This is a genomic window from Acidithrix sp. C25 (assembly GCF_904848545.2).
The window spans coordinates 403701-461371 of record NZ_CAJHCI020000001.1 but is presented as its reverse complement, the minus strand read 5'-3'; the positions used below and the strand labels follow the sequence as shown (position 1 = coordinate 461371).

The 57671-nt window shown below is 47.5% G+C and carries 42 protein-coding genes and 3 pseudogenes (2 of these 45 cut by a window edge); 30 read left to right on the top strand and 15 right to left on the bottom strand.

Features of this window, described 5'->3' with window-relative positions:
• Positions 1 to 964: the 3' portion of an AMP-binding enzyme gene (locus ACIDITHRIX25_RS88545; protein ID WP_201732409.1), read on the top strand. It extends 173 nt beyond the left edge of the window; 964 of the gene's 1137 nt are visible here — the last part of the coding sequence; its start codon lies beyond the left edge, outside the window; its stop codon occupies positions 962 to 964.
• A 1295-nt stretch (positions 965 to 2259) separates the two neighbouring features.
• On the opposite strand, the gene ACIDITHRIX25_RS88540 is transcribed toward ACIDITHRIX25_RS88545, so the two are convergent.
• Positions 2260 to 3024, bottom strand: a complete 765-nt coding sequence (locus ACIDITHRIX25_RS88540; RefSeq protein WP_052605209.1) for an SDR family oxidoreductase — start codon at positions 3022 to 3024, stop codon at positions 2260 to 2262.
• A gap of 247 nt (positions 3025 to 3271) precedes the next feature.
• Between ACIDITHRIX25_RS88540 and ACIDITHRIX25_RS88535 the strand changes: the two genes are divergently transcribed.
• The 3 genes from ACIDITHRIX25_RS88535 (at position 3272) to ACIDITHRIX25_RS88525 (ending at position 6842) form a co-directional block, all read left to right on the top strand.
• Complete coding sequence (locus ACIDITHRIX25_RS88535; RefSeq protein WP_201732408.1) at positions 3272 to 5293, top strand: thioredoxin domain-containing protein; 2022 nt, start codon at positions 3272 to 3274, stop codon at positions 5291 to 5293.
• Between the two features lie 103 nt (positions 5294 to 5396).
• Positions 5397 to 6047, top strand: coding sequence for a hypothetical protein (locus tag ACIDITHRIX25_RS88530; RefSeq protein ID WP_201732407.1), 651 nt, complete (start codon positions 5397 to 5399; stop codon positions 6045 to 6047).
• 204 nt (positions 6048 to 6251) lie between these two features.
• Positions 6252 to 6842, top strand: a complete 591-nt coding sequence (locus tag ACIDITHRIX25_RS88525; RefSeq protein WP_201732406.1) for a peroxidase-related enzyme — start codon at positions 6252 to 6254, stop codon at positions 6840 to 6842.
• A 48-nt stretch (positions 6843 to 6890) separates the two neighbouring features.
• On the opposite strand, the gene ACIDITHRIX25_RS88520 is transcribed toward ACIDITHRIX25_RS88525, so the two are convergent.
• The gene (locus ACIDITHRIX25_RS88520; protein ID WP_201732405.1) at positions 6891 to 9026 is read right to left on the bottom strand and encodes an acetate--CoA ligase family protein; all 2136 of its coding nucleotides are present in this window, start codon (positions 9024 to 9026) and stop codon (positions 6891 to 6893) included.
• A 593-nt stretch (positions 9027 to 9619) separates the two neighbouring features.
• Here ACIDITHRIX25_RS88520 and ACIDITHRIX25_RS88515 point away from each other — a divergent pair.
• On the top strand, positions 9620 to 10330 hold the full coding sequence (locus ACIDITHRIX25_RS88515; protein WP_201732404.1) for a GntR family transcriptional regulator: 711 nt from the start codon (positions 9620 to 9622) through the stop codon (positions 10328 to 10330).
• Positions 10331 to 10490: 160 nt separating this feature from the next.
• On the opposite strand, the gene ACIDITHRIX25_RS88510 is transcribed toward ACIDITHRIX25_RS88515, so the two are convergent.
• The 3 genes from ACIDITHRIX25_RS88510 to ACIDITHRIX25_RS88500 all read right to left on the bottom strand — a co-directional run bounded on the left by ACIDITHRIX25_RS88510 (position 10491) and on the right by ACIDITHRIX25_RS88500 (position 14615).
• Positions 10491 to 12332, bottom strand: a complete 1842-nt coding sequence (locus ACIDITHRIX25_RS88510) for an ATP-binding cassette domain-containing protein (protein ID WP_201732403.1) — start codon at positions 12330 to 12332, stop codon at positions 10491 to 10493.
• 237 nt (positions 12333 to 12569) lie between these two features.
• The gene (locus ACIDITHRIX25_RS88505) at positions 12570 to 13481 is read right to left on the bottom strand and encodes an extracellular solute-binding protein (RefSeq protein ID WP_201732402.1); all 912 of its coding nucleotides are present in this window, start codon (positions 13479 to 13481) and stop codon (positions 12570 to 12572) included.
• Between the two features lie 105 nt (positions 13482 to 13586).
• Complete coding sequence (locus ACIDITHRIX25_RS88500; RefSeq protein ID WP_082058554.1) at positions 13587 to 14615, bottom strand: XRE family transcriptional regulator; 1029 nt, start codon at positions 14613 to 14615, stop codon at positions 13587 to 13589.
• Between the two features lie 913 nt (positions 14616 to 15528).
• Between ACIDITHRIX25_RS88500 and ACIDITHRIX25_RS88495 the strand changes: the two genes are divergently transcribed.
• Positions 15529 to 17130 (top strand): YncE family protein, encoded by a 1602-nt coding sequence (locus ACIDITHRIX25_RS88495; RefSeq protein ID WP_201732401.1) that lies wholly within the window; start codon positions 15529 to 15531, stop codon positions 17128 to 17130.
• A gap of 1833 nt (positions 17131 to 18963) precedes the next feature.
• Here ACIDITHRIX25_RS88495 and ACIDITHRIX25_RS88490 read toward each other — a convergent pair.
• Complete coding sequence (locus ACIDITHRIX25_RS88490) at positions 18964 to 19641, bottom strand: hypothetical protein (RefSeq protein ID WP_052605199.1); 678 nt, start codon at positions 19639 to 19641, stop codon at positions 18964 to 18966.
• A 182-nt stretch (positions 19642 to 19823) separates the two neighbouring features.
• Positions 19824 to 23378: a DNA polymerase III subunit alpha gene (gene dnaE, locus ACIDITHRIX25_RS88485; RefSeq protein WP_201732400.1), complete on the bottom strand. Its 3555-nt coding sequence runs from the start codon at positions 23376 to 23378 to the stop codon at positions 19824 to 19826.
• A 1152-nt stretch (positions 23379 to 24530) separates the two neighbouring features.
• Here dnaE and ACIDITHRIX25_RS88480 point away from each other — a divergent pair.
• The 5 genes and pseudogenes from ACIDITHRIX25_RS88480 (at position 24531) to ACIDITHRIX25_RS88460 (ending at position 30913) form a co-directional block, all read left to right on the top strand.
• Positions 24531 to 25640, top strand: a complete 1110-nt coding sequence (locus tag ACIDITHRIX25_RS88480; RefSeq protein ID WP_052605197.1) for an NDMA-dependent alcohol dehydrogenase — start codon at positions 24531 to 24533, stop codon at positions 25638 to 25640.
• Positions 25633 to 27105 carry a glycosyltransferase gene (locus ACIDITHRIX25_RS88475; RefSeq protein WP_201732399.1) on the top strand — a complete coding sequence of 491 codons (1473 nt, stop codon included), beginning with the start codon at positions 25633 to 25635 and terminating at the stop codon, positions 27103 to 27105. Before ACIDITHRIX25_RS88480 ends, ACIDITHRIX25_RS88475 begins: the two co-directional genes overlap by 8 nt.
• Positions 27106 to 27714: 609 nt before the next feature.
• A complete protein-coding gene (gene katG / locus ACIDITHRIX25_RS88470; protein ID WP_201732398.1) occupies positions 27715 to 29916 on the top strand; it encodes a catalase/peroxidase HPI in 2202 nt (733 codons plus the stop codon).
• A gap of 587 nt (positions 29917 to 30503) precedes the next feature.
• Positions 30504 to 30688: pseudogene (locus ACIDITHRIX25_RS88465) on the top strand (SPFH domain-containing protein); the annotation flags it as partial.
• 3 nt (positions 30689 to 30691) lie between these two features.
• Positions 30692 to 30913 carry a type II toxin-antitoxin system antitoxin gene (locus ACIDITHRIX25_RS88460; protein WP_201732396.1) on the top strand — a complete coding sequence of 74 codons (222 nt, stop codon included), beginning with the start codon at positions 30692 to 30694 and terminating at the stop codon, positions 30911 to 30913.
• Positions 30914 to 31303: 390 nt separating this feature from the next.
• Here the strand turns inward: ACIDITHRIX25_RS88460 and ACIDITHRIX25_RS88455 are convergent, their stop codons facing one another.
• Positions 31304 to 32782, bottom strand: coding sequence for a phospholipase D-like domain-containing protein (locus tag ACIDITHRIX25_RS88455; protein WP_201732395.1), 1479 nt, complete (start codon positions 32780 to 32782; stop codon positions 31304 to 31306).
• Between the two features lie 518 nt (positions 32783 to 33300).
• Between ACIDITHRIX25_RS88455 and ACIDITHRIX25_RS88450 the strand changes: the two genes are divergently transcribed.
• On the top strand, positions 33301 to 34143 hold the full coding sequence (locus ACIDITHRIX25_RS88450; RefSeq protein WP_201732394.1) for a PhzF family phenazine biosynthesis protein: 843 nt from the start codon (positions 33301 to 33303) through the stop codon (positions 34141 to 34143).
• A 495-nt stretch (positions 34144 to 34638) separates the two neighbouring features.
• Here ACIDITHRIX25_RS88450 and ACIDITHRIX25_RS88445 read toward each other — a convergent pair whose 3' ends face one another.
• A complete protein-coding gene (locus ACIDITHRIX25_RS88445) occupies positions 34639 to 36162 on the bottom strand; it encodes a class I adenylate-forming enzyme family protein (protein WP_052606691.1) in 1524 nt (507 codons plus the stop codon).
• 580 nt (positions 36163 to 36742) lie between these two features.
• Here ACIDITHRIX25_RS88445 and ACIDITHRIX25_RS88440 point away from each other — a divergent pair.
• The 7 genes from ACIDITHRIX25_RS88440 to ACIDITHRIX25_RS88410 all read left to right on the top strand — a co-directional run bounded on the left by ACIDITHRIX25_RS88440 (position 36743) and on the right by ACIDITHRIX25_RS88410 (position 45205).
• Positions 36743 to 38419, top strand: a complete 1677-nt coding sequence (locus tag ACIDITHRIX25_RS88440) for a PucR family transcriptional regulator (RefSeq protein WP_201732393.1) — start codon at positions 36743 to 36745, stop codon at positions 38417 to 38419.
• 147 nt (positions 38420 to 38566) lie between these two features.
• Complete coding sequence (locus ACIDITHRIX25_RS88435; protein ID WP_052606689.1) at positions 38567 to 39829, top strand: aminotransferase family protein; 1263 nt, start codon at positions 38567 to 38569, stop codon at positions 39827 to 39829.
• 623 nt (positions 39830 to 40452) lie between these two features.
• Positions 40453 to 41424, top strand: coding sequence for a quinone oxidoreductase family protein (locus ACIDITHRIX25_RS88430; protein WP_201732392.1), 972 nt, complete (start codon positions 40453 to 40455; stop codon positions 41422 to 41424).
• A 1573-nt stretch (positions 41425 to 42997) separates the two neighbouring features.
• Positions 42998 to 43075, top strand: a complete 78-nt coding sequence (gene mftA / locus ACIDITHRIX25_RS88425; RefSeq protein ID WP_349632144.1) for a mycofactocin precursor MftA — start codon at positions 42998 to 43000, stop codon at positions 43073 to 43075.
• Between the two features lie 56 nt (positions 43076 to 43131).
• Positions 43132 to 43410 carry a mycofactocin biosynthesis chaperone MftB gene (mftB, locus tag ACIDITHRIX25_RS88420; RefSeq protein ID WP_052606848.1) on the top strand — a complete coding sequence of 93 codons (279 nt, stop codon included), beginning with the start codon at positions 43132 to 43134 and terminating at the stop codon, positions 43408 to 43410.
• A gap of 51 nt (positions 43411 to 43461) precedes the next feature.
• Positions 43462 to 44541, top strand: a complete 1080-nt coding sequence (mftC, locus tag ACIDITHRIX25_RS88415) for a mycofactocin radical SAM maturase (protein ID WP_201732391.1) — start codon at positions 43462 to 43464, stop codon at positions 44539 to 44541.
• A gap of 481 nt (positions 44542 to 45022) precedes the next feature.
• Entirely contained in the window at positions 45023 to 45205 is a 183-nt protein-coding gene (locus ACIDITHRIX25_RS88410; RefSeq protein WP_052606850.1) for a hypothetical protein, read from the top strand.
• 960 nt (positions 45206 to 46165) lie between these two features.
• On the opposite strand, the gene ACIDITHRIX25_RS88405 is transcribed toward ACIDITHRIX25_RS88410, so the two are convergent.
• Together ACIDITHRIX25_RS88405 and ACIDITHRIX25_RS88400 are read right to left on the bottom strand one after the other, a co-directional pair.
• The gene (locus ACIDITHRIX25_RS88405) at positions 46166 to 46474 is read right to left on the bottom strand and encodes a hypothetical protein (protein ID WP_052606851.1); all 309 of its coding nucleotides are present in this window, start codon (positions 46472 to 46474) and stop codon (positions 46166 to 46168) included.
• 276 nt (positions 46475 to 46750) lie between these two features.
• Positions 46751 to 46891, bottom strand: coding sequence for a helix-turn-helix domain-containing protein (locus ACIDITHRIX25_RS88400; RefSeq protein ID WP_502756206.1), 141 nt, complete (start codon positions 46889 to 46891; stop codon positions 46751 to 46753).
• Positions 46892 to 47586: 695 nt separating this feature from the next.
• Here ACIDITHRIX25_RS88400 and ACIDITHRIX25_RS88395 point away from each other — a divergent pair.
• The 6 genes and pseudogenes from ACIDITHRIX25_RS88395 (at position 47587) to ACIDITHRIX25_RS88370 (ending at position 51742) form a co-directional block, all read left to right on the top strand.
• Positions 47587 to 47829, top strand: a complete 243-nt coding sequence (locus ACIDITHRIX25_RS88395; protein ID WP_201732389.1) for a type II toxin-antitoxin system Phd/YefM family antitoxin — start codon at positions 47587 to 47589, stop codon at positions 47827 to 47829.
• A pseudogene (locus ACIDITHRIX25_RS88390) lies at positions 47829 to 48090 on the top strand (Txe/YoeB family addiction module toxin). The gene ACIDITHRIX25_RS88395 and the pseudogene ACIDITHRIX25_RS88390 overlap by 1 nt, the downstream one beginning before the upstream one ends.
• A 674-nt stretch (positions 48091 to 48764) precedes the next feature.
• Positions 48765 to 49331, top strand: a complete 567-nt coding sequence (locus ACIDITHRIX25_RS88385; protein WP_201732388.1) for a hypothetical protein — start codon at positions 48765 to 48767, stop codon at positions 49329 to 49331.
• Positions 49332 to 50400: 1069 nt separating this feature from the next.
• Positions 50401 to 50577 (top strand): hypothetical protein, encoded by a 177-nt coding sequence (locus tag ACIDITHRIX25_RS88380; protein ID WP_160291927.1) that lies wholly within the window; start codon positions 50401 to 50403, stop codon positions 50575 to 50577.
• A 406-nt stretch (positions 50578 to 50983) separates the two neighbouring features.
• Complete coding sequence (locus ACIDITHRIX25_RS88375; RefSeq protein WP_160291926.1) at positions 50984 to 51382, top strand: TetR/AcrR family transcriptional regulator; 399 nt, start codon at positions 50984 to 50986, stop codon at positions 51380 to 51382.
• 9 nt (positions 51383 to 51391) lie between these two features.
• On the top strand, positions 51392 to 51742 hold the full coding sequence (locus ACIDITHRIX25_RS88370; RefSeq protein ID WP_052607132.1) for a hypothetical protein: 351 nt from the start codon (positions 51392 to 51394) through the stop codon (positions 51740 to 51742).
• A gap of 318 nt (positions 51743 to 52060) precedes the next feature.
• Here ACIDITHRIX25_RS88370 and ACIDITHRIX25_RS88365 read toward each other — a convergent pair whose 3' ends face one another.
• Complete coding sequence (locus tag ACIDITHRIX25_RS88365; protein WP_201732386.1) at positions 52061 to 52219, bottom strand: hypothetical protein; 159 nt, start codon at positions 52217 to 52219, stop codon at positions 52061 to 52063.
• Positions 52220 to 52773: 554 nt separating this feature from the next.
• On the opposite strand from ACIDITHRIX25_RS88365, the gene ACIDITHRIX25_RS88360 reads away from it, so the two are divergent.
• Entirely contained in the window at positions 52774 to 53022 is a 249-nt protein-coding gene (locus tag ACIDITHRIX25_RS88360) for a type II toxin-antitoxin system prevent-host-death family antitoxin (protein WP_052607135.1), read from the top strand.
• Positions 53019 to 53276, top strand: coding sequence for a type II toxin-antitoxin system RelE family toxin (locus ACIDITHRIX25_RS88355; RefSeq protein WP_201732385.1), 258 nt, complete (start codon positions 53019 to 53021; stop codon positions 53274 to 53276). Before ACIDITHRIX25_RS88360 ends, ACIDITHRIX25_RS88355 begins: the two co-directional genes overlap by 4 nt.
• Before the next feature lie 215 nt (positions 53277 to 53491).
• On the opposite strand, the gene ACIDITHRIX25_RS88350 is transcribed toward ACIDITHRIX25_RS88355, so the two are convergent.
• The 3 genes from ACIDITHRIX25_RS88350 to ACIDITHRIX25_RS88340 all read right to left on the bottom strand — a co-directional run bounded on the left by ACIDITHRIX25_RS88350 (position 53492) and on the right by ACIDITHRIX25_RS88340 (position 56068).
• On the bottom strand, positions 53492 to 53881 hold the full coding sequence (locus tag ACIDITHRIX25_RS88350) for an IS30 family transposase (RefSeq protein WP_502756197.1): 390 nt from the start codon (positions 53879 to 53881) through the stop codon (positions 53492 to 53494).
• 429 nt (positions 53882 to 54310) lie between these two features.
• Entirely contained in the window at positions 54311 to 54466 is a 156-nt protein-coding gene (locus tag ACIDITHRIX25_RS88345) for a helix-turn-helix domain-containing protein (RefSeq protein WP_349632143.1), read from the bottom strand.
• Between the two features lie 1284 nt (positions 54467 to 55750).
• Positions 55751 to 56068: a hypothetical protein gene (locus ACIDITHRIX25_RS88340; RefSeq protein WP_201732382.1), complete on the bottom strand. Its 318-nt coding sequence runs from the start codon at positions 56066 to 56068 to the stop codon at positions 55751 to 55753.
• Positions 56069 to 56135: 67 nt separating this feature from the next.
• Here ACIDITHRIX25_RS88340 and ACIDITHRIX25_RS88335 point away from each other — a divergent pair, with 67 nt between their 5' ends.
• The 3 genes and pseudogenes from ACIDITHRIX25_RS88335 to ACIDITHRIX25_RS88325 form a co-directional block, all read left to right on the top strand.
• Entirely contained in the window at positions 56136 to 56801 is a 666-nt protein-coding gene (locus ACIDITHRIX25_RS88335; protein ID WP_201732381.1) for a sensor histidine kinase, read from the top strand.
• Positions 56798 to 57442 (top strand): response regulator, encoded by a 645-nt coding sequence (locus ACIDITHRIX25_RS88330; RefSeq protein WP_052607128.1) that lies wholly within the window; start codon positions 56798 to 56800, stop codon positions 57440 to 57442. Before ACIDITHRIX25_RS88335 ends, ACIDITHRIX25_RS88330 begins: the two co-directional genes overlap by 4 nt.
• Positions 57443 to 57500: 58 nt before the next feature.
• A pseudogene (locus tag ACIDITHRIX25_RS88325) lies at positions 57501 to 57671 on the top strand (transposase) (its annotated part continues 27 nt past the right edge of the window); the annotation flags it as partial.

The following is a 57671-nucleotide window of genomic DNA, read 5'->3' as shown; positions in this document are numbered from 1 at the left end:
ATCGATTCAAAGGCGGGAAAGAATCCACGATTTAATCGAAAATTGTGCTTTGGTGGCTACAACCTCGGGAACCTCGGGCCATCCAAAAGCCGTTCAACATAGTCATTTGGCAATGGAAGCCTCAGCCCATGCCACTCTCAAGCGAATTGGAGCTCAAATAGGCGATGGCCTTTGGCTCAACGCTTTGCCTATTAGCCACATAGGTGGCTTCTCTACGATCACAAAAGCTCAATACTCACAGATGCCACTTCAAACATTTGAGAGATTTGAATACGATAGATTCACCGAGATTGCCAAGGCAAACAAGGTCTACATGTCTATCGTGCGAGCCAATCTCTCTCAAATCAATCCGGGCGACTTTGAATATCTAATTCTGGGAGCCGGAGTACCTCCTGAAAATGTACCCAGAAACGCCTCTGTTACCTATGGACTGACCGAGACCGGATCAGGATGCGTCTATGACGGAGTCCCCCTCGATGGCGTAGAGGTGAAGATCAAAGAGGACGGAGGAATATTAATAGCCGGCCCGATGCTCGCTAGTTGCTATCGAGACAGTAGTCCTCTAACCGACTCGGATGGATTTTTCCACAGTGGCGACGTAGGGGCAATGATAGATGGAAAACTGACGGTTTGGGGACGAGCGGCCGAGATGATTGTGACCGGAGGCGAAAAGGTTGTGCCATCTCTCCTTGAAGAACGAATTCGAACCCTCGATGCAGTGCTAGACGTTGCGGTTGTAGGCATAGACGACGAGGACTTTGGCCAAATCACGGTTGCCGCACTCATAACAAATGGACCGATCTCCCTATCACAAGTCAAAGATCATGTCCGAGAGGTACTCCCAAGGTATTACGCTCCACGCAAGATTGTAATTTTAGAAAGCCTCCCCAAGACAGCACTTGGCAAGATAAAGAAAAATCAGGTCAGGGAGATAGTCAGCGAAATTCTGGCGAATACCGATTAATTCACCTATTCCAGGAGACTCCACGCCCTTATCTTTGTATCTTTGACCACCTTTACAAAGTTACCCAAAGTTGCGACGCCTAGGGCCAGTGACCACAAGATACTCTTCATCCATAACCGACTGTCAACCATTTTCCGTTACGCTACTAACTAGCGTAACGGTGACTCGCTAGTTTCAATTGGATACTTTAGCGATCCAAATGTCGCCAATATAGGCAAAGACGCGATAGCAGATGAGACCTTCCTTCTCGAACGTCCATTTCGATATGATAAAGCTCAGGTAGTCGAAGCCGAAGAGGACTTGATAAAGGCTTCACCAAAGGCGACAGAGGATTTGATATCTCAGCGCCGAGCGTCTCCTGTCGCCCAAAGAGCTGCATCCTTTCTAAGGAACCCAAAAACCAACACTTACCAAAAGCCAATCAGATGTGATTTATCTGACTTTAATAAATGGGTTGACCCCGTGTGGGGAAGTGAAATTAAAGGATCTACAGATCCGCCAAAATATCTACCTCGAACTAAAAGTTTCCTCAGGAAGCCATCAAGTAATGGCTCTTTAATTTAACAAATCCGCCAAAACAAACCAACAGAACCTGACCACGTCATCATTAGAGGTCAGCCATATATAACGACCTAGGAATCCTCATTTTCACCTCAGTCGAAAGCACTTGGGTCGATTTGGCTTTTATGGTATGAAACCGTAGCGTAAAAACCAAAACAGATATAGAATGCGCGCGTACCATGGCAATCAAAAGAGAGTGCGACGAGAAAGAAAACCAAAACCACGATGGCCCAGAATCTAACAGGGGCAACCCCTAGAACGATAAATCACTCTACCAATGCGCGATGCTCGGTGTCTATTACCTTTCGAACCCATCTGGACCGGGAGCAATTTGTGGGTTTTGCACATAAGGCGAGAGTAATCGCGACATCCTTGGAGCAAACTCTCTAAAGGCAACACGAACACTTCTCAAAGAAAGGATTAGCAAGATCCCAAAATTACAATTCTGGATTATCAGCGTCCGCCTCTTCAAGATATTCACGATATCCCTAGGAGAGATGAAGACAGCTATGGCCAGTGCCACAAATCAACGTCTCCACCTCTCTATTTCACGTCACCTCCAATAGTTCCTTTCCGTAACCCAACGACCAAGGCGAAACCTCACACCAAGCACCACAGTCAATGTCAGGTCTCCAATAGCATGCAGCACCTAGAGGTATTGCACTATATTGAGGGTCCCATCCTGATCGATTGAGGGTCCCATCCTGGTAGGATCAACACGTCGGGGAAAGAAGCTAATTCTGTACGAGTGCTCCTCCATCAACTACCAGAGTTTCACCAGTGATCCAGCTGGCATAGCTACTCGCTAAAAATAACGCAGCACCTGCTATATCAGTGGGTTCACCGATTCGACGCAGCGGAAGACGCGATGCGACTGAATTCTCGTGATTTTCCCAAAGCGCCCTAGCAAAGTCGGTCCGAACGAGCCCTGGGGCGATGGCATTCACACGAACATTCGGACCAAGCTCATTCGCCAACTGCTTGGTAAGATGGATGACTCCGGCTTTGGAGATGTTGTAATATCCGATTGCTGGCTCGACGCCCATGCCACCGATCGAAGCAATATTGATGATATTGCCGGGAGTGGTCTTGTCCATCCAACACTTTCTATATGCCGCTTGACTGTACAAAAGTGGTGCTCGTAGGTTGACCTCTATGATTTTGTCCATGCGCTTTGCATCAATGTCGATCAAAGGACCAAAATAAGGGTTCGTAGCGGCATTGTTTACCACAACGTTTACATGGCCAAAATGCTCAACCGTCTCGCTGACCACTCGCTCTGGCTCATCAGGATCACTTGCATTTGAAGCGACGAAAGAGATGTTTGAGGCATCGATTCCGCTGGCTATCTCGGCAGCTGCCACTTCTAGGGCATCAGCTTTTCTCGATGTAATCATTACTCGAGCGCCAGCCTGGGCGAAGGCAGTGGCTATCGCCTTGCCAATTCCTCTAGAACCACCGGTAACAAGCACAACCGAATCATTAAAAGTTATTTCCATAGTTAAAAACAATGGCACAAACCAGAAGCCAGCGCTTGAACTTTATAAAGAAGTGACCCAATAGCTCCAAAAAATAGCCTCCTAAGCGGCAACCATCTACGAACTATCGCACAAGCTCAATTAGCATGTTAAGCAAACCTCCACCTCATGGATCCATACTTGGATCATTGACGTGAGAAAAAATATCTAGAAATTCTCAAGCACTATTGCCTAGACTGTGTTGGGCAATAGACACGGAGTCGCACAAGTGGTAAGTAATCGATTATCCAATTCACAAAGTGAATACCTTCTACAGCACGCAAATAACCCTGTCGATTGGTGGCCTTGGTCTCAAGAGGCCTTAGACAAAGCCAAGGAACTAGACCTGCCGGTCTTTCTATCCATTGGCTATTCAGCGTGTCATTGGTGTCATGTGATGGCCCATGAATCCTTTGAAGACCCCGAGATTGCTGGCATCCTCAATGAAAACTTCATCTCGATCAAGGTCGACAGAGAAGAACATCCCGATGTCGATGCCATCTACATGGAAGCAGTTCAATCCATGACCGGCCACGGTGGTTGGCCCATGTCTGTCTTTTTAATGCCAGATGGACTACCTTTTTATGGCGGTACCTACTTCCCGCCCAAAGAGGGCACCCAAATGCCGAGCTTTCGTCGAGTCCTTTTGGAGCTCTCTCGCCTCTACAAAGAGTCCCGGGGAGAAGTTGAATCCCAAGCGCAATCACTTCGAGCATCGATTGCAGCACGTTCTACCCTTCAAAATAACGGATCGATAGAGACCCTCGATACCGAGAAACTTACCCGCGACTTCTGCGACGCCCTCTATCGGATCTACGACGACCAATGGGGCGGAACAGCTAGAGCACCTAAGTTTATCCAACCACACCTCTGGCAAAGCGTTCTCGACATCGCACTGATGTCGAGAGAAGTTGATGTCTCCAAGGATCTCATGAACGCCCTGACCACGACCCTCGATGCGGTAATTGCAGGTGGGATCTACGACCATCTTGGCGGTGGCTTTGCGCGATACTCAACAGATGCATTTTGGATGGTGCCACACTTCGAAAAGATGCTCTATGATCAAGCCCTAAATAGCAGACTTTACCTGAGAGCCTATCTTGCAAGCAAAAATCAAAACTACCTAAGAACAACTGTAGAAACTTTAGACTTTGTAATCTTAGAGATGTCTCGCTCCGACGGCCTTTTTGCCTCCAGCTTCGATGCTGACAGCGATGGAGAAGAGGGAGCATTTTATATCTTCCGAATCGAAGAGGTACGCGAGACCCTAAGAGACAAAGCTGAAGAATTTATTTCCGCCTATGGCATAACGCACTCTGGGAACTTCGAGGGGCGCAACATCTTACATCGCCCAGATCGTGATGACCTTGCCACAACTCCACAAATTGACGAAGCACGTCAGCTTCTTCTAGCACTTCGAAATAGTCGAAATGCCCCTCGAAAAGATTCAAAAGCTGTCTTAGAGTGGAACGCGATGATGGTTGCCACCTTGGCGGAAGCTGGCTTTTACCTCAATAGGCCCGACTATCTAGAGAGAGCTAGAGCGGTCTTTCTGCACTTATTCGACTCCTGCAACCTAAGTGGCCAAGGATTACGGCTAGCGCCATCTGGCGAGAACTACTCAAAAGCTCCTGCTGTACTTGGCGACTATGCCCAAATGCTAAATGCCGCTCTAGCGCTAGTCCAATTTGGTGGTGACTTTGCGATCATTGAATATGCCGAAACGATCTTCAATAAGATGACCCAGGAATTTTTCGACCCTGAATCTGGAAACTTCAACACAACCGCGCGTTCCTCTACGCAGTTGATCGCACAGTCCAACGACATCTTCGATTCAGCCTATGAATCTGCTACATCCACCATTATCTCTAGCTTAATTTCCCTTAGCGAACTCCTTGGTGACGAAGAACCAATGACCCTAGCAATGGGGTTGGTCGAAAACTTAGCGGAGATGACCACCAAACACCCAAGTGCCTTTCCTGTGGTAGTTAGGGAGTTGGCCAAGCTGGGCGCAGGAATTGGTCAACTAGTTGTAGTGGGTACACAAGATGAGCTCCTTGCGTCAGTGAGAAGTCAGTACATACCAAACCTATACATCACATATGGCTCGGGCGGAATTGGTCCACTTTGGGAGGGCAAAGTTGATTCTTATGCCTATCTCTGCAAAGACTTTACCTGCTCAGCTCCGACTAACGATCCAAAATCTCTAGCCGAGCAATTGCATGCGATGCGCGAAGGACAATCAGCCTGAGCAGATTAGCCATTTGGCATGGATCAAGTTCTACCTTGAGCGAATCCCGCCAACGAGAACAGCCGACCAATCTATTGAAAATTTCCGTTTGAGGTGAGAAATAATGCCCGCTAAGCACCAAATACAAGTAAATACCATCGACTTTGTGCACCTTGGTCGACTCGGATCTGAGGTCTTTGGATTAAACCTTAAAAGTGGATTCATAAACCGAATCGAACTCGATGAAAATGAGGTGCCATTGGGCCTCCATACCTATCAGACCTATCGACTAGATGGCATTCAAAGAGATCGCCCACCAGATGCTTCCCGCCCTGATGTAATCTTCGGGGGAACCTACAAATTAGCGCCTATCGCAACTAGTCCCAAAAAAATTACCACATCGATTGAGCGAAATCTCCTGGCCCAGGGGATGAAGATTTTGGGTGGCTTGGGACCTTCGATTGCCTATGCTCAACTGAGTGGCAACTTCGCATCAACCACGATAATACAAGTTGACAAGCATGTGGCCATGGAGAGAAATCAGAAATCTGGCCTCTTAGGTGTAACATTCCCATTCGGCCCCAGCGTCCACTTCTTCCCAGTTAGAGATCCGCGTGTGATTGCAACCTACCCCAATGAGTTGCCTCGCCTCGAAAACTCCAAAGAGATCGAATCGCACCTTGGATATCGACCACACTTCCTCCTGCTAGCACTAGCCCGGGTAAACAAAGGCTATTGCAAAAAGGTAGTAGTCTCGGTTTTACCAGAACCATAGCAGATCACTGGGTATACATAGTCACTGCGTGCAACTACCTCCTTCGAAGTAGGAGTTCGGGGCTCCGGCGCAAAAAGGATGAAGAGAGAGCCAAGAATGCCCAGCGAAAGAGGCCATAGCCATAGCGGCTAATTTATAAAATTTTAATGCACTATTTTAGAAATTAGATAAAGAGCCAATTATTAAAGAGCAATAGGAGCGACAATGAGCCAATCCAGTCCCTACTTCACAACTGCACTAGCAGACCTATCCACCCTAGATAAAGATATTGCTCAAAGAATCACCGAAGTAGAGGCTAAAAGTGGCTTCATTCCCAATGTCTTTTTAAAGCTCGCCCTACGACCCGATGAATTTAGAGCCTTTTTCGCCTATCACGATGCATTGATGTTGCGCGATTCGGGACTCTCCAAAAAAGAGCGAGAGATGATCGTGGTCGTCACCTCAGCGAAGAACAACTGTCTCTACTGTGTTATAGCTCATGGTGCTATTTTGCGGATCTACTCCAAAGACCCAACTATCTCCGATGCCGTGGCGATCAACCATCGCCTTGCACCACTAAGCCAAAGAGAGGTCGCCATCTGCGAATTTGCCCTCAAGGTTGCTGATAATGCAGATCAAATTACCACCGACGACTACGCGCTCTTGACCGAGATCGGTCTAAGCGACGATGACATCTGGGATATAGGTGCAATTACCGCATTCTTTGCTTTGTCGAATCGACTGGCAGGTTTTACCCAAATGAAGCCCAATGAAGCTTTTTATACAATGGGAAGATCATTCACAAAGAAAGACTAATCACTCTAAACGACCTCTAAAAGTCCCTTGGAACCTTGGAAAAATTACTCACGAAGGAACCTTTTCTGGGGCCAAGACGACGAGCGCATCTAAAACTATGGGATCCTTGTCTCGTTGGCGAAAGAGGACCGGATTTAAATCTATCTCAGAGATTCGCTTATTTGAGACCACTATCTTTGAGAGGGTCACCATCAATTGAGCCAATCCCTCAAAGTCGTAATCTCGAGCTAGAACCCCACTTCGGATAGCTTTACCAAATTCGGTCCTTTCAATCGCTGAGATCGCCCCTTGAAGTGTTATCGGAGCTAGGCGAATTTGAATATCACTAGAGGTCTCCGCCATGACTCCCCCGCTTCCCACCATGATCACACATCCATAGTCGCGGTCACGTCGAACCCCCAATATCACCTCAAGCCCCTCCGAGACCATAGGCTCAACCACGAAACCTCTGATCTCAGCACCAGAAACTCGTCTAGCCACCTTGCCCATCATCTCATAACAAGCGTGTTCGAGTTCTCGTTTGCTATTTATGGAGAGCATCACCCCTCCAACCTTTGCTTTGTGTGGCACTTGCGGGGAGTCAATCTTCAAGACAATCGGAAAGCCGATCTCTTGGGCAGCTTTAAGGGCCTCCTGCGGGGAGGTGGCTCGAATCGCCATCACAGTTGAGATCCCACAAGATCTAAAAAACGAGAGGCTAGCCACCTCAGGCACGACTTCGGCCCCAGCTTGGCTAGCGACCAATAAGTCAAAAAGTGCTTCAATATGAGGATCACCCTGCCATGCCAGCGATTCGATCGGACGAGCTAAAGTTTCACTTACCTCATAGAGCGAGCGAACCAGTTTTACCGCTTTGGCTGGATTAGTCAAAAACGGAACCTTAGCTTGCAAGAGAAGCTTCTCAAGCGGCGGGGTCGTCAAGCCCACTAAAAAATGGGGAGCTCCGCCCTGCGTCGACAGCGTAGAAATAGTCTCTAGCACTGGAGCTGCAATTGTTTCATCGAGAGCGGTGTGGCCGACGAAGGTGACGAATGCATCATAAAGATTGCTATCGGACAATTTTGTTAGAAACTGTCCACCCAGGGTTGGGTCATTTATGAACTGACCGGTAAAGTCAACTGGGTTGTCTAGTGCAGCATAGGGAACGAGCGCACTGAGATGGTCCTTGACCTCAGGAGAAGGTGACGGCAGAGCTAAATCGGCCTCACCAGCGGCATCTGCCATCAATATCCCAGCACCCCCAGACATAGTCAAAAGGCAGAGATTCTTACCCTTGGGATATGCACCCAGAGAGATACCCTGGATCAGATCGATCATCTCATCAAGGTCAGAAACGCGATAGCCACCATAGTGTTCGACGAAGGCACTAAAGACCTGATCGTCTCCAGCCATCGATCCAGTATGGCTTATTGCCGCCCTGGCGCCAGCTTCGGTGACGCCGGCCTTCATCAATACCACCGGCTTTTTCGCATCATGGGCCTTGATCAGGGCACTTCGAAGACGATCGCAGTCCTGCACGCCTTCGATGTATCCTCCAATTACGCTTATCTCATCGAGATCCGCCATATATTCGATAGCATCCGCCACCGAAACCTGGGCTTCATTTCCAGTTGCCACCCATAGGTTGATCCCAAGACCCCTGCGGCTTACCAGGGTCAAAAAATAGGAGCCAAAGGCACCGCTTTGACAGGCAAAGCCAATATTTCCGCCTTTGATGAGATCAAGATCGAGAGCCGCTGTGAAAGAGGCCATGGCTTTGGCTTTTTGGTTGATTACTCCCAAACAGTTAGGGCCGAGCATCGCCATTTGATTCGACTGACACAGTGAAGCTATTCGATCCTGAGCAATCCGTCCATCGGAACCAAGCTCCGAATAGCCCGAGGAAAAGACCACAAGGGAACGAGCCCCCGCCATCGCAGCGTCTTCTATAACGCTCTCTACATACCTAGAGCCAACTGCCACTACAACTAAGTCCACTGCCTCTGGAAGGTCAGAAAGGCGCGGATAGGATTTGCGCCCGAGAACTTCGTCATAATTAGGATTTATTGGATAGATAGGCCCCTCAAAGCCCGCCTTGATAGTCGCATTTAGAGGCCGACCTCCAATGCGTTTGGGGTCGTTAGAGGCACCTACGATCGCTATTGACCTTGGACTAAATAGGCCATCCAGAGCTGTACGATCCACTAAAACACTTCCTATTCTACAGAGATACTATTGCGACCAAAGGTATTGCGAAATAACATAGCTTTCGCCGATTAAAAAACCACCGGAAACGCAACGTAATCGGCTTTGACTCTCTCTTTCTGATCCTAAAAGTCACGCCCAATTGATATCCAACCGTGCAATTGTCGATAGAAGTCGGGGTAGATCAAAAAGAAAGCACATCCCGCTCCCCAAAAGGTATCTCAAAAACCAAAGTCAAAGCACCAAGGAGCGATCCCATCACAATTGGTCTTCCACGGGCGGAAAATCTCTATTCCAATCAATTAGCGAAGGCTCTTCTTATCCAAAGTTAAAAAGGTTCCAAGACCTCTCATCACCACCTTGGCTTTAGCCAAGAATCGAAGATATCACGCCGCCAATGGCGACATGCATGCCAAAGAAAGTCGCCATGCTAAAATAGCTGACAGAACTTTAAAGGTATCAACGCACCTGATAGGCGTATTGGCATTTTGATAAACCCTAATATACGTAAATATGATTGCTTCTTGTCCACACCCGGCAACCAATTGCCTGAGCAAAAAGACCACAGATAAGCACGAAGGTGAGTTTAAAAGATGGACAGTGAAGGCCTAATTACAGGCAATGGTAATCCGCCTAAAAAACCGGCTGCGACAAGGAGATCAACGACAATACCTGCGTCAATCCAAGCCTATGACCTTGCGAAACACAAGATCTTGGTTGGTACCTTCCCTGGAGGCGAATTAATCTCTGAAGGAGAGATTGCCGATCAACTTCAAATCTCAAGAACTCCTGTTCGTGAAGCCTTTCTGCGCCTTCAATCGGAGGGCCTTCTTCGTCTGTACCCCAAAAAAGGTGCGATGGTGGTTCCGGTCTCTAAGCAAGAAATTGAGATGGTCTTTGAAACCAGGCTTTTACTGGAGCGTTTCGCGGTAGAAAAAGTCTTCGATACCCACATGGCTGTCTTTGTAGCCGACGAAATTGACTCCCTCGTTCAACTTCAAATGAAGGCGTTAGAAGACAAAGATCCGATTGAATTTGCCGAATTGGATCGAACTATTCATACTTCAATTTTGAATGCGACAGCAAACTCTATTTTGGCAAATCTCTATTCATCGCTTCGCGATCGCCAGATTCGAATGTTCAATATTCTCCTCTATTTGAACCCTGTTCGAGTCGAGACGATAGTAAAAGAACACAAAGGCTTTGCCACTCTTTTGCGGCAAAACGATCGTGAGAATTTAATCATAGCCATCACCGACCATGCTAGATTGACACGCGACGCCCTTTTGGATGGAAACATCTAAGACAGTCAATATGGAATCAAGGCCCAAAAGTAAAGCCTTGGCGAAATCCCATCCCGGCCATATCTAATGCCAGACTTACCTGGTCCCCTTCAGTGCTACAAGCCAATCAGATAAACCCAAATTAAGGCCAAGCAGATTCGTTAATCACGGCCCTTAGCTATTACTCTGGGGGAAACCTAAAATATCTCTCTTTTCTTATACCGACACCGACGATCTCGCCATTTTGATAAGCGGTAATGCGCTCAGGTGGAATCCATCCTGAAATAGTATTTTCCCCATTGCTAAGGGTAACCAATCGACCACGGGTTGAAGGACGTGTCTCAACCACCTGATAATCTCCAAGAACCTTTAGCCCTACTTCGACAAGTACATCAATGGGAGCTAGCACAACATCACTCGAGTAGAAATAGGCCCGATCACCCAATGAACCATTTCCTTGTTGGTCGCGATCGATAATGATGTTATCAAATCCGGCTATCCCCGCTACAGCCCGATTGTAAGGAGAGTCGATAATCTTTGAGGGAGTCCCTTGCTGTAGAACCTCACCGTGACTCATAACCACGATGGAATCCGCCAGATAAAGTGCCTCATCCACATCATGGGTCACCATGATCAGATATGGGACCTTTGACTTGACGTGCTCGGCTAATAGCGACAAAAAAGAGCGCCTGAGTGCGAGGTCCAATGCGGAGAGGGGTTCATCCAAAATAAGCAGCTTGCCACCACTGCACATTGCCCTAGCGATCGCTGCTCGTTGGTACTGTCCGCCTGAGAGCTCCTTTGGCATACGCCCCCGTAGCTCCAAAATATCTAACCCCTCTAATACTTCAGAGATCTCCAGATCCGAACCTGAGGCATCAATGCAAAGGCGCAGATTTTGCTCGACAGTCATATGTGGCCATAGGCCAAGGCGCTGTGGTACATAACCAATAGAAGAGTGAAGGGCCCCACATAGAGGACCATCGATGGAGAGCTTCACACCATTTATGCGATGGTTAGCTAGAGAATGCAAGGTCAGGGTCTTTCCTGATCCACTTGGACCCAAGATTACGCTGCATCCTGGTTCGATAGTGAAATTAATGTCCAGCTCAAAACCGCCTACAGTTCCCTCGACCGATATAAAAGAAGCACCATCCACAAAGTCACCGCGTTCGACCTTTGAATTGGACTGATATCGCTTCTTAGCTTGGCTGCGAAAGTAGGAAAATCCACCCTCAATAACCCTGGTGGGCCATGCAATTCGAGATATCAAATAGGCAACGGTGCCGGAGATGACCAGAGTCACAAGAACCGGTGTGACCGTCGATGGTAGTCCAGCTCCCTCGAAGGAGACATAGGTGTAGATAGGGAGTGAAGTAGGGTTATAGGCAACCAAAAGGACTGCCCCGAATTCGCCAAATCCCCTTAGGTAACCAAGGACCAAAGAAGATCGAATCGCTGACCATACCATAGGCAGATAGATTGAGAGGAGGCGTCGATTCAACTTCATCTTCAGCGAATCTGCAACTACCATTACCTCCTCATCCAAAAGGGCGAATGCGCCGCGTGATCCCTCTATGACATATGGGACACTAGCAAATAGCTGGGCAATGGTGATGGCGATTAGCGTATTGGTGAGGCGTCCGTGAAAAACCTTGCCAATCGGAGAATTCGGACCAAAGACAATCAATAGCATTATGCCAGCAACCAGTGGTGGAACTCCTAGCGGCAAACGAAGAACAAATCCAAGAAATGCCGCGCCCTTACTAGTCGCTCGGGAGATGAAAAAACCAGTTGGAATTGCGATTATCATTCCGATGGTGATTGCGACCAGAGACGGAACTACTGAATTCACCACTGCACTAAAGAGAGACGACCACAGAATAGGCGCGGAATGATGTATCAAAAAGTAATATGCGAGTCCCAGGATTGGAAAAACAACAAAGGCGATACAGATAAGGGCCAAGACACCAAAAGATAGAGAGTTCCCCGTTCTATCTCTAGTGATAAACTCCGCGCGCAATCTACCTCCTGTGGCTACAAGCCCAATACCAACAATAAGACAATCTATTTGCAAAACGGGTTTTGACGAAGAAAAAGATACCTTCAAATTGAAAATCGGCTCCGACCTAGCCCACAGAGCCACATTTGGATGGTACTTACTTGGGATTATCCCAAGTAAGTACCATCGCAGCCCTCACAAGAACTCCCACCTTTTTTGATGGATAAGATCTGAACTTGAGATCTGCGCAGAAGTATCTTACAACGAAAGGCCCTTAGGTGCCTTTGCTAGACTCCCCGTAACAGTCGGAGATTCAGGGACAAGGCCAACCTCTTTTAGAAGCTTCTGGCCCTCGGGCGAATAAAGGAAGTTCACAAAAGCAACTGCTTGGGCCGAATCAGGTGCTCCTGTCAAAATGCTTATCGTAAAGTTGGCCCCAAGGTTTAGCCCCGTCGGCACCGTCGGGATCTTGGCAAATGCTGCCTCATTCGAATAGAAGAAGCCCACATCCAACTGACCAGAGGTGAGGCGACTCACAAGTGCCTCTTCAGGAAATACCTGAGCTGGATTCTCTGCTGCTCCCAAGATCGACGATGTCAAAGACGGATTGCCCAAGATGGCCGATTCCTTAGCAAATAACTCAAGAGTTAGTTTGCCCTTGGGGTCTATAGCTGGATCAGTTCGACCAATCTTGATACCTGGTTTAGCTAGCACCGTGTACCACTTTTGGCTCTTTAGCGCCGGAGCAAAAGATGAACTTGGATTGTATCCAATTACCAAGGGAGCAGTACCCAAAGCGGCATACCAGGTCTCAAGGTTTTTATTGGCAGCCCCCATAAGAGGATCGTTAGCGCTTCTGGCCGCTGAGATAAAGACGTCAAAGGAAGAAGTTCCGGACTTGATTTGATTTACCAACCCCGTTGAACCACCTGGCAACCCGGAAAAAGTTACGCCTGTAGCTTTTTGAAAGGCGGGGCCTATCTTTTGGACCATGGCTCCCACCAACGATCCCGCATAGGCAACCTTAACTGTTCCTCCAATAGAGGTCGTCGTCGGTGATGATGTGGTAGCCGGAGAAGAGGCCGCCGAAGAGGCAGCTCCATTTCCACACGCCGCCAAAACTGAACTTAGTGCCACCGCACTAAATACTACTTTTAATTTTCCATTCATTAAAAAAACGCTCCAAATTCGATCCGAGATAGGTGGTAAATAAGTCACTTGGACTTCAAGGTGTCAATAAATTTTCCAGAATTGGAGATAGATCAAGCCCAGCCTCTAGGCTGCTACGGCATAGCCTGGCACGCCGGATAATAGCTTCCGAAAGTCGCCGCCATGAATCTCCTCCAAAGCTCTTGAAACATCTAGGTCATCTAGCGAAGAGCTCGGAACGACCAACCAAGAGGTCTGTCGATCGAGGGTGATAAAGGATGCGCCACAAAGTCGCGCGACAGATTCGGCAACCAAAGAGGCGTCATAGATCCCAAAACGAACTGCATTGGTAGCAGAGATATGAGAGTCAAAGGATAATTCTGGATTGGGCGTTACCCCAAAACGATTAGCCAACTCATCGGTATATTCTCGAACTCCAGATCCTATCGACCGATATGCAAAATTGACAGTCGGACGAAAGATATCTTCAAGTCTCCTAAGGTGATTAGGATTACCGTCCTTAGTAACCATTACCAGATTCCAACTAGCAACCTCAAGGGTCAAATAACCCGGGAATGCTCCTAGTTGCGGATGGCGCCCAAAAGGTAGATGAATCAGACCAAAGTGAGAGTCACCTCCGCGAACTCGCGCCAAAGCCTCACTGTTTTGAACTGACCACCAAAGGCAACTGACAGGGATCCGATGGGACAAAAAATTAACTATCGCTCCAAGAATTGGATCACAACCGTCAAAGAAGAGCGCGCCACTCTCACTCGCTTGGTAGTCACCGGACTGGCTCAACCTGGCATTTGGAATCTGCCACGCGCTATCCAATACTCCTTTTGGCATAGCGCGAAACTTCTTGAGACCATTGATCTCGCCCCAGGCAGCTGGACCGTCAACAGGGTTCGTCTCTAGAGCTGGACTTCCGACACCAAAGACCTCCTCCACTGTCGAAGAAAGTATTCGGGCTATACCCAAAGCTAGACCAACTTTTGGATTCTCATCACCTCTTTCGATGTTGGACAACGTCTGACGAGTGACACCAAGGGTGGCCGCCATCTCGCGTTGGGATATCCCTAACTGCTTTCGCCTTGTCGCAATATCTAGCAATAAAATCCTCCAGAAGTTCGCTCTATCCCAATGCAGTGCCATTTAGGTAAAGTTTCCATTCCATAAATATTATCAAGGTAAAGCAAACTATACATGTCAATGGTGCAAGATTTAATCACCATGAAATAACTCATGTGAAAATCAGATTTCAAGGGATCAAAGCAGTCAAGAGATCACAAGCTCATAGCCACATCTTGAAAGATCACTCTCAGTCCAACTTTGGCGTTCGCAATGGCAACTACCACAAAAAAAGGCATCCATTACGAGATAGAAATCGGCAAGTTGCTGAATATCTAGGTGATATACGATACCAAAGAAAAGAACATTCCCTTGATCCAAGGATCGACTAAAGCAAATTCCCAGACCACCATGCGATCCACCGGCGGACCACTATGTTAGCAAACCGAGAAACGATCTGGTTTTTCCAAGTGGTGTTAGAGGCAATGGTCGCATTTACCTATTACAAAAAGTTAGCCAAGAGAAAATCGTCGACTCATCACGATAGCGAACCTAATAGGTCGATTCAACGAACAAAAATCAATCGCACTACCAGATAGGCAGAGCATTCAAATAGGCCTTTAACGTCTAGTGATTTGCGTCGCGGTCAAGAAACTCGAAAAAGTCCGCAGTTGCAAAGATTAAAGCAATGGCACATTCGATAGTCCTAACCCCAAAAAGATTCGGCTTCCGCATCTCCACTTCAAAGAAAAGCTTGGCTCCTTGTCATGGTAGTTCTATCGCCTTTAGATTGGGCTTTTTCATTGGTCACTCTTGGTTACGGCCCCGAAGAAGAAAATGGCTTATCTTTCCCCAGCAACTGGTGGGAAAACCTCCCAAACCGTTGAAATCGGTGCATTTCACTCAAATCTGTAGTCAAATCTCCGAAATTTATTACTAATAGTGAATTCATGCCGATATATGGTGCATAGCCCCGCGAAAAAGAAATAGGGACGGCATGAGAGCATTGAAAAAACCAATCCTAGGAGCAAGCCTTCTCCTTGGTGCTGCGTCGATAGTAAACCCGCCCTCGCTACCGCAAAATACCAACTACCTTAGCGCTGGCGAACAAATTAGCTCAATTACCCACGTAGCGTACCGGCCATCAAGCAATAGTTATTCAAATGCAGTGGTAGGAGTTGCCCCGACACCTGGTAGAAACGGGTACTGGGCAGTTGAGAGCAACGGAACTTTAAAAACTTACGGAAGCGCTCTTGGTTATGGATCCTTGGCTGGTACCAAGCTAAATCAACCAATCGTTGGAATCGCAGCTACTCCAGATGGAAAGGGATACTGGCTAGTGGCGGCAGATGGTGGAGTCTTTAGCTTTGGGGATGCTGGCTTTTATGGATCAACTGGAGCAATCAAGCTAAATCAACCAATCGTTGGAATGGCAGCTACTCCAGATGGAAAGGGATACTGGCTAGTGGCGGCAGATGGTGGAGTCTTTAGCTTTGGGGATGCTGGCTTTTATGGATCAACTGGAGCAATCAAGCTAAATCAACCAATCGTTGGAATGGCAGCTACTCCAGATGGAAAGGGATACTGGCTAGTGGCGGCAGATGGTGGGATATTTACCTTTGGAGATGCTGGCTTTTATGGATCAACTGGAGCAATCAAGCTAAATCAACCAATCGTTGGAATGGCAGCTACTCCAGATGGAAAGGGATACTGGCTAGTGGCGGCAGATGGTGGGATATTTACCTTTGGAGATGCTGGCTTTTATGGTACTGCCAGCGCTGGAAAAGCCTTAATTGCCAGCAAGGATGGGAAAGGGTACCTTATCTTAGACGACCAAGGTTCCCCAACCTCATTGGGCGACGCGAAAGTTATAGCTGGCGCTCCAGTTGTATTTGGCAGCCCAACAACGCCAACACCGACCACAAACCCCAGGTTATTGCTCCCACCCAAAAATCCTACAGGTAACATCGCGGCCTCTCCGAACTTTGCCACTACATGCTGGCAAAGCCCCAACTCTGGTGCCTGTCAAAATCTCGAGGTAGCTGCATTGGACAGCGCAAGGCTGAATTCCGAGGAACTCGCTCCTTTCACCTTACCTAGCAACTTTGCAACTTTGAACCCAGCCGAACAGACGCTCGTGATTATCGACATAGAGAGGGGCTCCCGAGGCCTTCCAATCTTTGTCGGCCTCGTCAACCAACTCAACGTTGATGCATCCCGAGGAGCCGCTATGGCAACTGATCCCAATTACGCAATGGAGACCATACCAGGAGTGACTGGCTACTATGGCTACGGATCAATTTGGGCCGAAGACTACAGCGCCCTAGCTGCTGACTACGACTGGATGTACAACGATGGACTAGGAAGCGGAAACCTAGATTGTACTGCGAATAATACCAGTGGCTGTTGGGGCCATCGTGATAATATTCTTCATTCCGCTCCCGGTTACCAACTCATCATGGGGGCCGGATACCAAGCCATGAACGGAATGGTCTCACTCGCTCAGATTTTTATCGCGATACCACAAAACGACGTGATACCAGCTAGCGACTATAGCTATACCTGGAGCCAAGCGGTTGCTGCCGGCGCCAGTTTCTAAATTATCTATCGATAAATTACCGATCGGCGAGATGAATTTAGATCCTAACAACCATGATGATAGATGACCCCGGTTATCCACAGATCCAATGAGCAGTCCAATCAACTACACTTTTGTCTGATTATTCAAGCAATATTGCCTACCGTACTCTGGGCCAATCGCTACTTCAAGATAGGTCAGGCGTAGCATCAACGATTTATCAGAGTTAACTCAATTCGTAAATGTGATCGTCGATCGGGCATAAACCGACATAAATTATCGATTGGTCAGAATCCCTACAAACTGATTAGCACAAGGGCTTCTTCAGATTCCAAGATGGCCGCTAATTCGAGTAACGCAGAACCATATGCCAGTAAAGTAATTGATGCTGCGATCGCGCCCAAGAACCAGTGGTGGAGCATTCATTTTGTCTACCACCTATATTTCTTGATAAGTCGGCTGACTATTCCTATTCTTTGGACCATCTCGCATAAATCTTTGAACACAGCACCAGTACTTTTAACCATCTCGCCGAAATCTTTGGACCAGACTTTCCTGATCCGTCAAGCCTATTTCCAAGGTCCCTTATTTAATGGCTAGATGGCTGGTTTTTTGATATTTATTGGCACATAGTCCTCCCGTTGTTGGATCAGAAAGTCATCTACGGCTTTTCTGAGGATTATGGACGACTCTAAGCCAGGAGTAGCACAAAGGGTAGCTGATTCCAATAAGTAGTTTCGAAGGCATATGCCACATAGATACGGCAGCGTTGATTGAGTCAGCAGTAAGCGGATCTCCAATAGAAAACCCTACTCCTATTTCTTTATTTGGAGTCTTAAACTGATTTGCGAAATCGTCAAATACAGTTCGGCTTATTCGAAGCCAGTTATTTAGGTAGGCACCGTTCTCCTGGATTGCTTGGGCGAGAGCCGCAAGTGTGGGAACGTTGAAAAATGCACAGGCTCCCCAAAGAAAATCTGCTTCAAAAGCATTCGGGTAATTCCCGCCTCCACCATAGTATTGCGCGAGGGTCTCGTCGCAGGCGGGTCGATTTATCCCATCGTACTAAAGCGAAACACTTCCTGATGTAGGATTTGAGCAACCACAAGCTAACTACTTATTTCAACCTCCAGAATGGTAAGTAATCAGCCGACGAACCTCAGTGTCGACCTCACCCTGGACAGTTATTTAAAAGTATTTGGTAAGGGCGGAGAAGTTGATGATTCAACAATGCAATTAGATAACGCATCGTCGGATCGATCCTAGGATGGATCTATGGACAACCATAAAGAAGATACCTTAGCAATATAGCTTCCCCCAAAGGCCACCAGAAGATTAATTTCCACGAGCTACAAAGCTCGGATACTCAAAGAGTACGATTCTCTAGACTCCGAAGGCAAAAGTCCCCTACTTAGATGGGAAGGGTTGCATAGCTCCCACATGTCGAGATGGTGCAAGCATTTGGGCTTGAAGGTCGATCTATCACTTGCCAAGCCACGGGGACCAAGGCCCAAATCTAATAACTCCAAGGCTAAAACGCTGGAGAAGGCAAATGAGCGCCTCTCCAAGGAGCTCAAGCGAACAAGGAGGGTGAGTGAGGTTCAGGAAAAACTATCGGCGCTCTTAGGGGAGCTCTCAATAACGAGCACAATGAAGTCCCAATAACAATTATCCCCTGCCTCTAATTTTTTATTAGAGAAAAAGAATAATACTCATAATTTAATTTACCTTGGCATTAATCTGCTGAAATGAGATAAATATCTGCTAAAGAGAAGCTACCAACCCCGAAACGCGTCTTCTCAAACATTTTCGGGGCAAGCAAATCATCTTTTAGGCAACCTGGCCCGTAAAATATCAGTCGTCAGTAGCTACGAACTTGGCCAATTCTTCAGCCATAATCCATCCAAATGCAATCAGCGAGTCATTCTTTTGAGACTCTAGTGGTGTAAAAAAATCTGCAAAATCTGCATAGACCGAAGATCGAACCGCTGGCTCATAACCGGAATAACCAGTAATCTCACCCGTTCCAGAAAAGATAAATGTGCGATCATCTACCCTATTTTCACTTCCATATCGCCGGGCTAGGCGTCGAGCCCAAGCTCGCTCCTCACCAGTCGGTTTATGACCTGGTTTTGGAACTATATCTTCGAGATCTTCGAAGATCTCAAAAGCTCCAACATCAAGAAGCTTTGATCCCATCAAAACATCTTCATCAGGAAAGGCTAACAGCGCCTTTTTGAATTGACCCTCTCTGACCCGATAGAGCGTCTCTCGTGCCTGAGGACCTCTCTCGACTACGAGAGCACCAATAATAATTGCAGGCGTTCCACCAATTCGCTCAAGAGTGTAAAATGAAAAACCCCTAAGTCGACCATCAACTTTGACCTCTGTAACTAAGACCCACTCTTCACGAGCCTTTGAGAGGTAACCAAAATCTAGGTTGACTTCACTGGATGCCACAAGTTCCGCCATTGCGTCAAGTTCGCCATCGCTTAAAAGTGAGCAATCACGAGTCGTTATCTCGACAGACATAAGCCCCACAGTCTCCTTGGATTAAGACCAGGAATCGAAACGTTCCCTTCTACAAGCCTAGTCCGAAATGCCAAATGTCACATCGTTAGGCGTCCATCCAATGGCTAAAGCCAGGGTCTTAGACCTCTCCAATGTGCCCAAGGAGCCCTTGAGCTGGGTAATCATTCTATGGCCGGGTTAATCTAAAGAACGATACTTTCGGAATTTAAAAACTCCCTGAGCTCGCCAATTAAGCTTCCGGAGTCGACCTTGACCCTAATCTCTCCACTTAGGTCATAGAGGAGACCTCCTGCCTGAAGTCGCACCATGGAATTCCCAGGATGGCGCTCCAGAGTCGCGCGAATGGCCCCAAGTAACTCTGACGTTACCTGGGATGCATCCAAGCGAATCGTCAGCGAATCATTAAATTCACTAGAACGATCTATCTCCTCGAAGGAAGAGGCGATAAATTTGGCTTCATCTTCCCTGAAATCCATCCGTCCCTTTACCAAAACAAGCTTGTCATCTTCGAGCATCGTTCCATAGTCAGCCATGACCCTTGCAAAGACAAAGACGTCCATAGAGCCGGTCAGATCCTCCAATGAAAAATTGCCCATTAGTGCACCCTGTTTTGTATACCTCTTTGAAAGGTTGGTGACAACACCGCCAATTACCATCATCTCATTCTCACGTGGGGTGCCCTTTAGATCCGAGAGTTCAGCAATGGTGTTATCAGTCTTGCTCTTTATGAACTTCTCATATCCACTGACTGGGTGGTCAGAAACGAACATGCCAAGCATCTCTTTTTCAAAGCTGAGGACATCTCCCTTCGTATCTTGAAGATCTGGCAGTACGATATCAAATCCAAGTGAAGGCTTGCCATCGTCAGATGGGGCATCAAAGAGGCTCATTATGCCGTCTAAATCTTCCTTACGCTTTCGGATGGCTCGTTCAATCACATTCTCATAGACGGCCATGAGGCTCTTTCTGGTGTGGCCAAAGGAATCAAAAGCGCCGGCTTTTATCAAAGATTCAATCAATCGCTTGTTTAGCACGCTGGGGTCAACCCTAGCGAAGAAGTTCTCTAGGTTCTCGTATGGCCCATTTACCTTCCTCTCTGCAACAATAAGTCCGACAACGTTTTCCCCAACGTTTCGAATTGCAGATAGACCAAAGCGAATCGACAGATTGTCGCCATCGATAACGGGCCAAAAGTCCGAACGAGACTCATTTATATCAGGTACCAAGATTGCAATGCCATGTTCTTTGGCATCGGCTAGGAGCATCCCTGTCTTATTTTTATCATCCATTACCGACGTTAAAATAGCTGACATGTATTGAGATGGAAAATGAGCCTTTAGATAGGCAGTTTGATATGCCACAAATCCATAGCCGAAAGAGTGAGACTTGTTGAAGGCGTAGTCTGCAAAGGGTTCGATAATGTCAAAAAGTGTATCTCCGAGGGCCCGGCCATACCCAGCAACGTCACACCCGTTGACAAACTTCTCTCGATGCGCAGCAATCAATTCTCGAACCTTTTTACCGCAGGCCTTTCTCAAGTCATCTGCTTCAGCTAGGGTGTAGCCGGCAAACTTCTGCGCCACCTTCATGACAGACTCCTGATAGATCATCAGTCCATAGGTGTCGCCCAAGATCTCCTCTAGATCCGGATGCTCATAGTTGATTGGCTTGCGACCATTTTTTCTATCCGCATAGTCGTTGTGCATATTAGCTGCCATCGGACCTGGACGATAGAGGGCGACGAGCGCTGCAATATCGTCAAAGGCCGTTGGCGCTAGGGACTTCATGAGGGCCCGCATCGGCTTACTTTCAAGTTGGAAGACTCCAATTGAATCCGCATCACGCAACATAGCTAAAGTCTTTTCGTCTGCCATCTCGATGTTATCGATATCGACTTCTTCACCAGTTGTCTCAGCTATCAATGCAAGGGCGCGCTCAATCACCGATAAGGTTCGAAGGCCCAAAAAGTCCATCTTCAAAAGGCCTAGATTTTCAACACCATGCATCTCGTATTGAGTCACCACTGGAGCCGAATCCGAACTCGATCCAGCATCTGGCTTGCGTTGAATCGGTAGATATTCAGTCAATGCCTCATGGGTAATTACAACCGCTGCGGCATGGATTCCATCTTGTCGTCGAAGTCCTTCCAAGCCCGATGCAACATCCACAATCGTCTTAGCATCTGGATCACTCGCGATTATTTCGCGTAATTCAGCAGCGATCCGATATCCATCCTTATAAGCCTCGGTCTCAGTCAAACAAGCCCAAAGTGGTGTATCTCGCCCCATAACCAATGGCGGCATTGCTCTTGCAATCTTGTCACCGAGGGCATATGGCATCGATAGAACTCGCGCAGCGTCCCGAACAGCGGCTCGCGCCTTGATTCGAGAAAATGTCACGATCTGGGCCACGTGGTCATAGCCATATCTCTCAGAGGCGTAACGTATCATATCCTGGCGATATCGTTCGTCGAAGTCCATGTCAATGTCAGGCATTTGAATTCGTCCTGGATTCAAAAAGCGTTCAAAGAGAAGGCCGTACCGAATTGGATCCAAATCAACGATACCCAAACAATATGCTACGCAACACCCCGCCGCTGATCCACGACCGGGACCCACACGTATCTTGCTTCTTTTAGCAAATTGGATCAAGTCCCAAACGACCAAGAAATAGGCGCTGAATCCCATCCTTGAGATGACATCGAGTTCGTAATCTATACGCTCAATAACGGCTTCGGAGAGCTCCTGTCCATAACGCCCTCGCGCCCCCTCATAACTTAGTTCGCGCAGATAGGCCGATGCAGATTCATCGTAGCGCTCCTTTTGATATTGAATCGGCACAGGAAATTCAGGCAGTTTGGGCTTTCCAAACTCGATCTCAACATTGGCCCTCTCTGCTATTAGCAATGTATTGTCACATGCCTCTGGAACTTCGCTAAATAGCTCACGCATCTCCTGTGAGGTCTTTATGAAGTGCTCCTCACCTTCAAAACGAAAGCGCTTCTCGTCAGAGAGTGCTTGACCCGTTTGAATACAAAGAAGAGCGTCGTGGGCACGGTGGTCTTCTCGATGGGTATAGTGGGCGTCATTTGTCGCTAAAAGTGGAAGCTCTAGCTTCTTGGCCAATTCAATTAAAAGTGGGTTGGTCTTCTTTTGAAGTGCGATTCCATGGTCCTGGAGCTCAACAAAAAGGTTCTCCGGTCCAAAGATATCCTTTAACTTCGAGGCGTGATCATAGGCACCTTTGATATCATCTCTCGCTAGTGCTTGTAGTACCAGACCACCCAAACAGCCAGTTGTTGCGATTACACCTTCATGGTATTTCTCTAAAAGTTCGTAATCAAGACGAGGCTTATAGTAGTAACCCTCCAGGAAGGCCGCCGAAGAGAGTTTGATAAGGTTTTTATATCCCTGGTTGTTCTCAGCCAACAAGATAATGTGATAATAAAGCTTCTCTTTAGCATCGCGCTCGTTAGATTCGTCTACCTTACCCCGACGAGGAGGTCGCTCAAACCTAGAACCCCCGGCCATATAAGCTTCAATGCCAATTATGGGGTTGATCCCTTTCTTGCGCGCCGTCTCGTAAAACGGAAGCACGCCAAACATGTTGCCGTGATCCGTAATTGCCATCGCTGGTTGGCCATCTAAAACCGCCTTTTTAACGGCATCTTCGATTCGCGCCGCACCATCGAGCATTGAATATTCGGTGTGATTATGCAAGTGTACAAACGAGTCCATTTTGGGCTACTCCATCCCTCTGAGTCAAGCACGTAGTAGAGGTCGCGACTTTTTCCTTAGCTACCACACTAACTTTCAAGACCTCGACAAAAATCACCTCTACGACATTTAGTCGATAGCAAAGTGCCAGAATCAACCATGATCATAGGTTCAACTGCGACAAGCACCCTTGGGATATGGACTTTTATCAAATCCGCCCTCTCAAAGATATGACAAGAAACCTATTTCCCAAAGGACTTCGCCTCGGAGATATAAACCGAAAAACACTTTGCCAAAGAATCGATCAAATTGATCAAAGAGTCAGATTCCGCCCCGACCACCCTCCTCCATGGCAACCCCAATTGCCAAAGTCACCCAAAAAACAACGAAAATCCCTTGTGAACCAACAAGTTGATCAGACAACACCTCCTAAAAACCTCTGGCGAACCAGAATCTGCCATCAGATCTCATGACGCCATTATCCAAACTGCGTGGCAGCTTGCTTTTATCCACATATCGACAAGAGGCCTAGGCCTTGGGATCAAACATTGACATCTGTCAGCTAGGTCTGGCAGATAGATCTTCAATCCATACAAAAAAAGTAACCCGCAACCACAGAACCAAACAGCGTCAATTCAAAAGAGCAAGCATGAAAAAGCCAAACAATGCAAACAATTGTGAATCATCAAGAATTCGCCGAGCAATGACAATCGGGCTGACATAACAATTGTCTCAAGATCCACGGAGGCACCCCTGTTGTGATCGAATTAGTCAAAACAAATTCTCGCTCTAATTGCATCCAATTCAATCTGGAAAACAGATTGCCCCCAAATGGGTCACTCCAGAGGGATCATCGAATTCCAAATACACAAATCTCGACTGCCGCAACTAGATGCAACACATCACTTTCAAGGCGTGGTGGCAACGTCACCTCCAAGAGGCAAATAAGACTAAATGGGCAAAAATTACCCCCCGAATAAATTACTTGGTCTGAATGTGACTGATTTATCTCAAAATAGCCAAGTCAAGGTAGCGCAAGATCTTTCCATCGAGCCTTCTTGTGAAAATATTTAATAACTCGTATAGAAAAATGACCATCTTAAGATGCATCTATTGCGTATTATTAATTCAGGTATGGGGTCGCTGTGATCCCTCAAATGAACGGGGGGACCGTTGAAGACAAGTGCAGCAGTATTATGGGGGACCAATCAGGAGTGGAGCGTCGAAGAAGTAGAACTTGCCGATCCACTTTATGGAGAAGTCAGGGTAAAGCTAGCCTCATCCGGCCTCTGTCACTCGGATGAACACCTAGTTACCGGTGACTTACCAGCAGTATTGCCAATCGTTGGTGGTCACGAAGGGGCTGGCATCATAGAAGCAGTTGGACCTGGCGTTACCTCTTTGGCAGAAGGCGATCACGTCGTTCTAGGATTCATACCGTCTTGCGGTCGCTGTAGCGCTTGCTCTACGGGCCATCAGAACCTCTGCGAACTAGGCGCGTTGATCATGTCAGGTCAAGAAGTTGCCGGGGGCCAAAGAATTACAGCGCGGGGCCAAGGAATTGGGACCATGTGCTGCCTTGGAACTTTCTCACCTTATGTTGTCGTCCATGAGAGTTCGGCGATCAAGATTCGAAATGACGTACCACTGGACAAGGCTTCCTTGGTGGGTTGTGGCGTAACTACCGGAATCGGATCTGCTCTGTATTCTGCTGAAGTAAGAGCCGGAGACATCGTAGCTGTTGTAGGCGTTGGAGGCATTGGCACAAATGCAATCCAAGGGGCTAGATTGGCTGGCGCAAAGTTCATCGTTGCAATCGACCCGGTCGAAGCACGACGAGATTCCGCAAAGTTCTTCGGCGCTACCCACTCAGCCGCCAACCTAGACGAAGCTTTCGGACTTATAACTGAAATCTCCAATGGCCTTATGGCTAACTCAGCTGTAATCACTACCGGCGTCGGCGAGGGTCACTTGGTAGCTCCAGTAATGGCTCTGCTGGGCAAGAACGGAAAAGCCGTAATCACATCCATCTCTCCATTCTCACAAGTCGATGTAAAGCTAAGCCTCTTGGATATGACGCTCTATCAAAAGCAACTTCGCGGATCGCTCTTTGGCTCGGCTAATCCCCGATTCGACATACCAAAGATCCTTGACCTTTATATGGACGGCATCGTAAAGCTCGATGAATTGGTGACCGCGACCTACACTCTAGATCAAGTAAACCAAGGATATCAGGATATGCGTGACGGCAAGAACGTTCGTGGCATGATCCTCTTTGATTAATAGACTTTGGGACTCCTACAACTTTTCGCTACGCGAATGTGAGCTAGTCGGCCCAAACCTCATCTCTGTGCCCGCCAGGATAGCCCTCAAGCTCTCCGAGGCGGGCACTTTTGTGATCAAACGCGCACTTGAATCACCTATTTCTATCTCAACCCCGGGCGAGATACGTCTCTTTGAGAGGTTGCAGAACTTTGGCCTCGTCGCTGTCTCCCCCATGCCGTCCAAACAACTAAAAGCCAGAGATACATCTGTAATTATTCCTTGTTTTGATCCGCCAGATAGATTAAGAAACACCTTGAAATGCGCAAAGGAACTCAGATGCGCATTGGAGATAATTGTCGTCGATGATGGCTCTTGCTTTGTGTCCGAAAATAGAGCTATATCGGAGCAATTTGGAGCAAAGTTCATAGCATTAGATAAAAATTATGGTCCCGCACGGGCACGAAATGCCGGTGCTGCAAAGGCCAGCGGATCACTGCTTCTATTTTTAGATTGCGCTCTTAGTTTTGATTCGTCTCTAGATGAGACAGTCGCCCTTGTTTTGCCAGGGCTAATCGAGATCGCTGCCCCCAGGATCCGAACCCTTGACTCTTGGGACACGGCGCCAGGTAGGTCCATTAAAAAACTGATAGATAACTACGAAAGCACCAACTCCGCGCTAGATCTAGGCGAGCGAGAAGGTTTTGTTGGATCGAAACGATCCTGTAGCTATCTGCCCTCAACTGCCATAGCGATAGTCAAGGAGACCTTTTGTGCTTTGGGGGGTTTTGATGAATCAATGCGTTTGGGCGAAGACGTCGATCTGATCAAAAGAGCACTGCTAGATCAAAGAACGATCTATTACAACGCCAAGAATACCGTCTCTCACCCAAGTAGAGATAGCCTTATATCCCTTTGCAAACAACGCTTTGGCTATGGACGCTCCAGTGGACCACTCGCAAAATTATATGGTCGCCAAATCAGCCATGAGGTAGTAGATGAATTTGCTCTGATCTCTATGTTTGCGCCTCTTCTAGGCGAGGCACTCAGGGCAGCGGCTGTTTGCCTAGATCGAAGACGAACAATTAAGTTACTAAACATAAATACGCGCCCTAATAGTAAGGAACTGATCGACATCTCAATGGTCGAAATGCGCCGATCGACCAAAAATATCATAAGATCGAGAGGAACATTTCTCCTAATAGGATCCTTAGTGTCCCCAAGGTTGCGACAATGGAGCATCAAAATTGCTGTGTTATATGGAATTTCAAATCTATGGGTCAACAAAAAAAACAACCATAAAATATCGCTTTTAGCAATCTCAGTGCTAGATGACATCTCCTATTCGATGGGGGTGGTAGCAGGAATGGTAACGGCTCAAACTCCGACAGCGATCAAACCAACCTTCAATCTATCATTTTCAAAGTCGCTCGCAAAGGCCGCTAAGGCAAAAGCCGCCCTCTATTTGAACTCCATAAAAAGCTAACTCAGTTGCGAACTGTAAACAATTGACCACAATGGCCCCAGCAGGTCTGAGCAAGTGGCCCCACTCAACATTCAATTACAACGCCGCGCCACGGGAGATTTGTTGTCAATTGGAGCTTTAAATATCGCTCCGTGCTATTTGGTATTTGCAAAGTGGTGCTGTTGAGCTGTTCTTCAGGGTTATAGCTCGAAAACGGTTGGCCCCTCTGGGCTTGGCAGATACAACGACTAGAAGATCATTTAACTCAAATGATTCCCAGGGTATTGAACCCGACCAAAACCAAGGATAACTTAGATCATATGAAAACTATTTCCACATACGATCTATTGGTTTTGAGGGGCTTTATCTACAAAAGAGCCAAAACGCGAACTTTTTAGAGGATTCGGCTGTTATGAAAGGTGCAAGCAACCTAAGCATCGACCTTCTAACCATCAACCTTCCGTACAAGATCCTCCACACTAAGAGCAACAGGATCTCACTTCTCATCGACTAGAAATTAAATAACCAAAAGATAAGCAAGCAACCCGTAAAAGAGAGCTAAGTCAAAAGGATTCAGTTTTGAGATCCCAAGAGTCATCTCAGGAAACCAAGGAGAAAGGCGAAAAAATAATGACGGACCAAGGCGTGGAGAATGAATGTCCCATACCAAAGCCATCTACGACTCTCGAAGCTCGACCGAACCAAGAATGGTGGCCCGACCAACTTAATCTACGCCACCTGGACAAGCACGAAGCAACTCGAACTCCATTAGGTGACGACTTCGATTACCCAGAGGCGATCAAATCCCTCGATATTGAAGGTCTAAGACGAGACATCTTTGAGGTTATGGCCACTTCACAAGATTGGTGGCCAGCAGACTATGGCCACTACGGACCACTTTTTATCCGGATGGCATGGCACAGCGCCGGCACCTATCGAACCTTTGATGGACGCGGAGGAGGTAGTCGTGGAACGCAGCGCTTTGCGCCTTTGAATAGTTGGCCAGACAATGTCAATTTAGACAAAGCGAGACGGCTACTTTGGCCGATAAAGAAGAAGTACGGTCGCACCATCTCATGGGCCGACCTGATTATCTTTGCTGGCAACTGCGCGCTAGAGGCAATGGGCGTAAAAACTGTCGGCTTTGGTTTTGGACGTCTAGACATTTGGGGACCAGAGGACGATACCTATTGGGGCCCCGAAGAGACTTGGCTTGGCGATGAAAGATATAGCGGAGATAGAGAGCTACAAAACCCCCTTGGGGCTGTTCAGATGGGGCTCATTTATGTCAATCCCGAAGGACCAAATGGAGATCCAGATCCCCTAGCCGCAGCAAAGGATATTAGGGAGACCTTTTCCCGTATGGCCATGAACGACGAGGAGACTGTGGCCCTAATTGCTGGTGGTCACACCTTCGGAAAGACCCATGGCGCGGTACCAAACGCTCAAACCTATGTTGGCCCAGAGCCAGAGGGTGCGTCCATTGAGGAGCAGGGCCTTGGGTGGAAAAACTCCTTTGGAAAGGGCAATGCAGACGACACCATGAGCAGCGGCTTAGAGGGAGCATGGACTAACAATCCGACGAAGTGGGATAACGGCTTCTTTGTAAACCTCTTTAAATACGACTGGGAACTCACCACAAGTCCGGCGGGTGCCAAGCAATGGACACCAAGTGACCCGTCGGCCAAGGGAGATGTGCCCGATGCCCACGATGTAACAAAGCGCCACGCTCCAATGATGCTCACTACAGATCTAGCCCTCAAGTTAGATCCAATCTATGGACCAATCTCTAGAGGCTTCTTAGAAAATCCATACGAGTTGGAGATAGCCTTCGCAAAAGCTTGGTACAAACTAGTCCATCGTGACATGGGGCCTATTTCGCGATATCTCGGACCCCTTGTCCCAAGTGAGCGAGAGATTTGGCAGGACCCTATTCCTAAGGGAGACTATGAGCTCATCGAAGGCAGCGATATTGATGAGCTGAAGCAAAGAATCCTAGATTCGAGCCTAACTATCTCTGAACTAGTCTCGACTGCTTGGGCTTCGGCTGTGACCTTCCGTGGAACAGATCGACGCGGTGGTGCAAATGGTGCGCGAATTGCCCTCGAGCCCCAGAAAAACTGGGAGGTGAATGAGCCAGATAAATTGGCCGATCGTCTACAGGTCCTCAAAGAGATCCAAGAATCCTTCAACAAAGATCAGACCTCCAATAGGGCAATCTCTCTGGCGGACCTAATCGTCCTTGGAGGGTGTGCGGCAATTGAGAAGGCCGCAAAGAAGGCGGGAATCGACATCAGTCTTGCATTTACTCCAGGACGAGGCGATGCGACCCAAAACGATACCGATGTCGACTCCTTCTCGGTGTTGGAGCCAACTTTCGATGGATTTCGCAACTACTACCAAAGCAACCACAAGCTAGCTCCCGAGTATCTCTTAGTCGAACGATCGGATCTATTGACTCTAACTTCGAAGGAGATGACGCTGTTAATAGGCGGACTAAGAGTCCTTGGTGCCAACTACGCCAGTTCTAGCCTCGGAGTCTTCACAAAAAACCCGGAGGCTCTAACCAATGACTTCTTCATCAACTTACTCGACATGAATATTGATTGGAAGCGTTCCTCATCGTCTGAGAACGTCTTTGTGGGACATGATCGAACGACTGGCGAAGTAACTTGGACCGCTACGCCAGTAGATCTAATCTTTGGTTCGAATGCTCAATTGCGCGCTATTGCAGAAGTCTATGCCAGCGAAGATGGTATAGAAAAGTTCGTGGCTGACTTTGCGAAAGCTTGGGTCAAAGTCATGAATCTTGACCGCTTCGGCAAAGCCTAAACAAAACAGGTTGGCGGTAGGCTTGCTTAAAACAGCCCTACCGCCAACTTTGTATCCAAAACTAGCATGCGACGACTAGATATCATTTGGCCTTATTGCTTTCGGGTTCTGACGGATGCGGCTTTGACAAAATGCCTCAGAAACAACCGCCCATCGCCATTGATCCGAAAACTAACTCGTGTGAAAATAGGCCCTGTGGAAGAAGAGAGACCGTTCGGCCTTTGCTCTGATGCCATCTAGCCATTAAATCAAATTCACTAAAGTCAGCCTTGTTAGGCTTCATTCACTTAATTCGTACCTGACAAGGAAACGCTACGCGAGGCTCTCGCACTTAGACCACCACAGGATTACCCCCTACTACACGTTGGCTCTTTTCTCACCCAGACCATAAAGACAAAAACCGACACCAAAGTTTGTCAGGGTAATCCAGGACGATTTAAATCCCCTTCTTTATTGGGCCACCTCTTCGAACTGGGTTTAGTTGATTGGGTTTCATACTTATCAAGTTTCGTAAGCAATAGCCATTTCAAACTCTGATTCGCGGATATGCGGATGTGGAGACGCAAACACACATGTGCTGAGAAGTCGCTCGCTCTCGAATTGTCGATGGCGCAGTAGGGATGGTTAAATGGCACTCACCCGCCTTAGCGAACGAGGCATCGTCGAACTCGACGAAGAGCCTAAAGCGGCAATGGTGAGTAATTTAATGGTTGTTCTCTGTGGTGACCAACCGGTTTCTCTGGTAGTTAACGCCGGGACCCTTTATTCTTAAGCAGTGGAAAGACGTAAGCAGGTCCCACTGCGCATAGATCCAGCGGTTCATGATGCACTAGCTCATTGGGCGTTAGATGAGCTTCGAAGCATAAATGGACAGATCGAGATGATACTTCGACGAGCTTTTGTCGAAGCAGGACGAGTGCCTACAACTACACGACCACTACCTCAACGTGGCCGTCCGCCCGGCGAACAAACCCAAGATTTGGGTGACGCCTGGTAAATAAGCCGAAGTGAATCAAAATGTCGCGCAAGCGAACGCTAAAACATTTTCCGCGCAACTTCGAATGCGCATTCTCTATCTTGTTTATCTCAGCCCTGTTGCTCTGTTGCATTGTAAATCAATGAAAAATCTCGTCGATAAAAGACAAGGTTATCTACAAGAAATGGCCTACAAGACTACTTGTAGGCCATATAAATTAGAAAGAGCAATTTAGAGCTGTCAATCTTGAACTTTAATAATCGACAATGTGTCATTAAAAGCGGGGCGAAAAGTTATCTGCGATCTTGAAATCCCATAGATCTAATTGACTCTCAACGACCTGGCGGAGTTATCAGCTCGCTCTTTGAGATAACTATACTTATCGGACGGCAGGTATAGGAGCAGGTCGCCCTAGCTCCGTGTCACGTAGACCACTTGACCATTTTGAAAATAAACCTTTCCAAATGAATAGATCCAAATTAACTCAGGAATCGAGTTGTAGACGTCTGATCCCGTTGATGTCGGGGAACCCCAAAGCGCTAAAACTTGACTCTCTGAGATTCCATCTGAAAGATATGGAATCGACACTCCAGTTCCTGAAACACTTTGAGTCGCGGTAACTGGAATAGTCGAGGTAGTTGTGGTTGTCGGTGTCGAAGTGAAAGATGAAGCAGTCTGTCCAAGGGGAGTCGCAAGATTCCACTCGGTGTTAAACCACCCTAGAGCCGCGCTACGGATAGCTGGATCGCTCAGGATTACGCCAACTTCACGATTATTATCCAATGAGACGCTGGAAAAGTTCTGCGATCCTATGAAGGTCTCATTGGCGTTTATGATAAGTTTGGCGTGGACGTAGGGACTCTTGAGGATCCTAACTGCTACCCCACCTTGAAGCATAGCGTTGGCATATTGCAATTCGGAGTAGCTCAGATTATCAGGCAATAGCACTCGAGCGCTTGAGGAGTGAGCACTAATCAAACTATAGAGTGCGGATGCAGAACCCAACTCTTCAGCCATAATCGCTAATGGGCCAGGCGATGATAAAATCGACGATATCGCTGCAGATGCGCCGGGTGACACCACCAGTGCGCTGCGAACTGAGTTTCCCGCAGTGACGCCATTCCAGTCCGATTCAAAGATCTTATACAAACTAGATACAAGCAGTGGTGATGTAGTATCGACGGCATCTTCTAGGTTGTATGTCCCCATCGCGCTATAGGTGGCATTAGGAGAGCCAAAGATCGCCCTTTGTGATGCTCTACCAGGATCGACAACCATATATTTAGCATGATCAAATGAGTAAGATCCCGAAAACCTAGCCGGAGCAACCTTGATTTTTACAGGTGAGCCACTAAAGAGTGCCATCGCATTTCCGGGCGCAGCCGAATCTTTGTAGGGGTTTCCGGCGACGATTACTTCAACCAATATGCCTCTTCTTGCAGCCGAGATAAGCGCGGATGCAAGCGTTTGATCTGTAAATAGATATTCATTTACAAAGATCGATACACTTGCCGAAGAGATCAAGCTGCTCCAGGGGCCAAGGCCATCTTGTGGCTCCGCAATAAAGGTAGTTTTACCATTTGAAGCCGCGGTCGCAGCCGACGTTGGAATAGTCGCCGCAGCCGACGTTGGAATAGTCGCCGCAGCCGACGTTGGAATAGTCGCCGCCGCCGATGTTGAAGGTGAGCTAACAGGGGATGCTTTGGTGGTTGAGCTAGATGAAACGTTACTCGAGGTTTTATGCGATTTAGGGCGCGTAGAAACCGAACTCCTAACTCCTAGCGTCGTCGAAGAGACGCTAGAACCTGCCAGGGAAGTAGCCGAACCACAGCTTGTAACAAAAAGGCCAAGCAGAGCGACTAAAAATACCGAAGTTCGACGGAAACTCACGAAACCTCCTTTGATAAAGATAGACCAAGGCTCCAATAGAACAACCACCGGCGAATCGATACCATGACGTTAGCGCATTGGTGTAACCAATCTAACGAGTCAACCACATGACGATCCCCCACCGAACAAGCATAGGTGTGGCCTTCACGTCATCTCTGGACTTGCTTTAGAGCCTTTGACCTACGCACACAGGACAGACTCGACATGCGCGGATTTAACACCGTATCCAATTTTATGATTTCCAAAGAAACACCACTCGTGACTACTAGCCGACTATGACCCGTTAAGGAGAACCAAAATCCAAGAGCCAAACGCCACGAGATAGACATATCCCGCCTTCCAAAGCCAATACAGACCGCGCGACCCACACCAATCGACTATTTCAAACAGCTCGCCCACATCTAGAGCACAAAACAGATAATAGAGCTACAAAAACTCCGCTGAAAAACTCCGAGCCAGAAGATGAAATAGAATAACTCCATCCAATCCGGAAACCTTGTCGAAAGGTCTCATTTTCAATGACTCGCCCACGCATCTTCGCCCAAGTCGACGTCTTTTCAACGACTCCGTATTGCGGCAACCCCGTAGCCGTAATCCTTGATGGAGAAGGATTAGACGATAAAGAGATGCTCCAAGTCGCTCGATGGACAAACTTGTCCGAGACAACCTTCATCTTTCAACCAACCACCCAAGAGGCCGACTACCTTGTACGGATCTTTACTCCCGGTGGCGAGTTGCCATTCGCGGGTCACCCAACTCTCGGCTCCGCCCACGCATGGCTCGAAAATGGTGGAGTCGCAAATCACGGACAAACGCTCATCCAACAATGCGGTGCCGGACTTATCAAAGTTCGATACGAGATGGGCAAACTATCCTTTAGAGCACCTAATCTTGTCCGATCCGGAAACCTTGACGAAAACTATTTAGAACAGATCGCGGCTTCATTTGGAATCAAGCGCAAAAATATACTTGCTCACCAATGGGTAGATAACGGTCCTGGTTGGGCAGTAATTCGACTTGAAACTGCTCAAGAGGTACTCGACCTGGAACCCGATTTGACAATTATCCCGAATGCTATGGTGGGAGCTATTGGAGCTTACCCGGCTGGCTCCAAGTACGCTTTCGAGATGCGCACCTTTGCTCCGGCGATCGGTATCGCCGAAGATCCGGTCTGTGGAAGCATGAACGCCTCAGTTGGTCAATGGATAACTAGGTCCGGTGAATTTACGGAAGGATACAAGGTATCGCAGGGTTTGCGCCTTGGCAGAAAGGGTGAGATCTCAATTACTACTAATACCGACGGAGAGGTATGGGTAGGTGGTGCTACTAAAACTCTTTTTACGGGATCAGCAATTATCTAATTCAAGATGACGTGCCGCAAGATCACACCATACCAAAAAACAGGCCGACAACTCTTCTAGCCCTTTTTCTGCAACCTTTATAGATAATGACCTCTCGAAAACAGTCCCTCGACGAGACGAGCTAGCTTCAGTCAGTCAAACCAAGCTAGCTCAATCCAAGTTCTAGCTCAAATAGCTATTGCAGCAGTCCCTGACGCGCCATTTTCCAGAGCATTGGCCAAGCACACTGCATCATCCCATGCATGCTTAACTGTTGGCCTGATAGTCCAAATATGGCGCTTGTACGCCAAAAATCTACCCCCTAAAGGTATTCAACTAACGCCTCGGGATTGATCGTCAATGCTATCGCCTATGTTGGATTTAGCTTTTCAAACTTGCCCGAAGAGCCGCACAGATAAAATGAAACCGTCTTTTAGCGGCGTCACCAGTTGGGCAAAACAAGGCCTTGGCGTCACATTCAATACGCCAAAGCCACCTATTGGCAAGACACCATCCCTAAAAGATAGCTACGCCCCACTTTGCATCGCTTCTAAGGTTCGGCTTTAGGACCTTTCCTCCGGCATTTCGCGGAAGCGGATCTTTCTTCACCCATACGTATTGTGGAACCTTATAGTCAGCCAAGCGGCTTCTAGCGAAAGCAACCATAGCCGCTGGATCAAAGTCGACCCCTGGGACAGGAACGACCACAGCACCTACCTTCTCCCCCATCATCTCATCTGGAACACCGATGACAGCCACCTCTAAAACACCGACAAATTCAGCGAGTACATTTTCTACTTCGACGCAGTAGACATTTTCTCCGCCCCTATTTACCATATCTTTGCGCCGATCGACGATCTCAATTAGGCCCTCATCTGAGATCCTCGCCATGTCCCCACTCTTGAACCAACCTTGACCAAAGGAGTTCTTGGTGGCTAGATCTAAGTTCCAATAGCCCATTGCAACGTTGGCACCTCGAATCATCAATTCGCCAACGCCAGTAACCGGATCAACCTCAGCTAGGTCGACTTCTGTGACTGGAGATGCAAACCCTACCGATTCGGGGTGCTCCTTTGCAAATTCATGAGGAAGAAATGTAGCTATCGAGGAAGTTTCAGTCAATCCAAAACCATTGCCTAAACGGGCATTTGGAAATGCGCCCATCATCTTTGGAACTAGGTCTGGCGGCATTGGTGCACCACCATAAAGAACGTATTTCACAGACGAGGTATCAACGCCCTCAAACGATGGTTGATTCAAAGCAAACCAATAGATCGCTGGCACTGCAACTAAAGTATCGATATTATAGGTTTCAATTGAATCAATAAAGACGTTGATATCAAAGGTCTCCATCAATACCAGAGTTCCACCCATCGCAATCGTCGGGAGCATCTGGGCATTGAGCCCCGTAACGTGAAAGAGTGGCACTGCAACCAACGACATCAAGTCGTGGCTTTCAATGGGAACTACTCGCTTAACTGTCTCAACGTTTGAGACGAAGTTTTCGTTACTGAGCATCGCACCTTTAGGGCGTCCCGTAGTGCCACTTGTATAGAGGATCCCAGCAAGCGTCTCACGGGTGGCTTCACTAAATCGATACGAATCACCGCGCGGCAACTCTTCGTTAGGCAAAAAGAGATAGGCCAAGCCTGAGTCTTCGGTGATGAATTCGACCTCTGCTGGAGCGAGGCGAGTATTTATCGGAACGACGACCGCTCCGGCAAAGGCGATAGCAAAGAAAGATACCACCCAATCAATCCCATTGGAAAGACGAATCCCCACCCGGTCACCGGGGCTCACTCCTCTATGGCGGAGACCCCCTGCAACCTCCTCAACAAGTTTCAGCAATTCCGAGTAATCGACTGATCGTCCATTCAACTCCCTGAGGGCGATTTTATTTGCGTTGCGTGCGGCTGAATTCGCTAGTAGTTCAACCAATGTATTGTCGCCTACCATATAGTGCAAAATACCGTCTTTGCCTCTGCTTATATCACTTTCATCAAAGCGATGTCGCGTTCCAACGATTCCGATTCGATCCATTACTAGCTCCTTACGATGAGGCAAGACCCGTTCCCTCATCTGTTTTGATTGAGAACCGACTTGATTGATTTCGATCGGCTAAATACAAAGGTCCTTATCCATAAAGATCCGAGGCAGCCACAGTCCAATCAAGACTATAGCTATCATGTTACCACCTGGTAGCTATCTACGATAATAAGGTCGAGATCATAGAGAAAGTCATAGAGAAAGTTTTTGATCTAGAGCGGCTAACTAAATAAGATTCCAGGTCAACTTGAAATTTGGAGATTAGGTTGCGAGGTGGCTATCATTAGAGCACAAATATGGGATAAAGGGCTATTCCGTGGCGATCAATCTGAAAATAACAAAACTGTCACATCAACGAGAGATAGGTTCCCGTACCTTCTCTATCTCTCCAAAGCTCCAACGTGCCAATCTCGCCAAATCGCTTAATTACATCTAAATACATCCATAAATAAGAAGTGATAGCCGTGGTTCTTCTCTCCCGCAGGGACATAAATTGAAAAATTCCATCAGAAATGATTCAAAATAGCCGTGGCCCATGATGAATACACCGTTGTTTCCCACGAAAGCCAAAGAAATGGTTGATGTAAAAACCCCCCAACCCACCCAGCTCACCTTAGGTGAAGTGCTGTCCCAACCATCGCTTGGTTTGAGTCTTTTGACCCCCAAAGCCAACTCATTGAATCGACCTGTAACTGGGGCTCATTCCTTTGAAATTTCAAATCCAACTCGTTGGATCTCCTCACATTGGATCGCCCTCACTACGGGTCTTCGATTAAAGGGGAAACCTGAAGAACAACGAGAGTTGATAGAAGAACTTGTCGATGGTGGAATTACCGCCCTTGGCTTCGCTTTGGGCATCAACTTCAAATCGGTACCATCTTCAATACTCGAAGTCGCCAACGAACTAGATCTTCCGGTCTTTAGCGTTCCCTTCGCTACTGGCTTTGCCGAAATAATTGCATTTGTAAATCAAGCGCTTCTCTCGCCAAACGTTGGCGCCCTTAGAAGGTTCGTCTCAGTACAAGATTACCTCCTCGACTCTCTCCTTAACCAAAAGCCCCTTCGATCTTTAGTCGAGCGACTATCTCCGTTAGTCTTATCCCAAGTTGCACTCATTAGTTCTAGTGGAGAGCTAGTTGCATCATCGGACAACTTGGAGCTAAATGCCTTAGCGGAGATCAATCAGCAACTCGGTCTAACCACTAAAGGACCCAGACAGCTACGTGACCCAAAGGTTGTGAGTCGAAGCCGGCTCGGTGACACTCCGGCAACCACGCTTTCGCAGTTGATCGAATTCGACACCCCACATGGACCAGGGCTAGCCCTTGCGGTAGTAACACCTACTCAAGAGACTATGTGGCTGGCATTGATAAAGACCAATGAATCCAAGGTAGAACCAGGCTTTCACCTTTCGTTGCCCCTTATCCGATCCGCCGGTCACATATTGTCCATTGCTCTATCTACAAACGCCGAAAAACTTAATGAACGACGCTCCTCAGAACGTGCGCTTCTAGCTGAACTGGTTGGCATCAGGCCCGTTAAAGGTGCAACGCATAAGGGCTATCGAACCCATTTTGAACGATTGATCGAAATTGGCATCGACTTCTCTGAGCCAGTTCACGTAATAGTAGGTTCCCCCTCCTCTGAAACATCTCGCGATCTAAAAGAGAGCATTGGGGAGCAGATTGACGCTTTGACCGAAAACTTTACACCAACCATCTGGGATAGCCACAACTCAAAGTATGTAGCAATCATCCAAGCAAAGGCTGATGTAATTGAAAAGATTCTGAACGAGATATCGACGCCACAAAACCTCAATTTCGGGATATCGAAGGCCGTGGATGGTCCAGGTCAATTTAGCCTTGCCTATCGCCAGGCTAACGCTGCATATGGTGAACTGATTGAAAAATCAGCCAGAAGCGACGCCAGGAAGGGATCACAGGGGACTGGAGTACTTTGGTTTGACGACTGCAATATGGTGACATGGTTGATCACCCAAGCCGACAAGACGTCATTTGCTTGCAAACAAAAGGATCGCCTTGCCATATTTGAGCTTGAGCGCCATAGCCTAGCCACGCTTAAGGCATATTTGGATTCCAACTTAGACATCAATCTTGCAGCGACCAACCTGGGGATTCACCCCAATTCAATGCGATACCGCCTCAACAAGGTCCATGAAGCAGTCGGGGTCGATTTAGACTGCTTTGGCGAATTGGTAGACCTCTACGTCGCACTTAAGGTCATCCCCTAACTACTTTGGGATTAATTGAAAAATCTTTGACTACCTTTGTAGCAAATAACAACGGTCCCTTCAAAATTTCGCGATCAACCCTCAAAGGTTTCGAAGTCAAAATGATAGCTTGAGATTGTAAAAATATCACTTTGAAAGACAGCCCCAATGAGCGACACATCCTTCTGGCATCCCTTTGCGAATATGGCTTCGGTTAGTTCCAACCGTCTTACGATTACTCGATCGAGCGGAAACTACGTCTTTGACTCCAATGACAACGGCTACTTGGATGCCACAGCCTCTCTATGGTATGCAAACGTGGGTCACGGAAGGCAAGAGATTGTCACGGCCATTGCCCAACAGGCTGAAAAACTTGCCTGTTATTCGACATTTGGCGATATTACAAACGAACCTGCCGAGGAATTGGCCCATGAAATTGCCGAAATATCTCCAATTACAGGCTCAAAGATCTTCTTTGGATCTGGCGGAGGCGACGCGATTGAGACCGCAGCAAAACTTTCTAGGCGTTACTTCTTCGAAATTGGCCAGTCCGAAAGAACCATCATTGTCTCTAGAGATGGAAGCTACCACGGAACCCACGGCTTTGGGACATCCATGGCGGGAATCCTCCCGAACCGCGTCGGTTACGGGACGCTCATAAACGACATAGCGATCATCGATCGAGACGACCCCCGTGCCCTTTCTGAGCTGGCGCTTCGAGTCGGTAGCGACAAGATCGCAGCAGTCTTTGTGGAACCCGTTGTTGGTGCTGGGGGTGTGCACCTTCCCACCGAGGGATACCTTACATCAATAGCCGCTATTTGCATGGAAATTGGTGCTTTGTTGGTAGTGGATTCTGTGATCTGTGGATTTGGTCGGCTCGGATATTGGTTTGGCCCAGAGCGATTTGGGGTCGTCCCTGATATGATCACCTTCGCCAAAGGGATCACTAGTGGTTACATACCACTAGGCGGCGTCGTTATTTCGCCGAAGATCTCGGATCCATTTTTCAACGACTCCGGTGCCACATTCAGACATGGCCCGACCTATGCTGGCCACCCAATCGCATGCGCCGCCGGGATTGCAAATCTCAAGATCCTCAAATCTGAAAACCTAATACCAAATGGAGAACTTCTAGAGACTGACCTATCAATGGCGCTCATGGCATCTAGCGACTCACCTATCGTCACGGAGGTACGTTCGGGATTAGGACTTCTTGGTGCTATCGAAATTTCGAGCGACTTTCAAAGCCGATTTCCAAGTGCACTCGGTGAGATCCAAGGTGCGATGCGCCGCCGTGGTGTTCTGGTTCGACCCTTAGTAACTTCAATTGCCGTCTCTCCCCCACTGACTATAACAAAGTCAGAGATTGAGTTGATTGGCAACACATTCATTGAAGCTCTCAAAGAGGTGGTATCGGCCCCACGATAGAAATAAACCATCATGCAAGAGGCACTTTGAGAGCGTTTCGCCTCTCATGGCACATCTAATAAAAGGCAACCTCCAATAGACAATAGATCTAACAGGTGACATAAAAGGCTAAAGCAGTCACTACAAAGGAGAAGTTAGCCACATTTGTGATAGCGCCGATGAGATCTAGCGCCAATGCGGAGATAAAGTCCGGGTGATATTTGAATCCGAGCGCTAATCAAGAGCATTGAAGGCGCTTGGATCAACTAAAAATTGCCTTTGCCAACCATAATTGTCCAAAGAAGTACATGAAGTGTCAATAAAACAAGTACTCCACAACCTTGAGATCTATCGTCTCACTTAGTGCCAAATCCACAATGTTCGATTTCGTCTCACAAGATCCGGCAGAAGCAGAGGCAGAGGTGCAATTTTGTCGCTTTAACCTCGTCGATGCGCAATTGTTGCTTTGGCGTGGCGGATCGGGAAAACTTCGTTGCTCATCGGTAAAATTCGAAGATCATTGCAATTCAAATAGCTCAAAGGCCCTTAGACATTAAATAGGATAGAGTTAGCTCCATAGGGGCCAACCCACTAAGGCAATCCACCATGTCAACCCTTTAGGAAAGTAGAGTTTTACTTCAATCATGCAAGCAATCGTCGTCAACAACTTTGGGGCTCCGGAGAATATGGAACTTGTGGAGCGACCAAATCTTTCAATCTCACAAAATCAAGTCCTCATTAAAACTATCTATTCATCGGTCAACTTTGCAGATATCATGGCGGTCACTGGCAACTATCCAGGAGGACCACCGCCTTTTACACCTGGAATCGATACCTATGGGACCATTGTCGAGGTAGGAGCACTATTGAGCCCAACACTCATAGGTCAAAAAGTAATGGCCTTTTGCGACAGCGGTGGCTATGGCCAATACACAACCGCCACCGATGGCCTCTTCTTTATACCGCCAAGTAACCTAAGTGACGAAGAGGCCGGAGCTGCCCCTCTTTTAATTGGCACCACATACGCCTTAGTACACAAAGCTGCAACTCTAGCTCCAGGGGACTCAATTCTGATTCATGCTGGGGCAGGAGGAATTGGCACCACCGCAATCCAGATGGCTAGGGCAATGGGAGCTTCAAAGATCTTGGCACTGGTTTCAACTCCAGCCAAGATACCGGTAGTTGAAGAGCTAGGCGCTATTGGCGTTCTATATGGCGACGACTATGACTATCCGCAAGAAATCCGCAAAATTGCGCCTGAGGGCATCGATATCAGTCTCAATTCAGTTGCAGGAGAGACCATCGGAGCCGACCTAAAGATCTTAAATTCGTTCGGGACTATTGTCGCCTTTGGAATGGCAAGTTCAACACCGGGTATCGCTTATTCGAACGAACTTCACCCCACCTCCAGAAGTATTTGCGGATACAGCTTTGGTAACTTGCGGCGAAATCGCCCACACCAGGTAGCTCCCATAATGGAGGAAGGGCTAAAATTTCTAGAAGATGGATCTATAAATTTATCGATCGGATCAATCTACGATCTAGGCGAAGCCGCACTAGCTCATCGAGCGATTCTCTCTAGAGCTTCGACAGGAAAGATCCTGCTCCGTGCTTAGCCGTTCGAAAAATAACTTTGCACACACCAAAGAATCGCATCCTGGGAATCCATTATCATTGTAATTGTCCTAGTTAGAGCTTTGAAAGCAAAATAGGCCAAGGTCTAATTCCACCTAAAACCTAGCTCGTTGATCTTAATCTTGGGTGGTAAATATATAACCCTCATCACCCAAGATTAAGATGGGCCACTGCTCAAACGAGATCACTGGCTTTAGTCCACTGCTCGAATTGCTCGAGTCCCTAGTCGAGTATCTACTCGCAGAGTCGTTCGAGCAGTTATTCTGGCAATTGATCGAAGTTAACCCTTGCAGGACGTTCTTGCTCTAGCTTTTGCGCGCTTAGTCGCTATTGTAACCATTGGCTTGGTTAATGGAGGTTGGTTAATGGAGGTTGGTTGATGGACAAAGAGAAAATGGGCGCTTACTTTACAAGGACAAAGATGTTAACTGTCTAATAACCATCAAGACGAACCAAGCAAACAGGCAGGCAACCAAGCCCAATAGTAGAAATAAATCCCTCCTTGTGGCACCGATCTACTTTTTGCCGGAAGTAGATATTCTGCTACGGAAGGAGAACATCTCCGGCGCAATCACATGATATCTAAAGTGATCAAGGTCGCGTCCATCACAGCAACTGTCAAGTTCCACGGTTTCAATTAGTCCCAGGTCAATTAAGTAAAATCGCTTGAGGCATATCTCGCACACCTAAGTCATCGCCTCTCACGAGGCTCCTGACCTCAAAGGCGGTGAGATCTCGAATGAAACAACTCCCCTAACTACGGGCCTGACGCCAGCTAAGTCAGAGACCTATCCGATAGCAAAGATCCTTGTGGCCATTGGAAGATAAGAGCTCTGATGAGTTCGAGTCTTACCAGGGGCAAAGAACGTACACAAGTGCTTACAAAAATGGAGATTGCTTAGAGCAAAATCGAGATCAAAGACCAAGCAGCTGGATCCTCCTGGAAGTACGTGAGCACGGGAGGTTAGGTAGCAAATGCAATTTGAATGGCATTTGATTGGAGCTCTTAAAACCCGACACGACCTACACATTTACTGAGCGATAAATCTGAATCAATTACTATCTGGCCAAAGCCGGGAAGATAATTTACTAAACCGACCAGAGGCATTACCCATCCAGCAAGATCAGCAATACGTCACCAAAGAGTAAACCGCTCTATTTGAGACTGGGCCAAAATGGTCCTTATGGAAATTAGAAAATTGATGCTCGACCAGAGGGTCAATCAAACATATAGGCCACTGCGGACTCCATAAATTCCCAGAGAGGGAGCATCGACCAAGGAAGTCAGAGTGGGATTTTCTAAGGTTAGCCATCACCAATAAATCCAACTGAGCAAAGCGCGAGAGCGCCATCGAACCTTTGAAACAAGCTTTGACCCACTCTGTATGGTCCACTATCATTCTGCGTAAATTAGGTATATAGTCTTAGTGGCGTCCCTTTAGCCTATAGTCGTTCAATTTCGGTGGATTGAGGCTAAGATCGAAAATAAACAAAGCAGAACGAATCGGAAAGGGACCTAACTTGCCAAACGAACTAGAGACCAAAACAACCAATATCGATGAGACCGACCTCATTGAGGCAGAACTAATTATCGAAGAAGTCTCGATCGATGGAATGTGCGGTGTCTACTAACTAGCTTTCGAGCTTCGATCCTCCACAAGAGTTAACCAAAAGTAGGATCTTCCTAAATGAATATCGTCATATCTCCTGACTTTGCCTACCGAGAAGAGTCTTTTGGAGCGCTCTTCTACAGTTTCGCAAAGCGAGACCTCTTTTTAGCCAAATCACCGATCGTCATACCACTCCTTCGCCTAATACCCCTGGGTATGGACACAAATGAAATGGCCGATGAGCTTAGTCAAAGAGGCTATGCCAGATCATCGGTGTTGAATACGATTGATACATTAATTCATCGTGGCGTTCTCGCCTCTATTGCCACAGCTCCCAAAGGCGAAGAATTAGAGTAACTGTGGCGAGCAACTATGTTATGGCGAGCAACTATTTTTAGGAGAAAATAAATGGCCAGCGCTCTCAACGACATCCTATCTAAGGGACTATCGTCACCGATCTGCCTAACTTGGGAGCTGACCTATGGCTGTAATTTAAGTTGCAGCCACTGCCTTAGCGACTCCGGGCCTAAAGCGCCTGGCGAATTAGACACAAACCAGGCAAAGTCGCTAATCGACCAATTTCAAGAGATGTCGATCTTTTATATCAATATCGGCGGCGGCGAGCCCATGATGAGACGGGACTTTTTCGAGATTATCGAATACGCCCAAAACTCTAACATTGGCGTCAAATTCTCCACAAATGGCTACTACCTTACCCCAGCAGCGGCTAAACGCCTTGCCACGATGAATTATGTTGACGTACAAATATCACTCGATGGCCACACCTCTGAGGTAAACGATGCGATTAGAGGTAGAGGGTCCTTCGACAAGGCGCTCGAAGCACTTTCTAACCTATCCGACGCGGGCTTTTTAAACCCCAAGATCTCAGTGGTCGCCACCGCCTATAACGTGGACCACCTCGACGAGATATTGGCCCTCGCAAATAGCTTTGGTGCTGGCCTTAGACTTACACGCCTTCGTCCTTCAGGACGTGGCACTCAAAGCTACAAAGAGCTAAATCCCTCAACGACTCAACAGCAAAAGCTGTATGGGTGGCTAATGAATCATCGCGAAGTTTTAACTGGCGATTCATTTTTCCACCTCTCGCCGCTAGGCGATCCTCTTGAGGGCCTCAATATGTGTGGCGCCGGAAAGGTAGTCTGTCTAATCGACCCAATTGGCGATGTCTACGCGTGTCCATTTACGATACACCCAGATTTTAAAGCTGGAAATATAAAGGAAAATTCATTCCAGGCGATTTGGAGTGACGCACCGCTCTTTTCGTCGTTGCGCTCTAGCAATGGACCTAGTTCATGTCAATCCTGCAGCGCCTATTCGCAATGCAATGGTGGGTGCATGGCAACAAAGTTCCATACCGGTGGACAAATTGACGACCCAGACCCAGATTGCGTCATGGGAAATGGCCAGGCACCGACTTCCAATCGCATCTCAATTCGTCCTCGACAAAAGATCACAATCAACTCTTAGCCGCTTTGCCCTGATTATCTTATGCTTTTTCGATAAGAGACTCTATCTCTGGTCCATGCAAAGGAGGCTCGAGCAGTCAATAAGGCCTTAGTCGTTCCAAAGATTCTTCAGGGCGCTTATTCAGATCGCTGCGTTTGATCGTGCTGTAATTTGTGTCCGATCGAGCTTCAACAAGGAGTTCTAGGGATTTTCATGTAGTCTCGGTGTCATTCTCGGACCATCGAACCAAATACCGATTGCAATAATAAAAGTTACGTTCAGATGACCATTGACTAAATGGATAATTCCACACCCTCTATCGCGCCGCGGATCTCCAAGCTGTGGAATAGTCAGTTGAATTCGTTGCTTAATATCTTTGCACCAGAAACCATTCTCTGTGTAAAAGCAAGGGCGAGAAATTGAGAGCCCATGACTTGTTGTACCACCCGACCACCTCTAGCGCCAATGGCAGTAAAATGGCAACGCCCGACTCAATGAAGGAATAACCATGGAAGTCACGATCAAAGACAACAAGCTGTATATCGAAATCGAACTTCAGGAACCAACACCATCATCCTCAGGAAAGACCCTGGTGGTGGCCAGTTCGCATGGCAACATGGTCACCAGCGCCATGATCGACGGCAAACCCGTCATTATCGGGCTAAATGCCTATATCAAGCCGTGAGATCAGACGCCACACATGTGGCTCTAGAACCGCGCCATCATACTTATGGTAGTAGTACTGGTCTTTGCACTCTCCCAGCGCACCTGCTATTTCCCCAAATGCGACGTCCTCTGATACGCTTCATAAATGGTCCGGTCATCAACGTCGAGATTGTCCAGGCTGCTGGATACTGTCAAGTGGATTGTTCCGAGAGGTCCTATCAACGAATAACAGCACGAAACCCAGATTAACCACAGCGGTTATAGAGGACTCGTTGGAATGAGGTGAGAATTACGGTTGGCATCAATAGCTGATATTGACATGGTGAGATTTCATGACAATATGAATTTCACTTTATCATCCATGGGAACGTTGGGTTTGGTCTTTGCCGTCCTTTACGCGGTTCAAAAAGGCTCATACCTTTTGATGGCTCTCTAGCTTCCCGTGATAATCGCTCTCGTTATTTTTCGAAAGCTACAAATGATCAGGACTAACTAATACTAATCAGGAAACGCGCAACCACCAAGGTATTACCCTGGCAATGTTGATTCCAAGCCGTCTACTACCTATAACGCGTTGCGGCAATCAGTGCAAGTTTACTTCGATTATGCTGATGCTTACTCGTTGCTAGTTAGCCCGAGCAGTCGAACCGCAGATAATATTGCGAAAATGGGTAGCATCACTGGGTTTTATTACTGCTCTGCAACGGGTACGCACGCCTTGATATTCTGTAGCTAACTTTGGTATTTAAGATACCGGCCGATGGACCTAGTGAACCAGAACCTCGCCAGATCCGAGGCTGACATGCTGGCGAGACTTCCCAGCTGAGGTGGCGCGCGCTGAATCGAAGGGAATACTGATGTGAGGAATCTCCACGAAGTGTAGCTTAGGGTTGATCACAGAAATCGAGAGATCTAAGATTGGCCATCGTTTGAATCATCTGAGGCGAGCCAGTGGATCAAGTTATTATTCCGTAATCCCTTATACTTCCCGCGCCCAAGCCCATAGTTCGGCAGTATTTCGCAAAGGAGGCTTTTTATAGATCGGTAGTTGATCTTTCCAAATATGAGCCTCAAGACTCCCCGTCACCATCCCAGAATGTTTGCGTGCCACATCGACAAAAACTCCCTTACCTTGATCAGCTCGTAAAATAAGGCAGTAAATCAATTCAATATGGTTATGTATTCGCTCAATAAGCCTAAGTTCCGTAATAAACGGAGCCTCGGAGGTGGTGGTAAGAGAAAAATTGTTAAATGATGATCTGATTCCAACGAGTTGATTCAAAACCACGTCTTCAACGATTACACCTTATAGTTATGCCAGGCTCATTAAGATTCTTTGAGATGCCCTTTGGGATACATCTCTTGTTGTCTGTTTTTGGTCCCTTCTCCCTGGATCCAACCTCCAACCAAAACAAATAACCCACCGAGGATCGCGCTACCAAATGCAGTTCACACTTGTGACAATTCACTAGGCTGCACCGGCTGTAAAGCCATAAACTGACCTCCTAAGCCGTCGACTTTGTGGAACACTCTACGAACAACTCACCAGAATGAATATAAGCACTTAGTCAATTCCCAACTTTTCTGACAACCGTTTAAGCATGTCAATACTTGGAGTTTGATCTCCCTCCTCGAACCGAGAAATTGCAGGCTGATGCATTCCCAGTTTTCGACCTAGCTCGGTCCGGAAGATACCCTGTTCCATCCGGTATTTGATTACCTCAATGGCCACGGCACGCGCTAGCGCTATTCGTTCCCACTGCTTGCAAAACTCTGGACCTATAGATCCTATCTGAATGACTCTCCTGCGGAAACAGTTGCAACCCCGTAATGATCAATATGCTCATTATCCTCCGTAGCCTTCATATTTACCAAGCCGCTCCTCAGCTGCCTTCACACACCGCCGAAACCCTCGAGGATCTACCTGAGCCTCTGGCCCGATGGCCTCAATTACGAATTAGGAAGGGCATGTACGCTCATATAAACTTCAATATCGACTACGTCCTACCCTGAGTCTCAACTCTCTCAGGCCATTAACATTAGAAGTGGCATGTTGCAAAACGTCAAGGTGTCTGCGACTATAGGTTCAATTTATCTACTCGCTGAAAAGCCAACAATCTGATCTGCCCTCCAAAGCTAGATCGGCTGACTGGTACCCTATTTGTTCTACCTACTCTCCAATACCTGGAGCACTTACGTGCGACCTTAGACACTGATACCGGCTTGGCGGTGAAAATGACAAAGGGCACAGATAGTTGCCTTGCAAGAAGAGAAACACGACTCAATTGGCCTAGTAGTGCCAAGGTTATTGCTTTGAATTCTAGGTTGACACGTACTACCTACCTACATGATGCAAACATAGTGGTACAATAAGTGGTACCACTTTTAGGAGACATCAGCATGGCTATAACCGCTAGTGATGCACGCAAAAACCTATTCCCGCTTATAGAACAAGTAAACAATGATCGAAAACCGACTGAGATCACCTCAATGCGAGGTGACGCCGTTCTACTCTCGAAGGCGGACTATGACGCATTGACCGAGACGGGGTTTCTTCTACGCGTACCAGCCAATGCGATGCGTCTACTCGAAAGCTTGAATCAAGCTCGCCAAGGACAACGAAGAGAGCACGAACTTAGCTGATGCGCCTCTGTTTCAGCCCCAACGGTTGGGACGATTACCTCTATTGGCAATCAGTGGACAAGGCGATACTCAATCGAATTAACCGGCTAATCAAGGATGCTCTCAGAGATCCGGGGACCGGTATCGGCAAGCCCGAACAACTACGTCACGTTCTTGCAGGTTGCTGGTCGAGACGTATCGACGAGGAGCATCGGTCTGGTTTACCTAATTGATGGGGACGACCTAGTGGTACTTCAGGCCCGTTACCACTACGAAAACTGAATACCGCCGCACGTCACTATAGGCACCGCAGTCGAGTTAGATTCCCGCCTTGAAGACAAAAATTTAATCAATGTTCTTACCGTAGAAAAGCTTATCCGTAATGAATCGAGCATTCCGTTGCGCATGGCATCGAGGCAAAAGTCGGAACGTTAAAAGCGTTGTTTGCTTCGGCTGTCACTCCTTTAGATGTCACTACGAGCAGAAGGTCGAGATCGGATTAGGGCGGCGATTTGCCAAATCCCAAATAGTCGTAGATTCATCAGTTGAGATCGATGTTTAGGTGGGTGTTTGGGTTCGCCATTGGCGAACCCAAACACCCACCTAATGACTTTTAAAGATCTCTAACTGGTTATGACTAGTCGCCCAAGGAGCCATTAGACGAATCAACCCTCATCTCTATGGACCAAAACCAGAGGATTAATCTGATTTAGAAGTTAACTTTCCACAGTTAACGCCCTAAACCCACTTTAGGGCAGTATGTCTTGAAGTACTTCCACTGATTCCAATTGGGATAAGCCACCTACAGAAAGGTCGCAATTTGTGATAAAGTGAAATCTCCTTGCTATTCTAAATGAGAAACACCGCCACGAAATACTGGAAGGCTCCCATTTAATTGAGCCGCTATTAATGTGAGCTGGCATATCTGCATGAGGGATATCGAACTAAGGAGGCAAATGGAGGGTATGGACTTGGAGCGTCGAAGAGACAACCGGCGAAGGAGAATTCAATTGGCGAAGATCACAATGCTCTTTGGGCCGTTACTTCTCGCAGCTTGCAACAATTCGAAAACTACAGGAACTCCTCAATCTCCATCTCAAGGACCGCTGGCATCTCCCTCAGCGCTTTGCCAGTCTGTTGCCGCCTTAGACCGACTGACTGTCCGCCGTAGCGACGCTTTTCCCCAGAATCACATGCGCTTTTCGTTTCCCACCAACGTCGCTGTATCTAATGCCATATTGGTGCGTAATGTGGCCAGAGCGCTCTGCGCGTTGCCAAAAATGCCAAGTGGCTCTATCAACTGTCCTGCTGACTTCGGTATCACCTATCGTTTAGCATTCTTTGCCGGCGACCGAGAATTCCCAAAAGTGACGATTGACTCAACAGGGTGCGCGTCGGTTAAAGGCATCGGAGCGATCCGCTGGGTTGAACAATCGCCCAATTTCTGGCATGTCCTTGGGGTGGCGATGGGACTCTCTACGCCTGGATATGCGACATTTAGAGGAAGTGGACCGAACCAATGACCCTGCCTATCTCCATAGGATCTACATAATCGTAACAGTAACGCCACATCTATCGATGAACTGGTAGTTCTTTGATGCCTACTAGGCGACAATTACATAAGTGGATTTTTACCCGTTTTGGATTTTAAGCTCCGCACTTAATGCCGAACAAGGCATAGTACTTGCATTCTGAGTCAAAAAATACCACCTGAAAGAGTCGAATTAGAAATTGCACAATTGCCTTCTAGGTGAAATCCGCCGCACGGTGGATTCGAAGAACATCTCAAGAATCAGAGTGGATTGAGACGAGAATCCTTTCGTCTGGATTGAGCGGTGAGTCGTCATTCCAAAAATCGCTCTGCCCAAACACTCGAAGAAACTAGACCATGGCAGCATGACCCAAACATGATGATTCATCTCCGCCAAGGTCTTCATCGTCGGTTATCCGGCAAATAATGGAACGGGTTTTGGTTATAATGTCAAAGTTAGGGGCGAGACGGCGTCCTACGAGCTTCAATTTACCGCCTTAGATCCCCGCCCCCTGTAGCAAGAGCCCTCGTCACCGCAGGACCCCTCACGAAGATGTGTAGAACGCGCTAAGCAGTCGCTAGCGAATGGCAATAATACCGCGTATTTTCTAACTTAGATTTGACACGAGCCGCATTGGAGACTAACCGACGGCATCGCTATCCTGAGCGAGATTGTCAGGGTCCCCCATATTCGTTACCAGCAACAATATTTAGAGCGTCAAAAATTATTTACTACAGAAAAGGCGCCTTATCGAACGAATCAACCTTCGAGGTGAGCTCGAGACGCCACCATTATCGCCGGACTTGTTGTGTTATTAGCTGCTACTGGGATATTCTTCGCATTGCCGGTCGCCCCTCGGGTACCACTCCAACAATTCTGCATGCGATCCCACCTAAGAATGTCACCTTTCCTAACGTGACGTCACCACCGCAATACTGTCCAGTCGGTCAGTTATATAAACCAGCCGGACACTATGTATCGACGGTGTAACCATCAAAGCAGCACCTGCGGGCTAGCCTAATCAGAAGTTGAATGCGCGTGGTATCTACCACAGGAAGAAGTGGCCCTTGCAAGGTCCAAGCCACCAAGGAAACCCTATGTTTCACCGAATACTCCTGGGTTCCTCAAAGATGCAAATGGGTCGTATGCGGGTGTCGTAACTTTCGGACCTAAGGTCGCCAAGATCGTTCCAGTCTCCTTGCAGAATACTCCGAGTGCTTTTACCCCGCCGTTTTAGAAGGAGAATCAATGGCAAGGTTGGGTCGGAAATACTTTGATCGGCGTTACGGCAGGCAGCGATACTGCAATCGCCTTGGAGGGAGTTGACCTATGTATAAATACCGAAACCCAAGTGATTAGTCCTGCCACTAGTGTCATAGTACCTGACCTGCACAACAATACCGAGGTCCTCGTCTGACCGAAGGTCAAAGGAACACTCAAAATAATCTCCTTCACAAGGGATACCCTCACGTACAAACTAATTGGAACCACCACGGTCTACCACTCAACGCTGCGACCTACTCCTTTGTGAGCTAATGGACAAAGGGCCAAGGATGAAACCATTTCATGCTCATATTCTCGATGATTTAAAATACGATAGATAATTCTTGACTGATCGTTCAATAATGGTGTATATTAAAACTATGGCCCGTAAGCGTGAATTTGACAATGAACAAGTACTACTAGGTGCCACGCAAGTCTTTGCACAGTTTGGCTATTCTGGCACTTCAATTGACCAGCTGGTGGAAGGAACTGGTCTACTACGAGGAAGCATCTATCAAGCCTTTGCTAGCAAGGCTGGCCTGTTTCGAGCTTGTCTATCCGAGCAAGTACATTCGCTGTGTAGCGACCTACTCACAGACATATCACTACTTGAGGATCTGCTCATAGTGGCGATGTGGGAACGTGCTCGTACAGATAAGGAAGTCGCAGGTTTGATTGTCCAAGCGCTACAAGTACTGGCGAAATGCCAGCAGCAAAGCCCTGCAGAAATGCTGTTCGCGCGCTTGGTGCTTCGAGCTGATATGCCAATTAATCAATAAGGAGTTGGAATGGTCATAGTGTCAATCAAAGATGGCGATCTAATTTTGCAAGTTAAAGGAATTGGCAAAGTTCTGGCGCTGCGCAACGAGCTCGTCATTCCTCTCAATCATGTTCGTGGGGTAACCGCCGATCCCGGCGCTTTTAGCATGCCGAGAGGACTTCGGGCTCCAGGCACCTCTATTCCCGGACTTCTATATGCGGGAACTTTCTACCACAAAGGCGAAAAAGTCTTTTGGGAGGTACACAATCCTGCAAAAGCCGTTGTCATAGAGCTTGCCGAAGAAGATTTTACCAGGCTGGTAATAGAAGTTGAAAATCCCAACGATGTCGTATCATCAATCGAAGACGCTATCGCCTGAAATGGAGTTCCATTTTCTATCATTCAAGAACCGGTACCTGAAGCGGACCAGGCGCAGCGACGTACAAAGTCGGCACACGGCCCGTTTAGCCTATCTTTGCATCCACCCCCTTTTTTTTCATTTCAGCCTCGCTAAAATGCAGACTCCAATTCCCAACTCCAAAGATGAGGTGAAACGCTAACTAGCAACCATACCTCAGCGACGATTGATGCAGCGACCAAACTAGTTCCCCCAGATCACCACCTGGCGTCTCTTTGAAGAGGAGTAACGAGCGGCGCGACTCTTTGCTCTTCAGCCTCGCTCACCTCCTTCACTGCGTCACATCAGTACCGGGGAACGCTCCTCAGCAAACTTGGAATGGAGGCTCCAGGATACAAGTCCCGTGTAGAGTGAAGCCAGGAAAGTCACCGTAAAAATTATGACGATAGCTTTGCCGGACAACACTATTCCAGCAATCAATGCTCTATTAACTTTCATTCTTCCCTCCCCTAAAACCAAGCTCTTCTTTGCACTCCCGTTTTAGATGAAACATCCGTCAGATCACTGGAAATACCCTTGAAACTAGGTGCAACCATTCGAACCCAACCCGACTCCGATCCTTCCTTCTATTCATTTGATATCCACTGCGGACATCTCCACTTGGTTATTTATTACCATACTGAGAACGTTCGTCAATACGGCACCTCAAACGACTTCCCTACTGCGAATAAGCCCTTGATTTAATGGTTTTACCATAAATCATCCCCATGGCCATCACATCCGGAGCGCACCTCTGTGGTTGTAAAACCCTGAAACTAACGATAACCTTGGGTTCAACTGGTAGGTGCAACGATTAGTTGACATTTCTAGTGCTAAATTAAAAGTCAAAATAAGGGATGCTAAATTAACCGACTTGATCGTAGATAACCGTCTCGATGAAATTGAAAGCTAAAAGCGACCGAGTCATAATCACCAATGCTGAATTTGCCACTCGCCCTAAGTGTCTGGATAGCCGACATCGGCCCATCATAGATAATTTGTACAATATTCTTATGGTCAAAATATCTGTAAGCAAAGCACGCGAGAGACTCTCGGAAGTGGTCGAGATTGCCCAAACTGAGCCGGTAGAACTTGAACTCTACGGACGGCGCGCGGCAGTGGTGATCAGCCCTAGTCAATACGACGAAATGCTCGAAGCGCTCGAAGAGTCTCATGATGTTACCGCGTTTGACATCGCTTTGGCTGAAGAGGAAAACAATATCCCCTGGGAGCAAGTAAAGCGAGATCTCGGCTGGTTGTGAGCAAGTATCTAATTGAATTTAGGCCTGCGGCACTTCGCGAACTTCGAAAGATTGACCACTCTGTTCAACCTAGAATTCAGGGAGTGATCGAGCTTCTCGCTCGAGATCCGCGTCCCCCTGCCTCACGGCAGCTTCGGGGTCGTGAACGTTATCGGCTCAAAGCTGGAGACTACCGGATCCTTTATACAATCGATGACGGAGTCCTGCTAGTTGTGGTTATTATCATTGGCCACCACCGAGAGGTTTATCAGTAACCGAACCAGCTGACCCCTCGCCACAAGGATGTCCGATCTGGTGCGTATTTTCATCCTTCATGAAAATCCTCCCATTTATATTCTGGTTACGATTCTCACATGACGGATGGATCACCTAGGATTCGCTTCGGCACTGGATGCATGGGCTCTAGAAACCATTCATCACTACTAAGCCAAGGAAATGTTTTACATGACATTAATAGGTGTCGGCGAATTCAACTAGAGCGGGCAACGAGTTCGCTTAGCCTCTCCTCCGGCATCCTATAGCCATGAGTCTTTCTAGGCCTTGCACTGAGACTTCTTTGTATCATTCTCAAGTCATCGCCTGAGTACTTTTTCAAGTCAGTTCCCTTTGGCAAGTACTGACGTAACAGTCCGTTGGTGTTCTTGATTGACCCTCTTAGCCGAGGCGAATGTGGATCAAGCAAGAATACGGGTATCCCGGTAGCTAAAGAGAAGTTTTTATGCCTGGCTAGTTCCGACCCTTGGTCCCAAGCTATGGATTTAATCAACCCAGAAGGAAGAGTTTGGATCGCCTTGGTCATAGCTCTCTCGAGCACAACTGCACTGATGTCATTTTGAACAGGCAATAACAAGACAAGCACCTGCAGTGATCCACTAGAGTTCCAACAGCACCCTTTTCGGCCTTGCCAATGATTAGATCACCTTTCGAAGTGGCCAGGAAGAACACGATCGTCTGCTTCTGCGGGACGGCTAGAGATCATCACCATATCAGCAATCGGACCGCTCTTTTTGGGTTGTCCCCTTGTGGTACACCCTAGTTTTTCCTGATATCTGCCACGAAGCAAGTTTATTTTCTAAGTTCACCACGACCCTGCATGTAGAGGGTCTTATAAATCGTCTCGTGGCTCACTTGCATTACCTCATTATCTACAAAGTCCACTCGAAGCCGGTTAGCGATCTCTCGCTGGGACCACAGTTCCTCAAGTCATGATGTTACCTGGAAACAATGTCACTTTAAAACCTCGGGCCTTGTAGGTGAGTTTTGACGCCTTAGACTGCTTGGTATTGCCCTATGTTTCGAAATGGGCTTTGAGATGGGCTGGCCAGATTCGAGACGAATCACGCCCACCATTAGCCTTTATCTCTCTTGTAACAGTAGAAGGAGATCTACCTAAGGATCTGGCTATCTGACTCATTGAATCGCCGGATGAAATTCCATTTAAGATATCCTCAGCCTAATTTGCGCACAAGGCACCCTTTGTGGAATCCAAATACCTGGCTTTACATCACGAACTTGTCCGCGCAGCATAACATTGTTGCCAGCGACAGATGGATAGTATTCCATTGAACAGTACGGGGTTTCAGACAGTTTACGCCTAGGCACGTCAAGGTATGAACTAGCTCCGTGAGATAAAGCAGAGTGCGACTCAGTGAGACTGAAAGCGTGGGATTTGTTGGGTCCAATGTTAGGTATTGGATTATCTAGTATCTCAGTACCTTGAACTTCTACAATCAGCGTTTGTATGGCTTAGCCATGGGAGGAGTGGAGTCGCCAGTTTCATCGCGCAGCAATCTAGGTGAGATGGGCGGTGAACATGCGATTCTTTGTCGATCCACGCCTCCTCACCATCGACGAGGTCAGTTACCTGACGATGCAGAATGAGTTAGCGGCACTGTTTCATCACTCTTTCGGCTCATCCAGCAGCGAAACCTGAGCAGCTCAATGTTCTTGACGACGTAGCTTTACACTGTATTACAGGGAAGACCTTCGGCGACCCAATAGTCGCCGCTGCGGCGTTGTATCGGCTGCCGCACCCCTTGCGAGGACTCTAGCAACCTGGCGGTCTAAGTCTGGCTTCTGGTTCACTGAAGACACCCGTGCTAATATAACGACAGACTTAGACGCAGATGGTTGAGATTCTAAGTCTCCAACCAATACAAGCTGTCCAACTTTACCCGCAGGAACAGGTAAAGTACCGGCACGATATCACTTTAATGCCGTTTGAAGATGAATACCTTGGGACAGTGCCCACTCACGCAAATACATTACATATAGCTCATATCTGTGCCAACTGTTGAAACCCTTATTATCAATGCTCCGCTACGATGCATGAACTGAAGTTCCGGCCAAAGAGAGCGGGCTCAGCCATTTGACTGCGCTTGGGCTGTAGTTGAATATCTGTCATCCTCATAGTCGCCAAATCGGATCCCACTTTTCAATTAGTCAACCTTGGTAATAAGACTAAATAGTTACTATGAAGTTGATATCTGCTCAAAAGATGATTTTAAGATTCGTCGGACCTTATTATTCCTGATGAATGCTTCTCGGCAAATGAACGGGCGCCACTTCTTCTGCTTGCCAAATCATAATGAGATAAACTGAAGTTTATGGTTCCACAAATTTCTAGAGCTTTTAGAGGAATCAACCGTCTGGAGGCACTTGGAGGACTACTGCTTGTTGCCGCTGGACAACCTTGGTTTTGGTGGCAGCCACTTGACGCTCGTCTAGGTTATAAAAGCCCTGATTTGCTGAGCGCATGCCTAGTTGTGATTGCAGCTTTGGCAATCGCCCTATTCGAGATATTTCCGTTAGCATCCACGTTAACCTGTTGGATCGCCTTTCTTACTTTTAGCCGTGTTGGCAATATTCCTACTCCACTATCTCTTGCAGCACTTGCATTGTTAGCCTTATTTATCTGTAGGGCTCCCCAGAGAGTTTGGCTGCCGGTATCGTTGTTGATACTGGTTGCATCCGCACTAACTGCTTTCACTGGGCCGCAAAGAAAGGCAGCTGAAGCACTTCTCTCTTGCCTTGTGGTTGGAGCCACAATTGGGATCGGATACCTGATAAAAGTAACTTTGAGAAATAATCGACTTTCTGCTGAGATAGTTAAGGTGGAGAAGGCCGAGCGTTTGGCCACTGCCAACCTACATATAGCTGCAGAGATACATGATCTGCTTGGACACGATCTTTCCTTGCTGGCGCTGAGTATCGAAGTGGCTCGGATCACCACCGCTAAAGACCCTTCGTCGGTTGACCATGTTCTTGAGTCATTAGCACATCGAGCACGCTCAGCTATGGGATCTTTAAGTGACCTTGTCTTAGATTTATCAAAAGACCAAAGTACATCCCAACTCCAACTTATGGCGAAACCTTTCGAAGATGTTGTACCCTTGGTCAAAGAAATCGTTATTTCGGCAAATTCTGCAGGACTGGAAATCAGTTTTGCATGCCCAGACCAGACCATAATCACCGAAGATACTATCTGCAATGCAATCATACATTTAGCAAAAGAGGCAATCACTAACCTTTCAAACCATTCAGTATCAAATAAAGGGGTTTTTACTTTATCAAAAAGTTCGAAAGGGATTCATCTGGAACTTCTTGATGATGGTCCTATGGATACTCACAACCAGAGAAACCACCAAGGGGCCGGACTCATCAATTGTCAAAAAAGAGCCCAATCTCTAGGTGGGTATGCTGGCTTCTCTTTAGTTTCAGATTCGAATAAAGGAAGCTTCACTGCCTTTATTCCTTGGATCAACTCGGCAGCTCAATGATTCGTGTCCTAATTGTTGATGACGAACGTGTGGTTATTGACTCGATTTCGATCCTCATTTCCTCACGGGATGATATGGAAGTTGTAGGTAGTGCACAAAATGGCTATGAAGCCATCTCATGCATTGAAGCCGCAACTCCTGACGTAGTCCTTATTGACATCTCAATGCCCGGACTCTCTGGAGTGGAGACGACAAAACAGATCAAGGACCGTTTTGTTGGACCTCCGGAAATTGTGATCTTGACTACATTTGCTCTCAACCAAATGGTACTTGCTGCCCTTAACGCTGGGGCCCAAGGGTTTATCCTCAAGTCGGACCCACCCCAGGATCTCTTTAACGCGATCATCACGGCGCACCGAGGAGATGCTCTTATTTCGCCTAAGATGTTGCGAAGTCTGATCACAGGGCTTGCCACAAAAGAGGCACCAAAAACGAATGCCGAGGTGCTAAGCTCCAAGTGCTCATCGAGAGAACTTGATGTATTGGCACTAATAGTCAACGGGCTGACTAACGCGGATATAGCCAGTCAGCTATATATCTCGGAAAACACTGTCCGTTCACACGTCGCCCATCTCAGAGAGAAGCTGATGGTCAAGTCAAGGGCGGCCCTAGTTGCCAAAGGCTGGGAACTGAGACAATAAACTGATACGCCCCGGAAATCTTAGAGACCCCTAGTCTTTCAGTTAAGGAGTCATCATTATGGCAAGAGTAAAGAAGTATTCACCCGAAGTTCGTGATCGAGCAATACGAATGGTCACGGACCATCGAGGTGAGTATCCCCCACAGTGGGCAGCTATTCAATCTGTTGCTCAGAAGCTGTAAATGACGCCCGAGACGCTACGTACTTGGGTACGTCAGGCTTCGATAGAT

What these genes read in the sequence shown, in the direction of transcription:
- ACIDITHRIX25_RS88505 (WP_201732402.1), bottom strand. Translation starts at nt 13,481, where the DNA reads ATGAATGGAAAATTAAAAGTAGTATTTAGTGCGGTGGCACTAAGTTCA.
- ACIDITHRIX25_RS88500 (WP_082058554.1), bottom strand. Translation starts at nt 14,615, where the DNA reads ATGGCACTGCATTGGGATAGAGCGAACTTCTGGAGGATTTTATTGCTA.
- ACIDITHRIX25_RS88370 (WP_052607132.1), top strand. Translation starts at nt 51,392, where the DNA reads ATGGTCATAGTGTCAATCAAAGATGGCGATCTAATTTTGCAAGTTAAA.
- ACIDITHRIX25_RS88525 (WP_201732406.1), top strand. Translation starts at nt 6,252, where the DNA reads ATGAGCCAATCCAGTCCCTACTTCACAACTGCACTAGCAGACCTATCC.
- ACIDITHRIX25_RS88400 (WP_502756206.1), bottom strand. Translation starts at nt 46,891, where the DNA reads ATGGAACAGGGTATCTTCCGGACCGAGCTAGGTCGAAAACTGGGAATG.
- dnaE (WP_201732400.1), bottom strand. Translation starts at nt 23,378, where the DNA reads ATGGACTCGTTTGTACACTTGCATAATCACACCGAATATTCAATGCTC.
- ACIDITHRIX25_RS88490 (WP_052605199.1), bottom strand. Translation starts at nt 19,641, where the DNA reads ATGTCTGTCGAGATAACGACTCGTGATTGCTCACTTTTAAGCGATGGC.
- ACIDITHRIX25_RS88515 (WP_201732404.1), top strand. Translation starts at nt 9,620, where the DNA reads ATGGACAGTGAAGGCCTAATTACAGGCAATGGTAATCCGCCTAAAAAA.
- ACIDITHRIX25_RS88435 (WP_052606689.1), top strand. Translation starts at nt 38,567, where the DNA reads ATGAGCGACACATCCTTCTGGCATCCCTTTGCGAATATGGCTTCGGTT.
- mftB (WP_052606848.1), top strand. Translation starts at nt 43,132, where the DNA reads ATGAATATCGTCATATCTCCTGACTTTGCCTACCGAGAAGAGTCTTTT.
- ACIDITHRIX25_RS88450 (WP_201732394.1), top strand. Translation starts at nt 33,301, where the DNA reads ATGACTCGCCCACGCATCTTCGCCCAAGTCGACGTCTTTTCAACGACT.
- ACIDITHRIX25_RS88365 (WP_201732386.1), bottom strand. Translation starts at nt 52,219, where the DNA reads ATGAAAGTTAATAGAGCATTGATTGCTGGAATAGTGTTGTCCGGCAAA.
- ACIDITHRIX25_RS88330 (WP_052607128.1), top strand. Translation starts at nt 56,798, where the DNA reads ATGATTCGTGTCCTAATTGTTGATGACGAACGTGTGGTTATTGACTCG.
- katG (WP_201732398.1), top strand. Translation starts at nt 27,715, where the DNA reads ATGACGGACCAAGGCGTGGAGAATGAATGTCCCATACCAAAGCCATCT.
- ACIDITHRIX25_RS88385 (WP_201732388.1), top strand. Translation starts at nt 48,765, where the DNA reads ATGGAGGGTATGGACTTGGAGCGTCGAAGAGACAACCGGCGAAGGAGA.
- ACIDITHRIX25_RS88445 (WP_052606691.1), bottom strand. Translation starts at nt 36,162, where the DNA reads ATGGATCGAATCGGAATCGTTGGAACGCGACATCGCTTTGATGAAAGT.
- ACIDITHRIX25_RS88530 (WP_201732407.1), top strand. Translation starts at nt 5,397, where the DNA reads ATGCCCGCTAAGCACCAAATACAAGTAAATACCATCGACTTTGTGCAC.
- ACIDITHRIX25_RS88375 (WP_160291926.1), top strand. Translation starts at nt 50,984, where the DNA reads ATGGCCCGTAAGCGTGAATTTGACAATGAACAAGTACTACTAGGTGCC.
- ACIDITHRIX25_RS88395 (WP_201732389.1), top strand. Translation starts at nt 47,587, where the DNA reads ATGGCTATAACCGCTAGTGATGCACGCAAAAACCTATTCCCGCTTATA.
- mftC (WP_201732391.1), top strand. Translation starts at nt 43,462, where the DNA reads ATGGCCAGCGCTCTCAACGACATCCTATCTAAGGGACTATCGTCACCG.
- ACIDITHRIX25_RS88495 (WP_201732401.1), top strand. Translation starts at nt 15,529, where the DNA reads ATGAGAGCATTGAAAAAACCAATCCTAGGAGCAAGCCTTCTCCTTGGT.
- ACIDITHRIX25_RS88440 (WP_201732393.1), top strand. Translation starts at nt 36,743, where the DNA reads ATGGTTGATGTAAAAACCCCCCAACCCACCCAGCTCACCTTAGGTGAA.
- ACIDITHRIX25_RS88360 (WP_052607135.1), top strand. Translation starts at nt 52,774, where the DNA reads ATGGTCAAAATATCTGTAAGCAAAGCACGCGAGAGACTCTCGGAAGTG.
- ACIDITHRIX25_RS88430 (WP_201732392.1), top strand. Translation starts at nt 40,453, where the DNA reads ATGCAAGCAATCGTCGTCAACAACTTTGGGGCTCCGGAGAATATGGAA.
- ACIDITHRIX25_RS88540 (WP_052605209.1), bottom strand. Translation starts at nt 3,024, where the DNA reads ATGGAAATAACTTTTAATGATTCGGTTGTGCTTGTTACCGGTGGTTCT.